This window comes from Winogradskyella sp., from assembly GCF_016744625.1.
In the GTDB taxonomy this organism is placed as follows: domain Bacteria; phylum Bacteroidota; class Bacteroidia; order Flavobacteriales; family Flavobacteriaceae; genus Winogradskyella.
Genome location: NZ_JADGDZ010000016.1, coordinates 1 through 54,755, shown reverse-complemented (window position 1 = coordinate 54,755; position 54,755 = coordinate 1). Strand labels below are relative to the sequence as shown.

Here is a 54,755-nt window from a genome sequence, read left to right as displayed (position 1 = left end):
TTCTAATACACATCATTGCGAATACAATATTTTTGTTATAAATTTAATATAAATTTAATATAAAATTAGTTGTATCTTTTGTTGATTATTATACAGATGCTCTAGCCTAAATAGATATAGTAAAATTTGAGTTTATTTAAACACGGAAGATATTCAGGATATTTAAGACCTATTTCATATTTAATTGATTTAACGATTATTAATGGAATAGCAATAGTTTATTTATTAAACGGAAAAGACCCTTTTATTTTTTCAACTTTTATATCTATAGGTTGGATTCTACTATCTGTTTATTCAAAGTTCTATGAGGTTTATAGATATACTAGACCAGTCAATATTTTGTCACTTATCGTAAAACAATTGATTTTGTTTTTACTCTTTGTTTTTGCTTTTTCTGGTTTATATCACGAATTAGAGATATATCCACGACCTATTGTAAAATATACTCTTCTTTGTTTTTTATTCGTTACAATTTTTAAGTTTACAATTTATTATTTGTTACAGAAGTACAGGGTTTCTTTTGGTGGTAATTATAGGTCTACAGTTATTTTTGGTCTAAATAAAAAAACAATTGCATTAGAAAGTTTTTTCAATAAGAATCCCGAATACGGATATTCACATAAAAAAACGTTCAGTTTTAAGACCAAAGAACTACCAATACACGATTGTTTTGAATACATCCTTAATGAGAACATTGATGAAATTTATTGTTCTATATCCGAACTTACAAATTCTCAAATCGCTGATATTGTAGATTTCGCTGATAATAATCTTAAGATCTTAAAGTTTATTCCAGATAGTAAGGAGATTTATTCGAAAAGACTTCGTTATGAATACTATGATTATATTCCTATCCTTACATTAAGAACAATTCCGTTAGAAGATTCTGTAAATACTATTGTAAAACGTGGTTTCGATATTTTATTTTCCAGTATCGTCGTAATTTTTATTTTATCATGGTTAACACCATTAATTGCTATTTTAATAAAGTTAGAATCTAAAGGCCCTGTATTTTTTAAACAATCTAGAAATGGGTTTAATTTTAGGGAGTTCGATTGCTACAAGTTTCGATCAATGACACCGAATAAAACTGCTCATTTACATCAAGCGACAAGAAATGATCAGCGTATTACTAAAGTGGGTAGATTCATTAGAAAAACAAGTATAGACGAACTACCTCAATTCTTTAATGTGCTTTTTGGTGATATGTCAGTAGTTGGGCCAAGACCACATATGGTAAGTCATACAAACATGTATGCAAAGAAGATTGATAAGTTTATGGTAAGACATTTTGTGAAACCAGGAATTACAGGTTTAGCCCAAGTAAGTGGGTTTAGAGGAGAAGTAGAAACGGATAAGGATATAATAGGCAGAGTGAAATTCGATATCTTCTATATTGAAAACTGGTCCCTACTTTTAGATATAAAGATAATTTCACAAACATTTATGAATGCCGTAAAAGGTGATGATAAGGCTTATTAATATCTAATGCAACCTCTAGTCTCTATAATAACACCAATGTACAATAATGAAGCTGTTATTGAAGAAACTATTAATAGTGTAATCAATCAGACCTATACTAACTGGGAATTGATTTTAGTTGATGACGCCTCTTCAGACAACACAATAACTCTAACTAAAAAATATTCTAATATAAACACTAGAATAAAGTTTTTTGAACACCCCAAAAATAAAGGCGCAGCCGAAGCAAGGAACTTAGGAACTAAAATGGCACAAGGAAGATACATTGCTTTTTTAGATGCAGATGATCTTTGGAAAGAAAACAAATTAGAGCTACAGACCAATATTTTGAATACTAATAAAAGCGATGTCTGTTTTGGAAGTTATGAACATATCAACTCTAATAGTCAACCACTCCACAAGAGAGTAGAAGCTATGCATACACTTACTCACAAAAAAATACTTAAAGCAAATTATATCGGGAACCTCACGGGAATATACAATTGCGAAAAATTGGGTAAAATATTTACTAAAGATTTAAAAAAACGACAAGATTGGTTATTATGGATAGAGGCTTTAAAAAGAAGTAAAAAACCAGCTATTGGAATTTCAGAGACCATAGCCTATTATCGTAATTCAGAAGGCTCATTGTCGTCAAACAAGTCTAATTTAATTAAACACAATTTTAACGTCTATAGAAAAGGTTTAGGGTTTTCTTATATAAAGTCATTGGTTTATATGATACAGTTCCTCTACGAGCATTTATTTGTGAAAACACGTCTAATTAAGACACTAAATTAGATTCAATAATTTGAGGTTTTCCAGACTTAGTTGGTTTTATGCTTTCAACTTTACAAAATGTAATATTCAAACTATTATGAGTTAAGTCTAAAAATTTTTTTTCTATTTCCTTTAATGTGGATGTATTAGACTTATAATTAGTGTCCAATATATATTCTACAAAAATATGTTCTAAATCATTCTGAATAATTTTAAACTGCTTTATGTTTTGATAGTGTTCAAAAATTCCGGTAAAGCTATGTACGTTTAAAGTAATTCCTTTTTTTGTTTTTACAACATCTGTTTCTCTTCCCACAACCTTTTTAAGTAAAGGATAGTTTAAGGCTCTCTTTTTAGGATAATCCTCTCTAGGAAGCATAATGGCCAAATCACCGAGTTTATATCTAATCAGTGGCATAGCGTGGTTTGTAAGACACGTCACAAGCACATTACCCATTTCACCATCTTTTACGTCATTTCCATTATCATCAACAATTTCTATGTAAACATGAGGAGACATAATGTAATAGTAGTCCAAGTCTTTTGTGCAAGCCATAAGTAAACCTTCAGCACAGCCATAGGTATCAATAATATTAACACTAGATCCAAATGCATCACTAATATTCTTCACATAGCCATTAAAAAGCTTATCACCATAACAAATCACACCTTCGACATTCTTAAAATTTGTTTTTAAAGAAGATTTAGCCAATTCATTTATTACTGATGGATAACCAGCTATGAATAATTTATTTCGTTTAATCGAACGTTTAGAGGTATCAAGTAACTCGTCTTCAGACAAACCAAAGGCTTTAACATAATCACATCTATAAAAAAAATCCTTCAAACGCTTTGTGAAAGAACGTTTTTGAGAAATACCAAATTGTAAAAGATTATCACCAATATTATAACCACTCCATTTCCACCAATGTGTTTGCAATGCTCTTAAATAGAATTGATGATCTTTAGTCATATAGGTGAAAGACTGAAGTCCTGTGCTACCACTACTGTGATGTTCGGTTAATTTAGCTCGATTATATTCATTAGAAATTAAATTCTGCTTAGAGTTCCTTAATACATCTTTTGTTAGTATTGGAAAGTCCTTTAACCCACTATATGTTTGATTCTCATAAAATGGGACATGTCTTTTTGCGTGTTCCAAAATTTTAATTAACCGTTTTTTCTGAAGTACTTTTAATTCAAACTCAGTTTTTAAGTCGTTAGCCTCCCACTCTTTGAGGTATTTTGTATAAGATCCACCGAAAAAAGCATCACCAATAGGTAATATAATTTTATTTAAAAGTGAATTGTATAAAGACATAATATCTTTTTTCAAAACTAGCTGTTTTTTCAACTCAAAACCAATTATTTTTGCGCAAACAAATTTGAATCATGAATATTTTAATAATTGGCTCTGGCGGAAGGGAACATACTTTTGCATGGAAAGTAAAACAAAGTACACGTTGTACAGGGCTTTTTGTTGCCCCAGGAAACTCAGGAACTGAAGCCATTGCAACTAATTTAAATATTGCGGTTACCGATTTTGAAGCGATTAAAAACGCTGTTATTCAAAACAATATTGAATTAGTGGTTGTCGGACCAGAAGATCCATTAGTACAAGGTATTCACGATTTCTTTTTGCAAGATGAAGAAATAAAGCATGTAGCTGTTATTGGTCCTCAAAAAGCAGCAGCGGAATTAGAAGGGAGTAAAGAGTTTGCAAAAGAATTTATGATGCGTCATAATATTCCGACAGCAGCATATGAAAGCTTTACAAAAGAGAATGTAGAAGATGGCTATAAGTTTCTAGAAACATTAAAACCACCATATGTTTTAAAAGCAGATGGACTTGCAGCAGGCAAAGGTGTTTTAATTTTAAATGACTTAGAAGAGGCTAAATCAGAGCTAAAAAGCATGCTAGTTGATGCAAAATTTGGTGAGGCTAGTACCAAAGTTGTTATTGAAGAGTTCTTGGATGGAATTGAATTAAGCTGTTTTGTTTTAACGGACGGTAAAGATTATAAAATATTACCTACAGCTAAAGATTATAAACGTATTGGTGAAGGAGATACAGGGTTAAATACTGGAGGAATGGGAGCCATTTCTCCAGTTCCATTTGCAACTAAAGCGTTTTTAGACAGAATTGAAAATGAAGTGGTAAAGCCTACGGTTGAAGGTCTAAAGAAAGATAACCTACCTTATGTTGGCTTTATTTTTATAGGATTGATTAAAGTTGGTGATGACCCAAAAGTGATTGAATACAACGTAAGAATGGGTGACCCAGAAACTGAAGTGGTTTTACCAAGACTAAAAACAGATTTAGTTGAAGTTTTCCAAGCAATGGCAAACCAAACGTTGTCTGAGGTTAGCATCAATATTGATGAGCGTGCCGCAACAACAGTAATGCTTGTTTCTGGTGGATATCCAGAAACTTATGAAAAAGGTAAAGAAATTATTGGAGTAGAAAAGATTACGGATTCCATTGCTTTTCATGCTGGAGCAATTGAAAAAGATGGAAAAGTAATAACTTCTGGAGGACGAGTTATGGCAATTACATCTTATGGCAACACATACCAAGAAGCCATAAAAAAATCCTACCAAAGTATAGAAAGACTACATTTTGATAAGATGAATTATCGAAAAGATATTGGTTTTGATTTATAAATACGAGTGAGATGAAATACTTTTGTCTTCCTCGTTATTGGCGTTATATTTAGCCAATTGCATCATCCAATATACAAATGCAACAAAGCCAATAGCCATAAAAAGCCATGACATAATGTTTGCTCCAAACCAGCTTTCTAACTCTAAAGCTCTAAGCGCATCAAAAGGAGCAAATAGCCCATCAACAAATAAATCTTGTATTCCGTAAAAGAAATCCTTCATAACTTTATAAATTTACACAGCAAAAATACAAAAAGAGTTAATGATTACAAGCATTTTTAGTAAATCTAAGCCTATAAACTTCATAATAGTTGCGGTTTTTGTTGTTTTACTTTTTGCTATTACAAATTACGATTTGCTTTTCAATGACTTTAATAGCACTTTAATAGCAAGTGCTAAATTATTAATTACGCTTTTTCTAGTATTTCTTTTAGATTTTATTGTTTCAAAAAACAACCTTACTCAAGGGAACAGTTATGCTATAATGACATATGGATTGCTTCTAGGTATGTTTCCTCAAGCAATGAAATATTCAGATTTATTGTTAGCAAATTTATTCGTGTTATTTGCCTTACGACGCTTAGTCAGTTTACACTCCAAACTACATATTAAGAAAAAACTATTCGATGCTGCCTTTTGGATTACAATTGCCACATTATTTTATTTCTGGTCAATATTATTTTTTGCCCTAGTCATTGTGGCTTTAATCTATTATTCGCAAAACAATATAAAAAATATCATTATTCCATTCATTGGTGTTATAACAGTCATTGTATTACTACTAGTTTATAATATTTTGGTATATGATGTCTATATGAGACCATCAAACTTTCAGCGTTACGCAAGTTTAGATTTTACACCATACAACAGTAAAGAAAGTATTATAAAATTCACTGTTTTGTTTACCTCTTTAGTGTGGATACTCATATATTTTTTTAGAACTCTACCAGATAAAAATAAAAAGCTAAGACCATCTTATTTTCTTACAGCTTGGGCTTCGGTTATTGCCATATTGGTTGCTATTATTTCACCTGTAAAAAATGGAAGTGAATTCTTATTCCTATTTGCTCCGTTTTCTATAATTATGGCAAATTATATTGAAGTTATTTCTGAGCGTTGGTTTAAAGAAGTATTTGTGGTGCTACTAATTATAACACCAATAATTACTTTATTGCTGTAATTTATTACCAAACGCTAAATCACCTGCATCACCTAATCCAGGAATTATATAGCCTTTACTATTCAATGTATCGTCCACAGCTGCAATCCAAAGATGTGTATCTGAGTTAAATGCATTGGAGACATAATCAACACCTTTTTGTGCTCCAATAACACTCACTAAATGAACATCTTTTGGTGTTCCAAATGGTTTTAGAGCTTCATAAGTTGCTACCATAGATTGACCAGTTGCTAGCATTGGGTCTGCTAAAATTAAAGTTTTGCCCTCTAGACTTGGACACGCCAAATATTCAACAACAATTTCAAAACTCTCTGGATTGTGCTTATGCTGTCTATAGGCAGATATAAATGCATTTTCGGCAGCATCAAAGTAATTGAGTAAACCATTGTGAAGTGGAACACCAGCCCTAAGTATAGAACACAGTACAATATCTTTTTTATGCAAAACAGTATTAGAAACACCTAAGGGAGTTTCAATATGATGCGTTTCAAAATTTAAAGACTTACTTAATTCATAACAAATAACTTCTCCAATACGCTCAATATTTCGTCTAAAGCGCATGCTATCTTTCTGAATGGTTTTATCTCTAATTTCAGAAATGAAGGTGTTTAATATTGATGGAGTTTCAGACAAGTTATGAATATGCATACAATAGCTTTTAGTTGAATGGCTAAGTTAATAATTCAAACTATATTTGCATATTATAAATCGATTTGAATATGTTTTCACAAAAAGCTAATGCTATATTTCAAGATGTAATTAAGACTTACAAAGTTTTAAATACAGTAGATCAGCCGTTTACAAATAAATACGATAAAGACGAAGATTTAATTGCTCATTTATTGTACAGAAAATCCTGGATTGATACTGTTCAGTGGGCTTACGAAGATATTATTAGAGACCCAAACATCGATCCTATAGCAGCTTTAAAGTTAAAGCGAATGATTGACGCCTCTAACCAAGATAGAACAGATACGGTTGAGTATGTAGATAGCTATTTTTTAGATAAATATAAGGCTGTTGAGGTAAAATCGGATGCTAAAATTAATTCTGAAAGTCCGGCTTGGGTAATTGATAGAATGTCAATTTTAGCACTTAAAATTTATCACATGCATATTGAAACAGTCAGAGAAGATGCTAGTGATGCACATAAAGCGGCTTGCCAAACAAAATTAAATGTTCTATTAGAACAACGTGTGGATTTAAGCACTGCAATAGATGATTTATTAGAAGATATCTCTAACGGCGACAAGTACATGAAAGTTTACAAGCAGATGAAGATGTACAATGACGATGAGCTTAATCCTGTTTTAAGAGGACAGAAATAAAAATTCCGCAGCTTAAATTTAATTTGCCTGTCATTTCGAGCGTAGTCGAGAAAATTTAAATTTTGAGTAATAATACATTTCAACTGCACTCAATGAGTCAGTTTAATAATAATTACAACTCTGCCAAAACCAAAACACATATTAGTCATTAGGTTTTCTGCAATGGGAGACGTCGCGATGACAGTTCCTGTTTTAAGAGCTTTATCTGAGCAACATCCTGATTTAAAAATAACAGTACTCACAAGAGCGTTTTTTAAACCCTTCTTTCAAGATTTAAAAAATGTTGAAGTCTATTCTGCAGATTTAAAAGGAAAGCACAAAGGTGTCTTTGGACTTTACACGCTCTCAAAGGAACTTAAAACATTAAAATTTGATGCTGTTGCAGATTTACACAACGTATTACGAAGTAAAATTCTAAAATTCTTTTTCTCTGGAAAAAAAGTAGTGCAACTAGATAAAGGCAGAGCTGAAAAAAAAGACTTGACATCAGGAAAGCTTTTCCAACAGCTAAAAACCACACATCAACGCTACGCAGATGTTTTTGAAGCAATAGGTTATTCGGTTGATTTATCTAACCCAACGTTTCCGAAACAAAAGAAGTTAGCAGCAAAATTAGAATCTTTTATAATCAATAAAGAATTTAAGACTATTGGTATTGCTCCTTTTGCAGCACATAAAAGTAAGATGTATCCATTAAAACAAATGGAAGATGTAATTGCTCAACTTTCAAAAAAATACAACATCGTTTTATTTGGTGGAGGAGAAGAGGAAATAGAGGTTCTAAATCAGTTTGAAACGAAACATAATAACATTTCGTCAATAGCTGGAAAACTTAGTTTAGACGAAGAACTCGATTTAATTTCTAATTTAGATGGCATGCTAGCTATGGATTCTGGGAATGCTCATTTAGCGGCAATGCTAGGGAAAAAAGTCATTACAATTTGGGGAGTCACACATCCTTTTGCTGGTTTCGCACCTTACAATCAACAAAGTGATTATACACTCGTAGCAAATAGAGAGAAATTTCCACTAATACCAACTTCGGTTTATGGTAATAAGTTCCCTGAAGAATATGAAAATGCAGCTGGTAGTGTTTCAACTGAAGGAGTTGTTGCTAAAGTTGCGTCTGTTATTTCTAAAAATTAAAAAGACTTCTTAACACTATTTTTTTCGTATCTCAAAAATCACTAGAAGGAGTGAATTTTTTTTTCAGAATTTTGTATCGAGAACCAGTGCAACTAAAAACATTTATTAAACATCATCATAATCCACAGCCACAGAAGCAGAAGTAGGATGTGCTTGGCAAGTTAAAATTAAACCTTCCGCAACTTCATCATCTGTAAGAATGTTATTCTGTCGCATTTTAACTTCGCCTTCAGTTAATCGCGCAATGCAACTACTACAAATTCCGCCTTGACAAGAATAAGGAGCATCAATATCTTGTTTTAAAGCCGCATCGAGAATGGATTTTTCTTGAGACATTTCAAATTCAAATTCTTCTTCGTCAACAAGAACTTTGATTTTTGTGTTTCCTGATGGTAAATTGATGTTAGAGCCTGATTCTGTTTCAACAGGAGCGGTAAACAATTCAAATAAAATCTTCTTTTCTTTTACTCCATTTTCAACTAACACATCTTTTACGGTGTGTATCATTTGTTCCGGTCCGCAAAGGTAGAAGTTTTCGATAGTGACTCCTTTGTATTTGTTTTTTACAATAAGATTTACGGTACTTTTTTCAATACGTCCGAAAAGTGCATCTTCTTCTTGAGCCTGACTACAAATAAAATGAACATGGAAACGATTACCATAGGTGTATTTTAAGCGCATCAAATCTTCTGCAAACATGGCTTCGTTCAATGTTTTATTACCATAAACTAAGATAAAATTGCTAAATGGTTCATCTTCTAAAAGTGTTTTTGCAATACTGAGAATAGGCGTAATTCCACTACCAGCAGCAAAAGCAGCAATCGTTCTTGTTTTGGCACCGTTAGCCTCAAACACAAAACGACCATTTGGTTCTGCGACCTCAATAGTATCTCCAGTTCTTAATTTTTCATTGGCATAAATAGAGAATTTCCCACCTTCAATAGCTTTTACTGCAACGGTTAAATCTCTACTATTTTTTGAAGAACAAATAGAGTAATCTCTACGAATCTCTTCTCTATTAATTGTGGTTTTTATGGTAATATATTGACCAGCTTTAAATACGAAGTTGTCTTTTAAGTTCTCAGGAATATCAAAAGTTATGGCTACTGATTTTTCGGTAACCTTTTCTATAGATTTTATATTGAGTGAATGAAATTGAGCCATTAAAAATAATTTTGTGCAAAAATAAGAAAGCGGTCTTTTTATAGCTAGAAATTAAGATTAAAATAATACCTAAGAATCTTATACATAAGAAAATTATGTATATTTGTTGTATGAGTAATTCTAAATTATATAAAGGAAGCCTAAATACCATCATCTTAAAGCTGCTAAATGAGCATGATAAAATGTATGGTTACGAAATTACCCAAAAGGTTAAGGCTCTAACGCAAGGAGAACTTAACATTACAGAAGGAGCTCTATATCCTGCATTACATAAATTAGAAGCCGAAGGTTTGTTAGATGTAGAAGTAGCTAAAGTAGATAACCGTTTAAGAAAATATTATAAACTTACTGAAAGTGGTACAAAAGAAACCGTAAATAAACTCGAAGAGTTAGCGGAATATATTAAAACGATGCAAACATTGATGAACCCTAAATTAGCATAGTTTTATGAAGTTAACCTTCGAAAATATAATGTTTATTGATAACTATTTAGATAATTCTGATATTATTTATAAAGACATTAGAATGGAAATGCTTGACCATATCTCTTCTGAGATTGAAGATAGAATCAAAAATGGTGACGATCGCGATTTCTACTATATTTTTAAGGATTATATGGTTAAAAATAAAGCAAGATTACTCAGCGATAACAAACAATTTTTAAAATCTGCCGATAGAAAGATTGCTAAACTATTGTTTAAAGATTTATTGTCGATACATGGATTAGTGGTTTTCGTAGTCATATTTTACAGTTTTTATATGGCATTTAACTATTATAATTATGAGCTTTTTGAAACCATTCTTTTTGCAGTTCCAATAATTACATCAATATTTTTTGGATTGGCTTATTTCATTGCTTTAAAATCCTATAAATTGAATAGGTATTCTGTTATAGAAAGAGTAGCTTTTCCTTTTATAATTATTTTTCATGTGTTAACATCTTTAAATAATATTTTAAAACCACTTATTGATGGAAACAGTATTCTAATTATGATTGCTATAATTAGTTTATGTCTTACGTTATTGATATTGCTTTTTAAAATTACGATCAGCTTAGCAAAAACGTATCAAATACGTTTTACAAATTTGGTGTAATTATGAAGTTATCTAAAGAAGAAATAAAGTTCATAGACAACTACCTCATAAAAAGTGAAGTGAAATTTTGGGATGTACGTTTAGAACTCTTAGACCATATTGTATCTTCTGTTGAAGATAAAATAGAAAATGAGGGTGTTTCTTTTAATGAAGCTTTGTTAGAAACCCATAGAGGTTTTGGAAATCAGTTTATAGAATTTGGAGTTCCTAATAAAGATTTTTTTGGGAAAGGTTTATATCAAAGTAATATTGGGTTTAAGAAATTTATTAGAAAGAAACAAAAGGAGATTGGTCGTAAGCATAGAAAAAATTACAGAAAGACATTCTTATCGTTTTTAACTTCATCTAGATTTATAGTAGAATTCATTTTGCTAGATATTACAATTTATAGTATTTATCAATTTAATCCAAAAACTGCTTTTGTAATTGTTATAATTGCTTGTGTTATTCCAGAATTATCCAAAATAGGATTTGGTGCTTTTGAAAAAGCAAATAGAAAATCATTAAATATGCAAATGGCAACAGCAACAGGCTCTTTATTTATGTCGTTAAATTATTTTTTTATAGCCGGATTTGGTAATTACTACGAAGACGTTACTCCAAAACCTTATTTTATAGCCATTATCTTTTATGTCGTTTTATTCCCGTTTCTAAGACATAGTTTAAATTGCTACAGAACATCTTTAAATGAGAATAAAAAAGATTATAAATTATTAACGTCATGAAGTTGACTACACCTCAAATACAACAACTTTACACCTTCACCCAAAAACATTACGTCGATTGGTATGATGTGCAAACTGAACTTGTTGATCATTTAGCAAATGGTATAGAATTTCAGCTAGAAGGAAACCCAAACTTAACCTTTGAGTCTGCTTTAAATACTGAATTCAAAAAATTTGGTATTATGGGTTTTAATGATGTGATTGAAGAGAAAACCAAGGCTTTGAATAAGCACTACAGATTATTAGTATGGAAGTATTTTAAGGATTTTTTTAGGCTGCCCAAAGTGATTTTAACCTTCTTTCTAATTTGGGGATATTATAACCTTTTGGTTTTTATAGAAGATAGGTTTTGGCTGTTATTAATTACGTGTTTCATATTATTGTTTTTTCCAATAAAGTTTTTCTACAAACAAGGAAAACTCATAAAATTTTCAAAAAAAGAAACTGGTAAGAAATGGTTGTTCGAGTCAACAGTGATTCAACTAGGCGGTTTATCTCAAATTTTTAACATAGGAATTTATGTTTCTATAATTTTAGATTTAGAAAGAAGAACTTTAAATACAACAACACTTATTATATTGTCTTCGTTTATAGTTTTGTTTGGGCTTGTGCTTTACATTTCAATTTATATTGTAACCCCAAAACTCAGAAAACAAATGGCAAATCAGCATCCAGAGTATAAATTTGTATAATACGTGTAACAAATCGTACTAAAAATACACTAACTCAACGTACCAACTAACCAAAACATTATGATAAAACGTTTTATTAATTTAGAATGGAAGCAATATTTCCGTTCATCTTATTGGCAAAAGAGTATAGCCATAAATATTTTAATGGTATTCTTTGCACTGTATTTTGTTGCCATGTTTTTAGGCTTAGGGTTTGGGCTTCTTTTCATTTTAAAGAAAACGTTTCCTGAGCAAGATGCATTTGTAGTCGCTAACGGGTTTTTATTTTTCTGGATTATTGGAGATTTAATGATGCGCTTCTTTTTGCAGAAATTACCAGTAATGAGTGTGAAACCATTACTAACCTTACCAATAAAACGCTCAACAGTTGTTAATTATGTTTTAGGTAAATCTGCCGTATCCTTTTTTAACTTTTTGCCACTATTCGCTATTATCCCATTTAGTATTATGCTGATTAGAGATGGCTACGCAACATCTATGGTTTTAACATGGATGTTTACAATGATAATCATTGTGCTAATCATAAATTTTCTAAATTTTATTATTGAAGCATTTTCTGCGGAAAAAGAGTTGTCCTTTCTTCCTATTATAATTGTGGTAGGTGTATTATTTGGCTTAGATAATTTTGAGTTATTACCCATGAAATCACTTATTGGAAATAGTCTTATAGGTATAGCCAATAATCCTATTTTAATTTTAATCCCAATAACTGTTTTATTACTCTGCTATGGTTATAATTATAAAATACTAAAGGGTAAATTATTTTTAGATAGTTCTTTAAAGTCTAAAGTGACCGAAGTAAAAGTTGCGGATTTATCTTGGACCAAGCGTTTTGGAGATATTGCTCCATTTATGCAATTAGACTTAAAACTGATTTGGAGAAATAAGCGCACAAAATCTATGGCAATGCTATTGGTAATTGGATTGCTTTATGGTTTATTCTTTTACCCACAACCAATGTACAGAGACATGGAATTTATGTTCGCGTTTATTGGTGTGTTTTCAACAGGATTTTTCCTTATTAATTTTGGCCAATTTATTCCAGCTTGGGACAGTGGCTATTATAAAATGCTAATGAGCCAAAATATTAAGTACGAACAGTATTTACGTTCTAAATTCATATTAATGATAATGAGTGTAGCTATATTATTTATTCTAGGTATTCCTTATGTGTATTTTGGTTGGAAAATTTTAATTGCACATTTTGCTGCAGCTATTTATAACATTGGTGTTAATTCTCATGTTATTTTATATGGTGGTTCGTTCAATAGAAAAAAGATAGATTTAGACAAAAAAGCAGCTTTTAACTACCAAGGAACTGGTGCTGTACAATGGTTAATTGGTATTCCACTGATGGTTTTACCAATGGGATTATTTGGACTTACTAATTGGCTAGTGGGTTTTGAGGCAGCAGTAGCATTACTAATAGTTCTTGGTGTTACAGGAATTGTGCTTCATAAAAAATTAATGAAGCTAATTACAAAAAAGTACCTCGATTCAAAATATAAAATGATTAACGCCTTTAGTCAAGATAACTAATAACACACACAACACATGATACACACAAAAGACCTTTCGAAATCGTATAACGGAGCAACAGTTCTTAATGTAGAAGAGTTAAGCATTCCTAAAGGCCAGAGTTTTGGTTTGGTTGGAAATAACGGAGCTGGTAAGACAACTTATTTTAGTCTTTTACTCGATTTGATTAAACCTTCAACAGGAAATATTACAAACAATAGTGTTGTTGTAGATCAGAGTGAAGATTGGAAACCGTTTACATCATCATTTATTGATGAAAGTTTTTTAATCGGTTATTTAACTCCAGAAGAGTATTTCTATTTTATTGGAGATTTACGAGGACAGAATAAAGCTGATATAGATACATTGACCTCTAAATTTGAAGATTTTTTTAATGGAGAAATCATTGGAAAGAAAAAATATCTAAGAGATTTAAGTAAAGGGAACCAAAAGAAAGCAGGCATAGTTGCCGCACTTATTGGTAATCCCGAAGTCATTATTTTAGATGAGCCATTTGCTAATCTAGATCCGACAACTCAAATCCGTTTAAAACAAATTTTAAAGAACTTAGCAGAAAAACAAGGAGTAACTGTGTTGGTTTCTAGCCACGATTTAATGCACGTTACAGATGTCTGCGAACGAATCGTTGTTTTAGAAAAAGGAAACGTGGTTAAAGATTTAGAAACAAACCCTACGACTTTAAAGGAACTCGAAGCACATTTTGCAAGTGGAGCTATGGATTCTCAAGAAGAGGAATAAAATCCAATCAATCCTATTTAAGCTCGTAATCATTAATTTAATTACGAGTTTTTTCATGAAGTAAAACGTTGTCAAACCTCGAAAAACCTAGAAAAAACCTCGAAAATTGAAAAAGATGTTTATTTTTACCACGTAACACACTAAAAACCTAACATTTTAGTTATGTGTTATACCAATTTAATCTTAACGTTTTATTGGTATTAATTCAAATAGAACCAACGTTGAAGACCTATTACAAAATCATATTATCCCTTTTTTGTGTAGCATTTATTGCTCAAAGTTGCTCACGAAAAAAAGATACATTTATCAATAGAAATTTCCATGCCTTAGGCACTAAATACAACATTCTTTATAATGGCGAATTAGCACTAGAACGTGGTAAATTAGCTGTTAATGACGAGTTTACTGAAAATTTCTGGGAGCTGTTGCCTGTTGAGAGAATGAAAGTAAAAGAAGATATCTTTCTTCCAGGACAATCTAAAAATGCAGATTTTGACAGAGCTCAAGAAAAAGCGATTAAAGCTATTCAGAAGCATGGAATGAATATAGATGGTAAAGAAAAAAATTACCAGATTGATGAGGCTTATCTACTTTTAGGCAAAGCACGTTATTTCGATCAGCGTTTTGTACCAGCTTTAGCCGCACTCAATAATATTTTAAATAAATACCCAACAAGCGATAAAATTAATCAAGTAAAAATCTGGCGCGAAAAGGCAAACATGCGTTTAGATAATAACGAGGTTGCTATTAAAAAACTAAGACGTTTGCTTGAGGAAGAGGAACTCGATGACCAAGATTTAGCAGATGCAACTGCGGCTTTAGCGCAAGCCTATGTTAACTTAAAACATAAAGATAGTGCTTTAGCGGAATTAGAAATCGCTGTAGAATACACCAAAAATAAAAATGAAAAGGCACGCTACCATTTTATAAGAGGTCAGATTTATAATGAGTTTCAAGAAAAAGATAGTGCAAACATGGAATTTGATGCTATTATAGATATGCATCGTCAAATTCCAAGATCATTTTACATCAATGCTCACATAGAAAAATCAAATAATTTTGATGAAGCTAATGGTGATTTAGTAGAATTTCAGGAATACCTTACGGATTTAGAAGAGAATAGAGAAAACAGACCTTTTTTAGATAAAATCTATTATCGTATTGCTGAATTTCACCGCAATAATACTTCGGATAGTCTTTCGGAAACCTATTACAATAAGTCGCTTAGAAAAACGACATCAGATAAGTACTTAAGATCGCTCAACTATGAGACCTTAGGAAATATGTATTTTGACCGAAACGCTTATAAAACAGCAGGTGCTTATTATGATAGTACTATGACTGCAATGGTTCAAAACACAAAGCCTTACAGAGTTATTAAAAAGAAGCGCGAAAATCTTGATGACGTTATCTATTACGAAGGTATTGCACAAACTAACGATAGTATTTTAAATATTATTAAACTACCAAAAGAAGAACAATTGGCTATTTATGCAGAATACGCTGAGCGATTAAAAATAAAAACACTCGAAGAAGAAAAACGTAAAGAGGAAGCCGCTAAAAACAGAACAAATGCCGTTGCTAACCAACGAAATAGTATGAATAATGCGGTTGATTCTAAATCAAAGTCAGTAAGAAATCCAAAAGGATTGCCAGGAAGTTTTGGAAACAAAGCAAGTAATAGTAGTTTCTATTTCTATAACCCAACGACTGTTGCTTATGGGAAAAATGAGTTTTTAAAAATTTGGGGAGAACGAAAACTTCAAGATAATTGGAGACTTTCTGATCAGCGTGCAAGTATTAAGAATTTAGATAACAAGAAAGAGGTAGCATCAGATTTAAGTGTGGACGAACGTTTTAATCCTGAAACTTATTTAGCATCGCTTCCAACTAAACAAAGTGAAATAGACAGTATTTTTAAAGAAAGAAATTTTGCTTACTATCAGTTAGGTATTATATATAAGGAAAAGTTTAAAGAATTTGAATTAGCAAAATCCAAGCTTGAAAATTTATTAAAGAATAAGCCAGAAGACCGATTGATTCTACCTTCAAAATATAATCTGTATAGAATATATGTAGAGTTAGGACTCAACAGAAAGGCTGAAGCGATGAAAAGCGATATTGTAGCAAATTATCCAGATTCGCGTTATGCTGAAATTTTATTAAACCCACAATCCGAATTATCTAAGGACGAAAAAAGTCCGGAAGCCATATATACTAAGCTATATAAGCAATTTGAAAATCAAGAATATGCTGAGGTCATTTCAGTAGCTGAAACTCAAATTAAACGATTAGAAGGAGATAACTTCGTCCCTAAGTTCGAAATATTAAAAGCATCAGCCAAAGGTCGACTTTATGGTTTTGAAGCTTATAAAGAGGGAATTAACTACATCGCATTAACATATGCTAATACAGAAGAAGGTAGAAAAGCACAAGAATTATTAAATGAAGCAATACCTGTTTTAGCAAAAAAAGAATTTATTGCAGATGATGTGGCTCAAAACTTTAATGTAATTTATGAGTTCGATAAAAATTTTGGAGAAGACATAGATGCTTTTATAAAAACCTTAGATGAAGAAATTGAGGAAAAGATTAAGTATTTTGATTTAACAACATCAAAAGATGTTTATGATGAGAACACTATCTTTGTTGTAGTGCATGGTCTAAAAAGTATTCAGGGAGCTGGTGGTTTTGCACAATTGCTCCTAACAGATGATAAAGATGAAAGAGGAAGACCTATAAAACCAAAAATCACAAAAGAGTATTTTGCGATTTCCTCTCCGAATTATGCTATTATTCAACGCCATAAAAACCTAAATGCGTATTTAAAGTTACAGTAATTTAAAATTAATTATTATGTTTTCCTCAGACAGTAAAAAACCAAAACAAGAAACAACCATGGAAACAAGTACTCAGCAGAATATTATAGCACAAGGCACTAAAATAGTTGGTGATATAGCAAGTCAAGGCCCTTTTAGAATAGATGGAACCGTTGAAGGAAATGTAAAAACCACAGGGAAAATTGTGGTAGGTAAATCAGGATTTATTAAAGGAACCTTACAGGGCGAAAACGCGGATTTTGAAGGAAAGTTTTCAGGGAAACTTATTCTATCAGGTACTTTATCTCTTAAAGCTACTGCACATATCGAAGGAGAAGTACATACAAGTAAGTTAGCTGTAGAGCCAGGAGCTACTTTTAATGCCACTTGTAGCATGAAAGGTACAGTTAAAGCATTATCTAATGAGCCAATCAAAACACAACCAGCAAAGCCAGTACAACAAACCTCTCAAAGACCAGAAAGACAAGCCTAATCCTTACGCACGCTTTTCTGGGATTGCAATTCAGATGTTTGCAATTATTGCCGTTGGCACTTTTATTGGCGTAAAGCTCGATGAAAATTATCCCAATGAACACAACTTATACACTTTAATGTTGTCTTTAGGTTCTGTAATTATGTCAATAATTTATGTAATTAGACGTATTATTGCAGGCTCAAAAGATAATCGGTAAGTCATTATGGAAGATTTTAAAAAGAGACAATTAACTTTTCTACTACAATTAATAGGTGTTAGCGTATTATTATTCGCAATCCATAGTTACTTGTTATATCATTTTGCAAAAGAGATTATTTTCTTTTTTCCTCTTTGGCAGATATATACATTTCATTTAATCATCACTTTAGCATTATATACTATAATTAACTATAGATTCTCTAAAGGTAAAAAAGATATCTTTAATTTATTTATGGTGATGACTTTTTTTAAAATGGCTTTAGCTATTCTCTTTTTGTTACCATTAATACTTTCTGACTTTGAAAACAAACAACCTGATGTTTTCAATTTTTTCATTCCTTATTTTGTGTATTTATTTTTTGAAGTTTTTGCCTTAACTAAATTTCTTCAGAAGCCATAAGAATTATTTTAAAAGGTCTATTAATCAGCAGTTTTAATCGATAAAAAGACATCTAAAATTATCGCAAAATTATTGTTTGTGAATTCATATAATGTATGTACATTTGCACCGAATTTAAAGCAAGGTATTTTTAAGCCCATTAGAATGAGAATAAGCACCTTTAAAAACATCATATTATCTGCGCTATTTTTAACCGTATTTAATATTGGTTTTGCCTCTGAAACAAAAGAAGGAGGAGACGACGAAAAATTCGATCCTAAAGAGATGATTCTTCATCACGTTAAGGATGCCTACGGAATGCACTTATTTGACTGGAACGGTCATGGTGTTACAATTCCGCTTCCTGTTATAACTTATACAGATAAAGGATTTACGACATTTTCATCTTCAGAGTTTCACCACGATTATAATGGTGAAGTTATTGTAGAGAAAAATGGTCAACGTTTTGTTAACGTTCACGAAAAAGTTTACGTTCTAGACGAAGGAGCAACTACTGTAGTATACGATGCAGAACACCACCCAACAAACGCACACAGACCAAAATTTGATATGTCTATTACTAGAAATGTCTTTATGATGTGGGTTTCTGTTGCATTATTATTGTACATATTCTTTATGGCGGCACGTCGTTATAAAAAATCAGAAAACTATGTTCCATCTGGGATTGCTAGTTTTGTAGAACCCTTAATTGTATTTGTTCGCGATGAAATAGGGAAACCAATGATTGGTGAGCACAAGTACAAAAGATATATGCCATATTTATTGACTATATTTTTCTTTATATGGATTAACAATATCTTTGGACTAATACCATTCTTTAATGGAGCTAACTTAAGTGGAAATATTGCGTTTACATTTACACTAGCTACTATTACATTTATCATCACAACATTTAGTGGTAACAAAAACTACTGGAAACACATCTTTTGGATGCCAGGAGTACCAGTGCCAATGAAAATATTTTTAATGCCAATTGAGATTATTGGAATGTTTGTTAAGCCTATCTCATTAATGATTCGTTTGTTTGCTAACATTACAGCAGGTCACGTTATCATTTTAGCATTAATGTCATTAATATTTGTATTTAAGTCTTACGCAATTGCACCAGTATCTGTAGCATTCTCATTGTTTATTACAGTTATCGAAGTTATTGTAACGGCTATACAGGCATATATATTTACAATATTGTCAGCCCTTTATTTTGGGATGGCAACAGAGGAAGAACATCATTAATTAATTTAAATTTTATATTATGACTATTACTGGAATTGCAGCTATTGGAGCTGGTTTAGCAGCTATTGGAGCTGGTGTTGGTATTGGTAAGATTGGTGGATCAGCTATGGAAGCTATGGCTCGTCAACCAGAAATGCACGGAAAGATTCAATCTTCTGCATTAATCTTAGCAGCCTTCGTAGAAGCAGTAGCACTATTTGGTGTTGTTGTTGCTTTCTTACAAGGGTAAGACATTTAAGATACAGAAGTAACGGTTGGTTGCTTCTGTATTTTATATCATTCTTCATTGTGTTTTAGCAGAGGAGAATAAAATTTAAGTTATTTAAAACAAAATAGAATGGATTTAATTACACCGGAATTAGGACTTGTCTTTTGGACGTTAATTACATTTTTAATATTACTTTTTCTTTTAAGAAAATTCGCTTGGAAACCTATTCTTGGAGCTGTTGAAGAAAGAGAAGGAGGTATTAAAGACGCGTTAGCTTCTGCTGAAAAAGCAAAATTAGAAATGCAAAACCTTCACGCAGATAACGAACGTATTTTACAAGAAGCACGTGCAGAGCGCGAAGCGATGTTAAAAGATGCTCGTGATATGAAGAATAAAATCGTTTCAGATGCTAAAGAAGAAGCGCAAGCACAAGCAAGCAAAATGATTGAGCAGGCGCAAACAGCAATTGAGAGTGAAAAGAAAGCAGCTATGGCAGAATTAAAAAGTCATGTTGCAGGTTTGTCATTAAGCATTGCTGAGAAAGTAGTACGTGAGGAATTATCTAACAAAGACAAACAACTTAAGTTGGTTGAAGATATGTTAGGTGAAGCAACTTTAAACTAAGATAAATGTCAGGATCAAGAGCAGCAATACGATATGCTAAAGCAGTTTTAAGCCTTGCAACAGATCAAAAGTCTGCTGACGCGGTTAATGGTGATATGAAATCTATTACTAACGCAATCGCTCAGAGTGAAGATTTAAATCAGATGCTTCAAAGTCCTGTAGTGAGATCTTCAGATAAGAAAGCTGTACTAACATCAATATTTAAAGATGCTAATGTTGCTACAACTAATCTAATAGATACTTTAATTTCTAATAAGAGACTAGCACTTTTAAATGATGTAGCTGCTAGTTATACACAGTTATACGATCAGATGAGAGGTTCTCAGGTTGCAACAGTAACTACAGCAGTGCCTTTATCCGATGATTTAAAAACTAAAGTATTAGCTAAAGTAAAAGAACTTACTGGTAAGGAAGCAGAAGTAGAAAATATTATAGATGAAAGCATTTTAGGTGGTTTCATATTACGAGTTGGAGATATTCAGTATAATGCTAGTATCGCAAATAAGCTCGATAAATTAAAAAGAGAATTTACATTAAATTAATTATTGTTTTTAGGTTAGTGCTTTCTAAAGACTAACAGCTAAAAGCTAAAGACTAATAAAAATGGCAGAAGTAAAACCAGCTGAAATATCAGCAATCTTAAAACAACAACTTTCAGGTTTTGAAGCAGGAGCTTCATTAGACGAAGTAGGAACAGTATTAACTGTAGGTGATGGTATCGTACGTGCTTACGGATTAGCTAACGCAGAATATGGCGAATTAGTTGAATTCGAAGGTGGTGCAGAAGGTATCGTACTTAACCTTGAAGAAGATAATGTTGGTATTGTACTTTTAGGTACTTCAGTAGGAGTAAAAGAAGGATCTACTGTGAAACGTACATCTCGTATCGCATCTGTAAAAGTAGGTGAAGGTATCGTTGGACGTGTTGTAGATACTTTAGGTAATCCAATTGATGGTAAAGGACCAATCGCTGGCGAAACTTATGAAATGCCTTTAGAGCGTAAAGCACCAGGTGTTATCTACAGAGAACCAGTAACAGAGCCGTTACAAACAGGAATTAAAGCAATTGATGCTATGATCCCAGTTGGTAGAGGACAACGTGAGTTGGTAATTGGTGACAGACAAACAGGTAAGACTGCTGTTTGTATTGATGCAATCTTAAATCAAAAAGAATTTTTCGATGCAGGTGAGCCTGTATATTGTATATATGTTGCTGTAGGTCAAAAGGCTTCAACAGTGGCTTTAATTGCTAAGACTTTAGAAGAAAAAGGAGCTTTAGCATATACAACAATAGTAGCTGCAAATGCATCAGATCCTGCTGCAATGCAAGTTTATGCACCAATGACAGGAGCATCTATTGGTGAGTATTTTAGAGATACTGGTAGACCAGCATTAATTGTATTTGATGATTTATCAAAACAAGCCGTTGCTTACCGTGAGGTATCTTTATTATTGAGACGTCCTCCAGGACGTGAAGCATATCCTGGTGATGTATTTTATTTACACTCAAGATTGTTAGAGCGTTCGGCAAAAATCATAAATAATGATGCTATTGCTAAAGAAATGAACGATTTACCAGAAAGTTTAAAGCCAATGGTAAAAGGCGGAGGTTCTTTAACAGCATTACCAATTATTGAAACACAAGCAGGTGACGTTTCTGCCTATATTCCAACCAACGTAATTTCTATTACAGATGGTCAGATTTTCTTAGATGGTGATTTATTTAACTCTGGTGTACGTCCAGCAATTAACGTAGGTATATCTGTATCTCGTGTTGGTGGTAATGCACAGATTAAATCAATGAAGAAAGTATCTGGAACATTAAAATTAGATCAAGCTCAGTATCGTGAATTAGAAGCGTTTGCTAAGTTTGGTTCAGATTTAGATGCTGTTACTTTAAATGTAATTAACAAAGGAAAGCGTAATGTTGAAATCTTAAAGCAAGCACAAAACGATCCTTTTAAAGTGGAAGATCAGGTTGCTATTATCTACGCTGGTTCTAAGAACTTGTTAAGAGATGTTCCTGTTGAGAAAGTGAAAGAATTCCAACGTGATTACCTTGAGTTCTTAAACGCAAAGCATAGTGATGTGCTAAGTACTTTAAAAGCTGGTAAATTAACTGATGAGGTTATTGATACATTAACAACTGTAGCAAAAGATCTTTCAGGAAAATATAGAGGATAAAAAAGTTCAGAGTTTAGAGTTATGAGTTCAGAGTTTTTCTCACTCATAACTTCAAACTCATAATTCATAACTAGTTTTATGGCAAACTTAAAAGAAATACGTAACAGAATATCATCGGTATCATCAACGATGCAGATTACTAGTGCTATGAAAATGGTATCTGCTGCTAAATTAAAGAAAGCCCAAGATGCTATTACTGCGATGCGTCCTTACTCTAATAAGTTAACAGAATTACTTCAGACTTTAAGTACAACTTTAGATGCAGATTCTGGAAGTAAATATTCAGCACAAAGAGAAGTAGAAAATGTTTTAGTTGTTGCTATTACATCTAACAGAGGTTTGTGCGGAGCGTTTAACTCTAATATTATTAAGCAAACAAATGCTTTGATTAATGATGTTTATGGTGATAAAAACGTATCTGTTTTAGCTATTGGTAAAAAAGCAAATGATGCTTTTGCTAAGCAAAACAGAGTTATTGCAAATAAGAGTGAAGTATTTGACGATTTAACGTTTGATAATGTTGCTGACATTGCAGAAATGTTGATGGAAAAATTTGCTGAAGGTGAATTTGATAAAATTGAATTAGTTTACAATAACTTTAAAAATGCAGCGACACAAATAGTAATGACGGAACAGTTTTTACCGATTGTGCCAATGGAAGGTGAAGCTAATGTAAATTCAGATTATCTATTTGAACCATCTAAACAAGAAATTGTTGAAGCATTAATTCCAAAGTCATTAAAAACACAATTGTTTAAAGGGATTAGAGATTCTTTTGCTTCAGAACATGGTGCTCGTATGACAGCAATGCATAAAGCAACTGATAATGCAACTGAATTGAGAGATCAATTAAAGTTAACTTATAACAAAGCAAGACAAGCAGCTATTACTAATGAGATCCTTGAGATTGTTGGTGGTGCTGAGGCATTGAACAACTAGAATTTACCATACTGAACATGTTTTCAGTATCTTAAATATTATAAAACCTGACTCTTCCGAGTTAGGTTTTTTTATATCTTCAATTGAAGACCTTGCATTTCATCGATTAAACACATTTAAAGCCGATAAAAAGAATATTAATATATATATTGCTCCTCCAAATCTTAACCTACTTAATATGAAGAAGCTAAAAAAGGCGACCTACGCCATAGTTTTCGCTGTTATCTTTGCAACTACTTTTCAGTGTGCAAGTCATAAAGAAATAGCTACTACAACATTTGAAGAGCAAGCACCATTTAAAGTTAAACCTGTTTCTTTTCAGGAATGGTACGCAGGCATCAAAGTTGGAGGTACCGGAATAAATGTTTTTATTCCTATTTCTAATGTGAAAGAAAATATTGTTTTTAATGATGTCTATTTTAGAAACCTTAAGGGGAAACTCGTTAAAAATGAAGGTAAATACATTGCCGTTTTAAAGAACCCATCTCGTGATTATACGTTTACGAAAGCAGAAAAACCAGCAGATTATCCATTTATTTTGGCTGATAATGAATGTGTATTAAGTTATTCTGAAAATGGACAAGCAAAATATTATAAGATTGCAACGCTTAATGAAGTAGCAGGAACTTATTACGAAAATGGTTTACCATCAATTTATACCAAAGGAGCCTCATCTGGAATGGCATCTCTCGATGAAGAAGAAGATGACAACTAGAATTTAAAATATACTTTTAACAGGCCTTGCTTTTAAGCAAGGCTTTTTTGTTTTATCTGTCTAAAAGACCAATATATATTTAATACTTTTGAGATTCATAATTATTATTCAGATTGAGCGGATTCAAATCACTTTTTAAACAAACATTCATTTATGGTTTAGCAACGGTGTTGCCTAGAATGTTGAGCTTTTTATTAGTACCGCTTTACACAAGTCCAGATGTACTTTCTAGTCCTGCTGAATATGGTAAAGTCTCAGTCATCTTTTCGTATTTCGTCTTATTCAATGTTATATTGGCTTATGGAATGGAAACCGCATTCTTCCGCTTTTTTAATAAAGAGGACGATAAGAACGCTGTTGTAGGTACATCAACGATTTCTTTGATACTATCTTCTTTAGGCTTTTTTGTTATAGCCTTAATATTTCAAAATCAAATTGCTAATTACATCAATATAGATGTAAAGTATATAAATCTTGTTATTTGGATATTGCTTTTAGATGCTTTGGTAATTATTCCGTTTGCATGGCTTCGTGCCAACCAAAAACCAATGCGTTATGCTATAATAAAAATCATTAATGTCATTATTAATATTGGTTTAAACCTATTTTTCTTGTTGGCTTTAAAAGATTTGACTCAAAAGGGCGGATTCTTCAATAGTATATACAAGCCTAACTTTGAAGTCAGTTATATATTCATTGCAAATTTAATTGCTAGTGCTTTTACTTTAATTTTGATGTTTTCGTTTTATGTAAAACTTAATTATAAGTTTAGTAAGACTTTATGGAAACAAATGATGCATTATGCAGTCCCAGTATTAATTGCTGGTATTGCGTTTTCAATTAACGAAACGTTTGACAGAATCTTACTAAAGGAATTATTACCAGCAAATGTAGCAGACACTGAAATAGGTATGTATTCCGCCTGTTATAAACTAGCTTTATTTATGACCTTATTTGCAACTGCATATCGCTTGGGCATAGAACCGTATTTTTTCAGTCATGCAAAGACTAAAAACCCACAAAAAAACTATGCAAATATTTTAGAGTTTTTTGTGGCTTTTGGATCAATTATTCTATTAACTGTAGTAGTTTTTGCACATGTTTTAAAACCATATATTATAAGAAGTGAAGCCTATTGGGAAGCCATGTGGATTGTACCAATAATACTTCTTGCTAATTTTTGTCTAGGCATTTACCACAATCTCTCTGTATGGTATAAAATTACAGATAGAACACGGTTTGGAGCCTATATTTCTGTCATTGGTGCGTTGATAACCTTAATCATTAACTTTATATTTATTGAAGACTATGGCTATGGAGCTTCAGCAATTGCAACACTAATCGCTTATGCTGTTATGATGCTTTTCTCCTTTTATTTCGGAAGGAAATATTATCCAATTCCTTATAATCTCAAAAAAATAGGATTGTACCTTATGATATCAATAGTTTTTTCATTCCTATCATTCTACCAATATCCAGAAGATTACGTTATAGGAATTGTAATGTTAATTGTATTTTTGGGATTAGTTATTATGTTGGAAAAGAACCAACTAAAACAAGCTATAAAACGCTCGAATAGACAAAACTGAATATGAATATTAAAATAATAAATAAATCCAGACACGATTTACCGCATTATGAAACCATTGCTTCGGCTGGCATGGATTTACGCGCAAGCTTAACAGAATCTAGAATATTAAAACCTCTAGAACGTACTATAGTTGGCACAGGCTTGTTTATAGAGCTTCCTGTTGGTATTGAAGCGCAAGTAAGACCAAGAAGTGGATTAGCGGCTAAAAAAGGAATTACAGTACTAAATGCACCTGGAACGATAGATGCAGATTACAGAGGCGAAATAGGAGTTATCTTAGTCAATCTTTCTAATGAAGATTTCACTATTAATAATGGTGAACGTATTGCACAATTAGTCATCGCAAAGCACGAACGTGCAGAATGGGAAGTAACAGAAGAGTTGTCTTCAACAGATAGAGGTGAAGGCGGTTTTGGAAGTACAGGAGTCAAATAAATACACAAATCAACTTTTTAAAGTATGAAAATAATAGTACCAATGGCAGGAAGAGGTTCTCGCCTTAGACCACATAGTTTAACAGTACCCAAACCATTAATTCCGGTTGCAGGTCAACCAATAGTGCATCGTTTAGTAAAAGATATCGCTAAAGTTTTAAAACAACCGATTGAAGAAATCGCTTTTGTTTTAGGAGATCCAGCTTTTTTTGGAAACGATGTCGTAGAAAGTTTAACTGAGTTAGCAGAAGGTTTAGGCGCTAAAGCCTCAATTTATAGGCAAGATCAGCCCTTAGGAACAGGTCATGCCATAATGAGTGCTAAACCATCTTTATCAGGACCTGCAGTAATTGCTTATGCTGATACTTTGATTAGAGCTGAGTTTGATTTAGATCCATCTGCAGATAGCGTTATTTGGACAAAACGTGTAGCAAATCCAGAAGCCTATGGAGTAGTGAAGTTAGATTCCAATGAAAATATAGTTGAGCTCGTTGAAAAGCCAGAAAACTTTGTAAGTGACCAAGCAGTAATCGGTATTTATTACTTTAAAGATGTTGCTGTATTAAAAGAAAAGCTACAAGAAGTATTAGATGAAAACGTAATGAATGGCGGAGAATACCAAATTAATGATGGTATTAAACGTATGATGGCTGATGGTAGAATTTTTAAGACAGGAACCGTTGATGAGTGGATGGACTGTGGAAATAAAGCCGTTACTCTAAAAACTAACGCAAAAATGTTAGGCTTTTTAGCTGCTGATAAAGAAGAACAATTAATTGATTACTCTGTCGTTTTAGACAACTCAACGGTTATAGAACCTTGTTGTATTGGAAAAGGTACAGTATTAAGAAATACAACAGTTGGACCTCATGTATCTATAGGAAGTGATTGCGTTATAGAAAACTCAAGCGTTAAAAATAGCTTAATTCAAAACCAAACGACTATTAAAAACGCTACTTTAGACGAGGCCATGATTGGCAACTATGTAAAGTATAATGGTAAGTTTACTAAGATTAGTATTGGTGATTATACGGTTTTAGAATAAAAATCTATAAGTAACGCAGTGCATGTTGAAGTGGAATTTATAGTTTGGAACAACTTTTGAAAGTTACTTTATCATTCGGAGCATAACGAAGAATCTATCATGAAATTAACTTATAAAATAACAAAACTATTTTTGGTACTTTTTATAGTGCCTAGCTTTGCTATTGCCCAAGTCGATTTCAATAAAAGACCAGATGACGATTTAGGAAATGTAGAAGACGAATTTCAAGAATATTTCTTTGAAGCTTTAAAACAAAAAGGAATAGAAAACTATAATCGTGCTGTAGATGCGCTTCAAAAATGTTTGAATCTAAACAGCAAAAAACCAGTTATCTATTTCGAATTAGGTAAAAATTATAACAAACTTAAAAATTTTGGAGCAGCAGAAGATGCCTTAAAAAAGGCAATTAGCATGCAACCAGATAACGAATGGTTTTTAGATGAACTCTACGATGTCTATTATCAGCAAGATGATATTAATAACGCTATTAAAACCATAAAACAACTTGTAAAGTATCATCCAGACTATAAGGAAGATCTTGCAGCATTATATGTTAGAGAGGAAAAATACAAACAAGCTTTAGGTTTATTAGATGAGTTAGATGCAGAGTTAGGTATTAGCGAATCTAGAGATGCGATGCGTAACGATATCTATAGTATTACAGGTAATGCAGATGACAGAATAGAAAATCTAGAACAACGTATTGCAAATAACCCTAATAACGAGGACAATCATCTAAAACTCATTTATAGGTATAGCCAAACAGGTGACAGAAAAAATGCTTATAAAGCTGCTAAAAACTTATTAAAGGCTAAGCCAGACTCTAAATTTGTGCATTTGGCTTTGTATAAATTTTATCTTCAAGACAATAAAGTAAATGATGCTATCAACTCTGTAAAAATAGCATTGAGTAGTACCGATATTAATGCAGATGCTAAAGCTAAAGTCTTAAAGGACTTTGTCGCTTTTGTGGCTAAGAATCCAAAATACGAATCTGATCTTATTGACATTACAACTTTAGTTGATGATAATAAAGATGCGCAAACACATAGCGATTTAGGTCAGTATTATTTAAAAGCTGGTGATAAGGTAAAAGCCTTGTCAAATTTTAAGGAAGCGCTTAAGCAAGATCCTAATGACTTTAAATTAATAAAAGATGTATTGTTGCTTCAATTAGATATTAAGGATTATAAGGCAGTTATAAATGATAGCGAACATGCTTTGGAGCTATATCCTGCACAACCTATTTTGTATTTAGTTAATGCTGTAGCTAACAATAATTCTGAAAAGTATAAAAGAGCAATTAATAGCTTAGAAATGGGATTAGATTTTTTAATTGACAACCCTAATATGGAAGCTGATTTTTATTCCCAATTAAGTATAGCTTACAAGGCCTTAAATAATATTAGCAAATCTGAAGCGTTTGCTAAAAAGGCACAAGCTCTAAAAGCACAGCAATAGAAAAAGCACATGAAATTACCTCAAGCCTATAAAAATCTAAAGATTACACTTAGCGCATTTTTAGTGCTATTAGCATTTAGTTGCAAGTCTACTAAAAGTGTCATTGCATCTGGTGAGGCTAGCAATAAACTCTCTGCAAAGCAAGTTATTAAGCAGCACCAAAAGAATGATGCCGATTTTAAAACGCTTCAAGCAAAAGTTAAAATAGATATCACTCAAAATCAAAAAGAGCAAGGGTCAACATTTAATATAAGAATTGAAAAAGATAAAGTTATTTGGTTAAGTGCAAAACTTGGTTTAGCCAGAATGATGATTACACCAGAACGTGTTAGTTTTTATAATAAATTAGATAATCAATATTTTGACGGAGATTACAAGCTATTGAGTGATTTTGTTGGTGTAGATTTAGATTTTACAAAGGTTCAAAATATTCTTTTAGGTCAAACCATATATAATCTAAAAGATGAGCCTCATAAAGTTGAGGTGAATGAAAACTCTTATGCGCTGCAACCGAAAGATCAGAATGCGCTTTTAGAATTGTTTTACCTGATTAATCCATCTCATTTTAAAATGGATAGTTTGCAGTTATATCAGCAATTGAAAAGAAGAATACTTCAAGTCGATTATTCATCTTATCAAGAAGTGAAAAACCAAGTACTACCTCAAAATATAAGAATAATTGCAACTGAAGATTCTGAACAGGTTGCAATTACTATGGAATTTAAATCTGTGTCTCTAAATGGAGATGTGCGTTTTCCGTTTAAAATTCCAAAAGGGTATGACGAAATTGTTATTAAGTAATGAAGACTAAACGTTTCTATACAACATTTATTTTTGGACTGTTAATGTCTTGTTTCACCCTTTTTGCGCAAAGTGATAAGCAAAAAGCATTGGAGGCACAACGTCAACAAAGAATTAAAGAAATTAAGCAAATAAACGCCTTATTATTCTCTAATAAGAAAGAGGAAAAATCAGTAATTACACTGATTGAAGATATTAACCTCAAAGTAAATGCTAGAAAAAATCTGATTAGAATTACAAATGAGCAGGCCAATTTATTGACCAGAGAGATTAATGCAAATCAAAAAGAGATTACTAGTCTTAGAACTCAACTTCAAGAGTTAAAAGATGACTATGCAGCAATGCTTGTAAAGTCATACAAAAGTAAGTCAGAACAAAGTAAAGTAATGTTTCTATTGTCTTCAAGTAACTTTTCACAAGCATACAAAAGGTTACAGTACATTAAGCAATATGCTAATTATCAGAAAGAGCAAGGTGAAGCTATAAAAACTAAAACTAAAGAATTACAAGATTTAAACATTCAACTATCAAAGCAAAAAGAAGACAAGAAAAAATTGATAGAAGAAAACCGAGCTGTTAAGCGAAAACTAGAGGGTGAATTAAAACAAAGAGAAGTTTTAATGGCTTCGATTAAGTCTGATATGAGTAAGTTTTCGGCTCAAATAAAAAAGAAAAGACAAGAGGTTAGAGACTTAGATAAGCAAATAGATCGTTTAATAAAAGAGGCGATTGCGGCATCTAATAAAAAAGCTGGAAAGAAATCATCTTCTGGTAAGTTTATAGAAACACCAGAAGCAAAAAAGCTATCCGCTAATTTTCAAGCAAATAAAGGAAAATTGGGCTGGCCTGTTTCTAGAGGAGTTATAAAAGGAAAGTTTGGTAAGACACGTTCCTTGACGGATAGTTCAGTTGAAGTTAACAATTCTGGAGTTAAAATTGCGACAGAAAATAACGCGAAGGTTATGGCTGTATTTAATGGTGAAGTCTCTAGGATAATAATTGTGAAACGAGGGAATCCAGGGGTTATAATTCAACATGGAAATTACTTTACCATCTACTATAATTTATCAAAGATATATGTTAAATCTGGAGATAAGGTTATAAGAGGACAAGAGATAGGAGAGGTATTCACCAATAAAACAAGTGGAGAAACTTTGTTAGATTTTAGAATCTATAAAAGTAGCCAGAAACTTAACCCTCAGTCTTGGTTATCTAAGTTTTAATTAAACTTTTACCACAACAAAACCTCTTTTAGTTTTTCTATGGTGGTTTTCATTAAAGAAATAGTAACGTTTACCTTTTACAAGGATAACTTTGTACTGTCGAGGTAGTTTTTTAACTAAAGTTACTGTTGTTGCAGGTTGTTTTACCACAACACGACTTGCGCAAGAGCTAAGACTTAATACAAAAACGAAAATTAAAGTATAAACTAAATATCTCATCATTAAATAAATTTGGTCTAATGATAAGACAGGTAATAGTTAAAAAGGTTTAATAGAACTTGTTGTTCCTCACTTGATGGGAATCTAAATTTAATTCAGTTTTTTTAGATATAGATACCTTGCTCAAGAAATGACAAAGCACTATTCAAAAAGGGCCTTCAGTTCAGTAGCTTCATTTGGCTTTATTTTTCCAGCCAATAATAAACTCAATTGTTTACGTCTCAATGCAGCATCAAAACGTTGTTTTTCTAACTCAGTTTCTGGCACAAGTTCTGGCACTTTTACAGGGCGACCTGTTTCATCTACAGCAACAAATGTATAAATAGCTTCATTGGCTTTAATACACTCACCAGACTCTCTATCTTCAATCCAAACGTCCATATACACTTCCATAGAAGATGTAAATGCTCTAGATACTTTAGCTTCAATCATAACGACGCTTCCTAAAGGTACAGATCGGTTAAAGGCTACATGATTTACAGATGCGGTAACAACAATCCGTCTAGAATGACGCCTTGCAGATATACTAGCCGCTCGGTCCATACGTGCTAACAATTCACCACCAAATAAATTATTGATAGGATTAGTTTCACTTGGTAAAACTAAATCGGTAACTATCGTTTTAGATTGAAAAGCAGTTCTTGATTGCATAAGTTTTCAAATTTGGCGCAAAGATAAAGGGATTTTAGATTGTAGGTGTACGAATTTTAATAAACTTAAAGATGCTGAAATAAATTGAGAATAACAGAATACTATTATTAAAGAAAGTTTATCATTCGAGCTAGCACTGAACGTAGTCGAAGTGAAGTAGAAACTTATTTAAGTTTCTTAATCAACAACCAAGCATCGCGATTATGCTCACGACGAATTTTGTATAGCTCACGTTTTGCGTCTGCTCTATTTTCAAAGCTTGCGTAAACCACTTCGTGTAAACCATAACGATTAGCACCAATTTTTCTGGCCTTATAACCTTTGGCTCTTAACTGATTTACTTTTTTATCAGAATTAGCCTCAACTCTAAAAGCACCAGCAACAATATGGTAATTACCACTTTGTTTATCTAGAGATAAAGTCGCAGCTGGTAATGGATTACTTATAACAAAAGTAGCTTCCTGTACTTTAGCGTTAAGTTGTTCATTGGCTTGTTCTTGAGCCAACTGATTATGATCTTCAATAGTATTATTGTAATAATTTGCAGCTCCAAAACCGCATAAACCTAAAAAAACAACAGCAGTAGCAGCATATTTAAGCCAGTTGTTATTAGAACGTCTTTCTGGTGTCAATGCAATAGGTGCAGTGGCCTCAACAGTCTCAACTGTTTCTTTGTATACCTCACGTGTAATATCAGAAGAAGAAAAGTGCGACAATCCAAAAGCATCAGTTAAATAATTGACATGATTAGAAGGATCGAAAACAATCTTTCCATTTGTATTTAAAATCAATTCACCAATGTTTTCAAACTGAATAGTTTCCCCTTCAACTAAATATGATTTTATAGATTTCACTTGTTTGGAAATCTTATCTGTAGCTGTAGAATATGGTATTTTTTCAACCTCAGCAATATAGTTAGCTAGTAAACCATCGTTATTTTGTAGTTGTTCATTAAAAGACAACACCTTTTTAGGCGGATAAAATGTATGAGTTGTTTCATGCACTTTAGCCGAAACACGATTCGTTAAAAATGCCCCAAAACCAGGAACAGTAACACAATCGTAACGGTATAAAAGGTCGCTAATGTAAGTCTCTAACTGCATATGAAGCAAAGTTAAAAATTTTTGATTCTGAAAGAAGTTTAGCACGATTTAGTTATTAACATCAGAAAAATTTAGTTTCTTGTAGGTTTGAAATCAATACTTTATAATGACAGATCAACAATTAATTTATGCATTAGCTTTACAACATGTGCCAAAAATAGGAGCTACAACGGCTAAAAAGTTAATAAATCATTGTGGTTCTGCTGAAGGTGTTTTAAAAGAGAAGAAATCTAAACTTTTAAAAATTGATGGTATTGGCACCATTACTATTGAAGGGCTTTTTGATAAAATTCATCTTGAAGAAGCTGAAAATGAATTAAGATTCATCAAAGATAATAATATTGTTTCCCATTACTTTACAGAAGACACGTATCCAGAACGTTTAAAACATTGTATTGATGGACCAATAGTCTTGTTTCAATCGGGAAACATAAATTTAAAACAACAACACATTATTAGTATTGTTGGCGCACGTAAAATAACAACAAGTGGTATTGCATTCTGTGAAAAATTGATTGAATCCTTATCGCAATTTAATCCGATTATAGTTTCTGGTTTTGCTTATGGCACAGACATTACAGCTCAGAAAGCTGCAATAAAGCATAATTTACAAACCATAGGTTGCTTAGCCCATGGTTTGAACCAAATCTATCCTAAAGTGCATAAAAAATATGTTGCTGATGTTGAAAATCATGGTGGTTTTTACACCGATTTTTGGAGTACAGACCCTTTTGATAGAAATAATTTTTTAAAACGAAATAGAATTATTGCAGGTCTTAGCGAAGCAACCATTGTTATAGAATCGGCGGAAAAAGGAGGAAGCTTGGTAACGGCTGATATTGCAAACTCATATAACCGAGAAGTCTTTGCTGTACCAGGAAGAACAACAGATAGCCAAAGTGTTGGTTGTAATAATCTGATAAAATTTCAGAAAGCACATTTATTATCTAATCCGTTGGATGTGCCATATATGTTAAACTGGGAATTAGAATCTGATAAAAAACCAGTAGCGCAAAAACAATTATTTGTTGAGTTAGATCCAGATGAGAAAATCATCTATAATTTTCTAAAAGAGAATGACAAAGAGTTGTTGGATGTTATTGCTTTACGCTGTGAAATGCCAACCTACAAAATAGCTGGTATTTTATTAAATATGGAGTTGAAAGGTGTTGTTAGACCTTTGCCTGGTAAGCTGTTTGAGGTTATTTAATAACCGACTTTATCTCTAACACGTTTTAAGACTTCATTTGCAACATCTTTTGCTTTTCTAGCACCATCAAATAATACTTCATCTAGTGCACTAAGATTATTCATGTAAGACTGATAACGATCTCGTGGTTTATCGAATTTAAGCATTATCAAATGAAATAAAGCTTGCTTTGCATGACCATAACCATAACCGCCTTTTTCATAGTTAGATTTCATGAGATTAATTTCTTCTTCTGAAGCTAGTAATTCATACAATGCAAAACAGTTACAAGTTTTCCAATCTTTAGGATCTTCTAAAGATGTGCTGTCTGTTTCAATAGACATAATTTGCTTACGTAGTTTTTTTTCTGGTAAAAAGATATTAATAATATTACCCTTGCTCTTACTCATTTTCGTACCATCTGTTCCAGGAATCAGCATAGTGTCTTTTTGTATGTTTGCTTTTGGTAAAACAAAAGTATCTCCCATTTTAGCATGAAAACGAGAAGCCACATCACGTGTCATCTCTATATGCTGTTCTTGGTCTTTTCCTACAGGTATGATTTCGGCATCATATAATAAAATGTCTGCAGCCATTAACATTGGATATGTAAACAAGCCTGAATTGACATCCTCTAAACGATCTGCTTTATCTTTAAAACTATGTGCTAATGTTAAACGTTGATATGGGAAGAAACAACTTAAGTACCAAGACAACTCGGTAACTTGTGGCACATCACTTTGTCTATAAAACACGGTTTTCTTGAAATCTAACCCAAAAGCCAACCATGTAGCAGCTGTAGAATATGTGTTTTGACGAAGTGTACCAGCATCTTTAATTTGAGTTAAAGAGTGCATATCTGCAATAAACAAATAAGAGTCATTTGCATCATCTTTTGCTTGTTCTATTGCTGGTAAAATTGCGCCTAAGATATTACCTAAGTGTGGTGTTCCTGTACTTTGTATTCCTGTTAGTATTCTTGCCATGTCAACTTCCTGCGAAAGCAGGAATCTCTTTAAAAGTTAAACGATGCGCAAAGATAATTTTTTTAGTAGAACTATTTACTTAGTTTTGATGCTATGACAATATTTAAATATCCGTTTTGGGTTTTATATCGTATTTGGTTTTACATTCTTGTACTAATACCAATATTAGTATTGTTTCCATTGCTAATCATTTCAATCTCTAAAGAGAAATGGTACCCTTATTTTTTTAGACTCGCTCGGATTTGGTCTAAGTTTATTTTAATAGGAATGGGTTTTGGTTACAAAATCACGAAAGAAGAAATACTAGAACCTAAAAAAAGTTACATGTTTGTGGCTAATCATACTTCAATGGCAGATATTATGTTGATGTTGGTAGCTTCTAAAAACCCATTTGTGTTTGTTGGAAAGAAGGAATTAGCTAAAATCCCACTATTTGGTTTCTTTTATAAACGCACATGTATTTTAGTAGATAGAAGCAGTGCTAAAAGTAGACAGACTGTTTTTTTGAGAGCACAACGGAGATTAAAGCAAGGGTTGAGTATATGTATCTTTCCCGAAGGAGGAGTGCCTGAAGAGCATATTTTATTAGATGCTTTTAAAGACGGAGCATTTCGTTTGGCAATTAATCATCAAATACCTATTATACCTATAACCTTTTATGATAATAAAAAGCGATTTTCATATACCTTCTTTAGTGGTGGGCCTGGAAGAATGCGAGCGAAGATTCATAAGTTTTTAAATACAGAAGGATTAACTACAAAAGACACAAAATCTCTTAATGAAAAAGCTAGAAACATTATTTTGAATGAATTGACTAGTGATACAGTAAAAACAAAAAAGCTACTCAACCACGAGTAGCTTTTGTCATCATTGCATCCATCATTGCTTAATAGTATTACAATAACCTAATTTAACCTAAAACTTAAAACTTAATCCAGTATATACACCAACAAAGAAGGGTCTGAAATTACCAGACGTATTATTGAATGTATTTATTTGGTACTTGAACTGAGGTTCAAGATTGATATTCCATTGTTTTGTAAGGCTATAATCTAAGCCTAATCCAAAGTTGGCACTAAAACTAGTGTCATTAATGTTATTAGCTTCACCAATTAATGTTGAAGTTCCATCTATATCTGCATAGATCTCATTCTGATTTAAAAAGAAAGTACTGAATCCGCCAATGACATTAATACCAAACTTTTTATCTAATAAGCGATATTCTAATTCTAGAGGCACTTCAATAAAAACAAAACGTTGATCAACATCACCAGCTAATTTAGTATTAAAGGCTTCTGGTGCTGAAGATGTGCTCAACATTGTAGAGCTCATTAGTAGTACATTTTGCACTTTATTATTAAATGTAATATTTCCAGTTGACTGCTCAACAGAACCTCCTCTTGATACTATTTCTGGCCCTGTAAAGGCGAAGACATCTGAAGTCTTTTGATTAAGATTAACACGGTTAACACCAGCTCTAATCTTCAGTTTTTTAGAAACAACATAAGCTCCAGTAATACCATAACTCATATTAATAGCACTACTTTTAGTATTATCGTTAAACTGCTGGTCTAAAGAAGAGCCTTGACCCAAAGAACTGTAATAAACAGGTGCAACATTTGGAGAAATGCTCCACCTGTTTTGTTTATCTTCTTTTTCATCTATAGCTTCAGTGTTTTCTGCAATAGCGTTTTGTATTGATTCTTTTTTAGGATCTTCGGTTATAGCTGAATCATTCGTGTTAGCATCATCATTATTATTTGCTTTTGTGCTTTTAGCTTCTGTTTTTTTAGATGTTGAATTATCTACTGTTGCTGTAGTATTATCTTTTTTAGTTTTCTCAATTCCTGAATTTAATTCAGATTCAGGCACAAGTTTAATTGCTTTTGATTGCTCCGAAATAGTATTACCTTTTTTAGTATTTGAGACTACTTTAGTATTATTTTCTTTATTAGTAATAGTTTTTAATTTATTGAATTTAAGAGAAGTTGAAGTCTTTTCTTTTTCATTAGAATTATTAACAACAGTATTTAATTGAGATTTCACAGGAGTTGTTAGCTGACCAGAATTAGTCTTCTGTTGATGCAGACTACTTTTTCCTTCTTCTAAATTAGATTCTTCTTGTGAATCTGAAGAGACTAACTTAAGCGTGTCTTCACTAGTATTTATTAACTCATCTTGTTTAGAATCGGTTGTAGTATTTAAATTATCCTGATTTTGCTTGTTTTCAGCATCGCTTTTATCAGTATTTACAATAGGAAGATTTTGATTATTGTTGTCATCAGAGTTAAATACAGAAACACCAACAGTCAATAACAATGCAATCACTGCGGCAACTCCGCCAATTTGCCACCAAAGCGCAATAATTCTTCGCTTTTTCTTTTTATTAGGAAGACTTTCGTTTATGCGATTCCAAACAGCATCATTAGGTGCTACCTCAAAATCTTTAAACTTTTCTTGAAAAAGTCGGTCTATGTTTTTCTTATTGTTCATTATCTATAATGCGAATTTGACTTCGCTTTGTAATCTTCTATTTTTTCTTTTAAAATCGATCGCGCTCTCGCTAAATTAGATTTCGAGGTTCCTGTTGAAATACTAATTAATTCGCTAATTTCTACATGTGAATATCCATCTAATACATACAAATTAAATACCAATCTGTAGCGATCTGGCAATTCTTGAATGATTTTCAATAAAAAATCAATAGTCACATCTTCATCATTAATATCTACTGAGACATCTTTAATATTGCCTTCGTTTATAATATCATAAACTCCAACATCTTCTCTGTAGCGTTGCAATGATGTATTAATTGCAATGCGTTTTAGCCAACCTTCAAAAGAGCCTTTGTTTTTATACTGACCTATTTTACTAAATACAGTTATAAATGCATCATGCAGATTGTCTTCTGCTTCCACATAATTTTTAGAATACTTAAGACAAAGCGAAAATAGTTTACTTGCATATTGCTTGTATAATTGGCTTTGAGCTTGAGCATCTTGTTTAATACAGTTCTTTATGAGTCTATCTAAACTCACATTAGTTCAGGGATTAGTTAGTTAGTAATAAAAAGTTTAAATTGCTATAAAGTTCTAATCTTCGGGCACAACAACGGGAACTTCTACAATATAATATTGATCCTGACCTCCCGTATCGGATCCTTGATAAAACCTAAACACATAGGTTTCTAAACTATTAACTTGAAAATCAAAACTAACTTCTACTTGTTCGGTAGACCCAAAACAATCTTGATCTGTATAAACGGTATTAACAACAGCTACAGTTCTTTGATTTAAATTTGGTTGGAATATAAAATCATTAAATTCGTAACAATCATTAGGCCTACTGTAGGTCATAGAGATTTCGTGTGTTTCTCCATGTATAAATTCAATAGGGATGTCTACACTTTGAATAGACATTATTTCCAAATAGAAATTTGGTGGATTACTGTCCTCAATACTACATGAACTTACTGATATAAATAAAGATAAATACATTAAATATTTCCTCATATTTCGTTTCTAAAAAATTAATTATTACTTAGTAGATGCAAAAAACACAAAAGGGTTGCGTCTAAAACTAAAAAAATCCTGAATTTTTATCAGGATTTTTATTTTTTTATTTAGACTCGTTAATTAATGCCCTAACTTTTTCCTCTAATTCATCCATTAAATCAGGATTGTCCTTAATCAGAGATTTAACGGCGTCACGTCCTTGACCAAGTTTAGTGTCCCCATAGCTAAACCAAGAACCACTCTTTTTTACAATTTCGTGGGTTACAGCTAAATCTAAAACTTCTCCAACTTTAGATATACCTTCTCCATACATAATATCAAACTCTGCTAGTCTAAATGGTGGTGCAACTTTATTTTTAACCACTTTAACTCGGGTTTTATTACCCATAACGTTACTATCGCTATCTTTAATTTGTGTAGAACGTCTAATATCTAATCTAACAGAAGCATAGAATTTAAGAGCGTTACCACCAGTAGTAGTTTCTGGGTTACCAAACATTACACCAATTTTTTCACGTAACTGGTTAATGAAAATGACTGTACAATTTGTTTTACTAATTGAAGCGGTTAACTTTCTTAAAGCTTGAGACATTAAACGTGCATGTAAGCCCATTTTAGAATCTCCCATTTCTCCTTCAATTTCACTTTTTGGTGTTAATGCAGCTACAGAGTCAATAACAACAATATCAATAGCACCAGATCTAATTAAATTATCTGCAATTTCTAGAGCTTGTTCACCATTATCTGGTTGAGAAATAATTAAGTTATCAATGTCGATACCTAAATTCTCAGCATAAAAACGATCAAAAGCATGTTCGGCATCAATAAAGGCAGCAATACCACCAGCTTTTTGTGCTTCGGCAATTGCATGTAATGTCAGTGTTGTTTTTCCAGAAGATTCTGGTCCATATATCTCTATAACTCTTCCTCTTGGATATCCACCGACTCCTAGAGCAATATCTAAACCTAAAGAACCCGATGAAATCGCATCTACATCTTCAATAGCCTGATCACTCATTTTCATTACAGTCCCTTTTCCGTAGGCTTTATCAAGCTTGTCTAGGGTTAATTTTAGTGCTTTTAATTTTGCGTCTTTTTCACTGCTCATTTCTTCTATATGTCTTAATTAATGTATCTCCAAAAATACCACTTATTTTAATTATTTCAATTTTATGACGCAACCATTTTACACTTTTTACATCTACTAAATGAAAAAGGAAATAATTGCTATGTAAACTATAATGTTGCGATAAGTCTAGAAACAAGTTTTCTACTTTAACAATTAAATTAGCAAAACATTAGGTGTTTCAGCTGCTGTTAAATCCGCGGTAGCTGTGAAGCCGATGTAGGTTAACTTTTTTAGTTTAGTTTTAAGTTGGTAGTTAATCTAAAAAGCGCTTTAAAATTTTTAAAGTGCTTTTTTTGTGCTTCGTCCTAAGCATTTAACTAAAAATAATACCTTTGCGTTTTAATTATTCTTTAACCTTAAAATTAGTATAGCATGCAACTGTACAACAACTTAAGTGCCAAAGAAAGAGCAGAACTTATTGAAAAAGCGGGAAAAGAACGCTTAACAATCTCTTTCTACAAGTACGCCAAAATTGGCAACACTGAAATTTTCAGAAACCATATGTTTTTAACTTGGGACCAACAAGAGGTCTTAGGAAGAATTTATGTAGCAAAAGAAGGCATTAATGCACAACTCTCTGTGCCTGCTGAAAATTTTGAAATCTTTAAAAATCATTTAGACACCATTTCTTTTCTAGAAAATGTAAGATTGAATATTGCTATTGAGCACGATAATTTTGCCTTTTTAAAACTGAAAGTTAAAGTGAGAAACAAAATTGTAGCGGATGGTTTAAATGATGAATCCTTTGATGTTAGAAACAAAGGTGTCCATGTTAATGCTGAAAAATTCAATGAACTCATAGAAGATCCAAATACAGTTTTGGTAGATATGAGAAACCATTATGAAAGTGAAATAGGTCATTTTAAAAATGCTGTAACACCAGATGTAGATACTTTTAGAGAATCTCTAGATTTAATAGAAGAAGATTTGCGAGAACACAAAGAGGGTAAAAAATTAGTAATGTATTGTACTGGTGGGATTCGATGTGAAAAAGCAAGTGCTTATTATAAACATAAAGGTTTTAAAAATGTATTTCAGCTCGAAGGAGGAATTATAAACTACGTTAGGCAGATTGAAGCAGAAGGTTTAGAAAATAAATTTTTAGGTAAGAATTTTGTTTTTGATGAGCGACGTTCAGAACGAATCTCTGATGATGTCATCGCCAATTGCCATCAATGTGGAGAACCTGCAGATTTACATACCAATTGCGCTAATGAAGCCTGCCATTTGTTGTTTATACAATGTGAAACATGTAAAGAAAAAATGGAAAATTGCTGCTCAACAAATTGTATGGAAATAAACAGATTACCATATGAGGAGCAAAAGGCATTACGGAAAGGTCAAGGTAATAGTAATGATATCTTTAAAAAAGGAAGAGCAGACCATTTACCTTTTAAAAAGGACTTGCGGAATATATTTGAAACCTTGAAAACTGATAAAAGCTAATTAGTTATGCAAAAGATAGAACTAATGGCACCTGCAGGAAATTTTGAATCCTTGCAGGCGGCTTTAGATAATGGTGCGGATTCTATTTATTTTGGAGTCGAGCAACTCAATATGAGAGCGAGAGCTTCGATTAATTTTACTTTAGACGATTTACCAAAAATTGTTGAGCGTTGCGAAGCTAAAAATGTTCGAAGTTATCTAACCTTAAATACAATAATCTACGATCACGATTTATCAATTGTAAAAACATTGATTAAAAAAGCTAAAGAAGCAAATGTAACAGCAGTTATTGCCATGGATCAAGCTGTTATTGCTGTCGCAAGAGAGCATAAAATGGAAGTACATATCTCCACGCAAATTAATGTTACCAATATAGAGGCGGTTAAATTTTATGCCATGTTTGCTGACACTATGGTTTTAAGTAGAGAATTAAGTTTAAGGCAAGTAAGGCATATTACAGAACAGATTGAAAAAGAGCAAATAAAAGGGCCATCAGGTAAATTGATTGAAATAGAAATATTTGGACATGGTGCACTATGCATGGCTGTTTCCGGTAAATGTTACATGAGTCTTCATGCATATAATTCATCGGCTAATAGAGGAGCTTGTAAGCAAAATTGCAGAAAGAAATATACAGTTATTGATCAGGAAACTGGTATTGAAATGGAACTAGATAACGAGTACATTATGTCACCAAAAGATTTATGTACTATCGATTTTTTAGACCAAGTAGCAGATGCTGGTATAAAAGTTTTAAAGATTGAAGGTCGTGGTCGTGCGCCAGAATATGTTGCTAAAGTTATAAAGTGTTATAGAGAAGCCATAGACAGTTTAGGAAATAACCAATATTCTAAAGAACAAGTTATTTCTTGGATGCAAGAACTTGAAAAAGTTTATAATCGCGGATTTTGGAGTGGATATTATTTAGGTCAAAAGTTAGGAGAATGGAGTAAAGGATCTGGCAGCCATGCTACACAGAAGAAAGTATATATTGGTAAGGGTGTTCATTTTTATCCTAAGGCTCAAATAGGAGAGTTTAAAATAGAGGCTTATGATGTATCTATAGGAGATACTATCTTAGTCACAGGTCCAACAACAGGAGCTCAAGAGTTTCAATTAAAAGAGATGCTCGTTAACGATAATTCGTTAGAAAAAGGAACAAAGGGTGATTCTATTACTATTCCTTTAGAATTTCGAATTAGACCATCGGATAAATTATATAAAATAGTAGAAAATAAAGTTGAAGTTTAATGGTTGTTATAACCTTACAACGCCATAAATGTATTGGCTGTAATTACTGTGTAGAACTGGCACCAAATCAATTTCAAATGTCTAAAAAAGACGGTAAATCTGTTTTGCTTCATTCCGAAGAAAAAAAAGGATTTTATACACTTAAATCAAAAAACTATGAGATTCTAGAACCCAGTTTAAACGCTTCTAAAGCTTGTCCTGTAAAAATAATTACAGTTAAGGATACTTAGAAAATATAAAAGACTCTATATAGTTAGAGTTTTTTTAGTTTACCTCTTTATTATTTTAATAGTTTTCTTCTGATTTTCTTCACCTTCAAGTGTTACAAAATACATGCCATTAGAAAGTTGAGAAAGATTCAGGTCTTTTATACCATCAGCTGAATTTTCATTAAAATGTAAAACCGTTTTACCTAAAATATCAACAACAGTTGCGTTTTTGATTTTAGTTTTAGAGTTAATATTTATAATAGTATTAAATGGATTAGGATACAACGAAGTTTGACTAAAATCATTTTCATCAACACTTAGAGGATTAACAACATTGAATGTGTGTGTAACGGTTTCTCCAGCAAAAGTCACTTGCCATTTCCATTCACCTTCCATTTCAAAATGACCACTTAAGCTCCAATAATAATACCAAGATGAGGCTGTTGTTTGTACCGAAATATTCCAATTATTAAATAAAGTTGTGTTATCTGGTCTTATAATTTCAAGAAATATATTATCGCCAGCAGTTTGGTCTCTTAGATAAAAAGCAGGATAGATAGTGTCGTCAGTTTCAAAATCATCACTTATATAAGTGGTTTCAGTTGTTGGACAAGGGGGGAAAATATTTGGAGGTTGACTATGTGTTAATACTGCATTTATTTTCGGGTTTACATATGGTTTTTGATTTGCCCACCAAGAATCAACATTCATACTATTACAACTTCCAAAATAAGGGTCTATTAAACCTGTAAGTATATTATTAACGACACCTTCATAAACTTCAAAATGTAAATGAGGTCCAGTAGAAACACCAGAGCTTCCTACAATTCCTAAATATTCGCCTTCAGTTACCATATCACCAACATTTTTTGAAGTGGTAGACCCATTTTTCATATGTCCATACATAGTAACACTTCCATCACTATGTTGCACATAGACTGCATTCCAAGGCGTTGTAGTGTTAAAGTTACAACTACGGTCAAACTCACCATCACTTTTATAAATGATTTGCCCTGGAGCCGCTGCGATTATTTCTACGCCATCATCATCCATTAATTTCCATGTGAATGGCCAATTGTAAATATCCATTCCTTGGTGGTTGTATCCACTAGTTGTGTCGTAAGATTTTGTGCCACAATTATAATCTGTAATTTGATTAGGGAAGTTTGTATTATGGTCTACATAGTTAGAAATAGCCCAAACATCATTAAAAGTTACATTGCTAGCTTTTTGAATTGGCCAAATAAAAAGAGGATGATTACCTCTTCGACTTTCAGAATAGTATAGATTATTTTGAAGTTGTAATTCTTCGAGGCTAGATTTAACTGTTTGAATTATATCACGTCTTTGCTCTGAAGTTAAACATGGTTTTTTTTCAGGATTAAAAACAAATTCACCTCCATTAACAGAAACATCTGGAGTTTGAGCTCTGCAAAAACTCATGACAAAGAGCAGAAAAACGAATAATGTAATTTTAGATTTCATAATTTTAGATGTGTTGGTTTAAACTAATATAGGTGTCAACTAAAAATGTGAGCATTAAGTTATGAAAATATTTTCATAAAACCCTCAAAAACAGTCTTTAAACCTAAGTTAGCTAACTAAAGAAATAATCTTATCTTTACTTTTTAATTTATTTATGAATCCTTTATCTAGATTTTTTTAGACATCTAGACTTAATATATATAATTTTTATGGCTTGTAACAGTTGCTCAACTGGTGAAGACGGCCAACCAAAAGGATGCAAAAACAATGGGACTTGTGGTACAGATAGCTGCAATAAACTTACTGTTTTTGATTGGTTAGCTAATATGTCACTTCCTAACGGACAAGAACCTTTTATTGGTGTAGAAGTACGTTTTAAGAACGGCAGAAAACAATATTATAAAAACACAGAAAATCTTACTTTAAGCATTGGAGATATTGTTGCTACACAAGCAAAATCTGGCCACGATATAGGAATGGTTACACTCACAGGTGAACTGGTTAGAGTGCAGATGAAGCGAAAGAAAGTAAATCTTGAAGATGCTGAGAACGTTCTAAAAATATATAGAAAAGCATCACAAAAAGATATCGATATTTGGTCTGCTTCTCGCGACAAGGAAGAGCCAATGAAGGTGAGAGCACGTCAGTTTGCTATTGATTTAAATCTGAAAATGAAAATTTCGGATATAGAATTTCAAGGTGATGCAAGTAAGGCAACTTTTTATTATACAGCAGAAGAACGCGTAGATTTTAGAGAGCTTATTAAAGTCTTTGCACGCGAGTTTAGAACACGTATCGAAATGAAGCAAGTTGGCTTTAGACAAGAAGCAGCAAGACTAGGTGGAATAGGTTCTTGTGGTAGAGAACTATGTTGTTCTACGTGGTTAACAGATTTTAGGTCGGTTAGTACATCAGCAGCGCGTTATCAACAGCTATCTCTAAATCCTTTAAAGCTTGCAGGGCAATGTGGTAAATTAAAGTGTTGCCTTAATTACGAATTAGATGCTTACTTAGATGCATTAAAAGCATTCCCTAAAAAAGACGCTAAACTTTATACTGAAAAAGGAAATGCTGTTTGTCAAAAGACAGATATTTTTAAAGGACTAATGTGGTTTGCTTATGAAGGTGAATGGATGAATTGGCATGTGATTACTACAGATCAAGCTAATGAAATTATTGCCAAGAATAAGAAAAAAGAGAAAGTTGCAAGTCTAGAAGAATATGCAGCTGAGCACATTCAAGACACTAAAAACGAGTTTGAAAACGTTGTTGGTCAAGATAGTTTAACACGTTTCGATAATCCAAAATCGAAAAACAAACGTAAAAACAATAGGAACAACAACAAAAATCGAAACCGAAATAAAAATCGTAATCAAAAGTCAAATCAGAAGCCAAATGCAGAAAAGAACTAGTAGGTTACTGTTTCTAGCAGTTATCTTTTGTTTTTTAATCACAAGTTGTGACTCAAAATCGGTTTACGATGTTTATAAATCAGTACCAGATCAATGGAACAAAGATTCTATTGCTAGTTTTAATTTTAAAGCACCAGATACCTTAAAGAATTACGATTTGTATGTGCAGTTAAGAAATACTAACGATTATCAGTTTAGTAATTTATTTCTTATTGTCGAGTTGAATTATCCCAACGGAAAAGCAGTTAAAGACACTTTAGAATACAAAATGGCAGCACCAAATGGTGAGCTTCTAGGAACAGGGTTTTCGGATATTAAAGAAAATAAACTTTGGTTTAGAGGATTTAAAGCACCTTTTCAATTTGAAGAGGAAGGAGATTACACAGTCATCATACAGCATGCGATGAGAAACAACGGAGACGTCAATGGTATTATGAATTTAGAAGGAATAACAGATATAGGTTTTAGAGTAGAACAGGCTCAAAAGTAGTAATTATGGCAAAGAAGAAAGCAACACAATCTAAAGCAGAAACATTAGATTTTTCAAAATACATTCGTTGGTTTTGGATGGCATTTGCAGGTGGTATCTTAGCAGTGATTTTATTATTCTTGTTAGCATCTTGGGGAGCATTAGGCGAAATGCCAGACCATACAAGATTGGAAAATCCTGAAACCAATTTAGCAACAGAAATTATTTCTACAGATGCTAAAACCCTTGGAAAGTTTTATTTTAATGACAACAGAACACCCATCGGTTTTGAGGATTTACCAAAGAATTTAGTAGACGCCTTAATAGCAACAGAAGATGTACGTCATTATGAGCATTCTGGTATCGATGCCAGAGGAACATTAAGAGCTATTTCTAGCTTAGGGGGAAGTGGAGGAGCTAGTACAATATCTCAGCAGGTTTCGAGACAGTTATTTGTAGGAATTAGATCTAATAATAAGTTTGAAGCAATAACTCAAAAAATAAAAGAATGGGTTATAGCTATAAGATTGGAGCGTCAATATACAAAAGAAGAGATTATTGCCATGTATTTTAATATTTATGACTTTGGTAATAATGGTGATGGTATTCGTTCCGCATCAAGAATTTATTTTAACAAAGAGCCAATGGAGTTAGATTTAAAAGAATCTGCTATGTTGGTTGGAATGTTTAAGAATTCATCTTTATATAATCCTATACCATCAAGAAACCCAGTTGGAGTTAAAAATAGGCGTAATGTTGTTCTATATCAGATGATGAAGTATGGATATATAACGGAATCTGTTAAAGATTCTCTTCAAAAAACTGAGCTAGATTTAAATTTCTCGCCAGAAACCCATAAAGAAGGAATTGCAACCTATTTCAGAGAATACTTAAGAGGTTTTATGAAAGATTGGGCGAATGACAAAAACAATAGAAAACCAGATGGTAGCAAATACGATTTGTATAGTGATGGATTAAAAGTTTTCACAACGATAGATTCGCGAATGCAAAAATATGCAGAAGATGCAGTTGCACAACATATGCCAAGACTTCAAGCCGAATTTGATAATCAAAACACACCAAAGCGAAACAAAACAGCTCCATTTTTAGAGTTAGATCAATCTGAAATCACCAAACTGATGAATGATGGAATGAAACGTGGTGAGCGTTGGAGAATACTCAAAAACCAAGGAAAATCTGATAAGCAGATTAGAGCCTCATTTGAAAAGTCAGTAGAAATGCGAGTTTTTAAATGGATAAATGGGAAAGCTGGTGAAGTAGATACGATAATGAAACCAATTGACTCGATGCGTTATTACAAATCATTTATGCGTACAGGTATGATGTCAATGGACCCAATTACTGGTCATGTTAAAGCATGGGTTGGTGGTATGGATTATAAGCATTTTCAGTACGATATGGTAAAACAAGGAAAGCGCCAAGTTGGTTCTACATTTAAGCCTTTTGTTTATTCTACAGCGATAGATCAATTACAACTATCTCCTTGCGATTCATTTCCGAGATCTCCAATAACTATTGAAGCTAATAAATTTGGAAATCCTGAGGCTTGGACTGTTAAGAATTCTGATGGAAATTATTCAGGGATTCAAACTCTTAAGGATGCATTGGCAAGTTCTACAAATACTGTTACTGCACGATTAATGAACGAAATCGGGCCACAACCTGTTGTTGAGATGGCAAAAAAATTAGGGATAACAGCAGATATTTTACCAGTACCAGCAATTGCATTAGGGACACCTGATATTAGTGTTTACGAGATGGTAGCTGCCTATTCTACATTTGCCAATAAAGGAGTTTATAATAAGCCTGTAATGGTCACTCGTATCGAAGATAAAAATGGTACAGTGCTATATCAATTTGCCCCAGAAAGTAAAGATGTATTGAGTGAGGAAGTGGCTTATGTTACCTTGAATCTTATGGAAGGTGTAACGAATGCTGGTTCTGGTAAACGACTTAGGCATAATTCTGAATGGTTAAAGAAGTCAGCTGTTTATAAAGAAGTTATGACTGGCTACCCTTATGAGCTTAAAAACCCAATTGCAGGTAAAACAGGGACTACACAAAACCAAAGTGATGGTTGGTTTATGGGTATGGTACCAAATTTAGTAACTGGTGTTTGGGTAGGAGCAGAAGATAGAGCTGCTCATTTTAAATCAATTCATTATGGCCAAGGTGCTTCTATGGCATTGCCAATTTGGGGATTGTATATGAAATCTTGTTATGCCGATGAAACACTTAATGTATCTACTGATAAATTTGAAAAACCATCTCAACTTAATATCAATGTAGATTGCACGGCTGTAGACGAAGGTGATATAGGTAGTAATTCTGAGACCACTGAAGATGAGGATGTAGATGTAGATTTTATGCCTTTACCTTAATATTGCATTTATTTTTAGTTAGATTTTAACACTAAATCTAGCCGTAGTTTTGTATTTTTAAGAAGCTAAATTTTTCAATTTATGATTAATAAAGAAGTAGCCAATGTTGTTGAAGCATTGCGAGGTGTTAGTAATAGCATGACGTTTATGTTTGGTGGTTTTGGACTTTCAGGAATACCTGAAAATGCCATAGCAGAATTGGTAAAACTTAACGTAAAAGATTTAACCTGTATTTCTAATAATGCAGGTGTAGATGATTTTGGTTTGGGTCTATTGTTACAGCAAAAGCAAATTAAAAAAATGATTTCGTCTTACGTTGGTGAGAATGATGAGTTTGAACGTCAAATGCTTTCAGGTGAGTTAGATGTGGAATTAATTCCACAAGGAACATTGGCTGAACGTGCTAGAGCTGCTCAAGCAGGTTTTCCAGCGTTTTATACACCAGCTGGTTACGGAACAGAAGTAGCAGAAGGTAAAGAAACCAGAGATTTTGATGGTAAAATGTATGTTTTAGAACATGCTTTTGATGCTGATTTCGGATTTATTAAAGCATGGAAAGGTGATGCTGCAGGAAATCTAATCTTTAAAGGAACAGCACGTAACTTTAATCCTAACATGTGTGGAGCAGCAAAAATTACTGTTGCTGAGGTTGAAGAATTAGTTCCTGTAGGTGAATTAGATCCAAACCAAATACACATACCCGGTATTTTTGTGCAACGTATATTTCAAGGAGATCATTTTGAAAAACGAATTGAACAGAGAACAGTTAGGCAGAGAAATAATTAAGGCTTGTCATTCCTGTGCAAGCAGGAATCGATCAGTAAGAATAAAGTTTCATTTAAAAAGATTCCTGTCTTCGCAGGAATGACAGAAAAACATGTTAGATAAAAACGGAATAGCAAAGCGAATAGCAAAAGAAGTTAAAGACGGTTACTATGTTAACTTAGGAATTGGAATTCCGACTTTGGTTGCCAATTTTGTAAGAGACGATATCGAAGTAGAATTTCAAAGTGAAAATGGAGTATTAGGTATGGGACCATTTCCCTTTGAAGGAGATGAAGATGCAGATATTATTAATGCAGGAAAACAAACTATAACAACATTACCAGGAGCAAGTTTCTTTGATTCGGCAACAAGTTTTTCAATGATAAGAGGACAACATGTTGATTTAACGATACTTGGAGCAATGGAGGTGTCAGAAAATGGCGATATAGCTAATTGGAAAATCCCTGGAAAAATGGTTAAAGGAATGGGTGGAGCTATGGATTTAGTAGCTAGTGCAGAAAATATTATTGTAGCCATGATGCATACTAATAGAGCAGGAGCATCTAAGTTGTTGAAATCGTGTTCATTACCTCTCACAGGAGTTGCTTGTGTAAAGAAAATTGTAACAAACATGGCGGTTTTAGAGGTAGCACAAAAAGGATTTAAATTATTAGAACGCGCACCAGGAGTTTCTGTTGAAGACATTCAAAATGCGACTGAAGGTCATTTAATTATTGATGGAGATATTCCAGAAATGAAATTATAATTTTTTAAAACCAACTAAGTTTTACCGCTATGTCTTTAGCGGTTTTTTGTAGGGTAAATCTCTAATAAAATGTATAAATGTTAAATAAAAATGCATTTCATCGAATTTTAACGTGTTTAAACAGATTAATCTAAAAGATGTTACATATTAGCAGTCCCAAGTCTATTAAACCAAATTTACCATAAACTTAAAATTCTTTTTGCCCCAAATCTACCTTAAATTACTAATTATGAAAACTCAACCAAATCTACCAGAACCTACTTTAAATGAAAATGTTTTGTTTTCAAATTTGAAAAATACCGCGAAAGTAATTTCAGGTGTTTTAGAATTAACTAAGAAAATATTCATGCTATAACCCTTTTGGAATAGCATGAATTAATTTTTTGGTATATTCTCTTTCTGGTGATTCGTATATTTTATCAGCATCACCAATTTCCTCAATTTTCCCTTTATTCATAACAATCAATTGATCTGCCATATATTTCACAACGGCTAAATCGTGTGAAATAAATAGGTATGTAAAACTAAATTGTTCTTTTAAACTATTTAGCAGATTTAGAACTTGAGCTTGGACAGAAATATCTAGAGCAGAAACGGATTCATCACAAACAATAAGTTGAGGTTCTAATGCGATGGTTCTTGCAATACCAATTCGCTGTCTTTGTCCTCCAGAAAATTCATGAGGATATCTATCATAATAAGAGGTATTTAGGCCAACCTTATCTAAAATGGTCAATACTTTTTCTTTACGCTCATCATCAGAATTACCAATATTATGAACTTTCATTGGTTCTAATATAGCATTGCCAATAGTAAGTCTTGGGTTTAGTGAAGCAAAAGGATCTTGGAAAATAATTTGAATATCTTTTCGTAATTCTCGCAGTTCATTTTGTTTTAAATTGGTAATAGAATTACCTTTATATTTAATACTACCACTCGTTGCTTTATCTAATTGGAGTATTGCATTTCCTAAAGTAGATTTTCCACAACCAGATTCTCCGACTAGACCAACAGTTTCACCAGGATATATTTTAAAACTTACGCCATCAACTGCTTTAAAAGGTTCATCTTTTGAAAACCAACCTGTCCTAGAGAGGTAAGTCTTTTCTAGATCAATAACTTCTAATAAAGGTTCTTGATTATAAAGTTCTTTATGATTTTCTTTTCTATTACTATCAGATACTATTGCTTTATTAATAGTATTAGACATAAAATCTGAAATTGTAGGCAACTGCTTTAATCTAAACTCTGTTGATGGCCTAGCTCCAATTAAGGCTTTAGTATAATTATGTTTTGCGTTGTTAAATGTTGATTTGGTTGAACCTTGTTCAACAATTTCCCCTTTATACATTACCATGACCTTATCAGCTAATTCCGAAACTAAGGATAAGTCATGTGAAATAAATAAAACGCTCATTTTTGTTTCTTTCTGAATCTCTTTAAGGAGTTCTAAGATATCTTTTTGAACTGTAACGTCTAAAGCTGTAGTTGGCTCATCTGCAATCAATAGTTTAGGTTTGCAAGCAATTGCCATAGCAATCATAACACGTTGTTTTTGTCCGCCAGAAATTTCGTGAGGATAGGCTTTTGCTATTCTATTTGGGTTGGGAAGCTTTACTTTTTCAAATAAGTTTAAGACTTCAGCATTAATTTCAGATTTCGATAGATTTGAATGTTGTTTTAAAATTTCTTCAACCTGTTTACCACAGCGCATAGATGGGTTTAAAGAACTCATAGGTTCTTGAAAAATCATAGCGATATCTTTCCCTCTTATTGTTTGAAATTCCTTTTCGGAAAATTCAGTGAGATTTAAATTATTAAATACAATCGAACCAGATGTAATTTTAGAAATACCTTTTGGAAGCAAACCCATTAATGCTAAAGAAGATATAGATTTACCTGAACCAGACTCTCCGACAACGGCTATAATTTCATTGGATTTGATTTCATATGATATAGACTTAATAATTTGGTTTTCTGTCTTTTCATTAAAAAATGAAATAGAAAGGTTTTTGACTCCAAGCAAGTTTTTATTTAGCATATGTAAAAATAATTAAAATAGAGGATCAAATATGATGCAATACTCTCATTTCTGTTAAAATATGTATGTAGATAAGTATTTTTAATGTATTGATAATGAGTAATTTATATATTATACACAAAAATCATTACGCATTTCGTCGATTTTATTTACGCTTTGTCTATATTTTATAAATTTTTGCAATATATTAGCAGCCTAACAAAATTCATTGAAACCCCAAACTGATGAAAAAAATTACTTTAACCTTAATCGCTATTCTATTATTTGTATTTACTGCGTATGCACAGAATACTGAAAAACAAAAGGCTGAAAACTATCTTAATACTAAAGGGGAATTAACCTTTACATTTCAAGTTGAAAATGATATAGATGTAGAGGCCCTTACCCAAGATATGTCTTTGGTAAATTATAACCCAAGTACAAAGACGGTAAAGGCATGGGCAAATACAACTCAATTTAGACAATTTGAATCCCAAAATATAGCATATCAAGTTCCTAAGAATGAAAACGAAGTTGATGAGAATTTAATTTATGATGTAAGGCCATTAGCAAATAGATCTAGTGCTGCCACATTAACTTTTCCAGTAACGTCTTATCCAACATATGCAGAATATGCGCAACAAATGCAAGATTTTGAAAACGATTATCCTACGTTAGTTGAAAAAATTAGTATAGGGGCAACTGGTCAAGGAGATAAAGAGTTATTATTTGTAAAGATTTCAGATAATGTATCTACTGATGAGCAAGAGCCTAAATTAATGTTAACGTCTTCTATGCATGGAGATGAAATAGCAGGTTATCCAATGATGTTAACTTTAATAGACTACATTTTAACAGTTTATAGTAATACTGGTCATGCAGATCATGCAAGGATTAAAAATTTAGTTGAAAATGCTGAAATCTGGATAAACCCTAGCGCTAATCCAGATGGAACGTATCATAATAGTTCAGGAAATACATCAGTTACACAAGCACGAAGAGGAAATGGTAATAATATAGATTTAAACAGAAACTATCCAGACAACGTTGCTGGACCACATGACGATGGTCAAGTTTATCAAACAGAAACTCTAGCATTTATGGCATTGGCAGATGCTAATGATTTTGTAATATCTGCAAATTTTCATGGAGGTACAGAACTGGTTAACTACCCATTTGATAATGCTTATGCTGAGGAATATATACATTCAGATAATGATTGGTTTGAACATATTGGTGTAGAATACGCTACGCACTGTCAAACAGATGCTAATGCTGGTAATACATCAACACCTTCATATAATAATAAGGCATCATATATGACTGATGATGATGATTGGGATAATCCTGGTGGAGCACATGCTCATAACTATTCACAGAGTCCTGGTGTAACCCACGGAGCTGAATGGTATAGAGTTTATGGTGGTCGTCAAGATTATATGAATTTTTATCAACAATGTAGAGAGGTGACAATAGAACTTTCTGATGTTAAGATATTAGCGGAAAGCTCATTAGATGATTATTGGTATTATAATAGAGATGCTTTATTAGACTTTTTAACTCAAGGAACTTATGGGTTTAGAGGTTTAGTGGTAGATGCTAATACAAGTAATCCAATAGAAGACGTTAAAGTGACTGTAGTAAGTCATGATGCTTATGGATCTGAAATATTTACAGATAATCATGGCGCATATTATAGACCTATAAAAGGAGGTACTTATAGCTTATTATTTGAGGCTCCATGTTACCAATCAGCAACAGTATCTAGTCAATCAATAAGTGATGGAAACACTGTTACTTTATCTGATGTATTATTAACTCCAATTACACCTTCATTACCCAATAGCTTAAATGCAACTTCTATAGGTACAGCTTCAGCTACTTTAGGGTGGACGTCAACTGGGTCAACTTTTGATTTAAGATATAGAGAAGTAGGTACAACACCTTGGTCCGATGTAACGGGTTTAACAACAAACTCGTATGATCTAACAGGATTAAGTATAAGTACAGATTATGAATATGAGGTAAGGTCGCTTTGTAATTCAAATACGTCTGCTTATTCTACAGCTTTTAATTTTACTACATCCTCTGTTACTTACTGTGCCTCACAGGGCGATGATTTCTCTGACGAGTTTATTTCTAGAGTACAATTAAATACAATAGATAATACATCTACAGGGCAATCTTATTCTGATTTTACAAGTATTTCTACAACTCTAATTGTTGGTGAAGGTTATACAATAACAGTGACACCAGAATGGACAGGTGGCTCCTTTTCGGAAGGTTATAGAGTTTGGATAGACTATAATGGAGACGGTATTTTTACAAATGCCGAGCGTGTAATGAATCAAGCTCCTACTCAAAACGCTTCTGTAAGTGCAACATTTAATATACCTGTTACTGTAACGACAGGTAATACTAGAATGAGAGTTTCAATGCGTTATAATGCTAATCCAAGTGCAGACGGATGTGGTTCTTTTAATTATGGTGAAGTTGAAGACTATACTATTAACTTATTTGATGGTCTTGTTTATAGTAGTAATATATGGACGCCTAATGCTCCATCTAATTCAACATCATCAAAGGACGTTTTAGTTGAAGATGGAACATATACTGTAAATTCAGATATTAATATTAACAACTTAACAATTAATTCTGGTGCAACAATAAACGTTAATAAAGCCAATACAGTTACTGTAAATAATGGTATAACTAATAACGGTGATTTTATTTTAAATTCAGATTCTAATGAGTATTCTAGCTTATTAGTAGATGGAACAGTTACAGGAGATGTTAAATACGATCGCCATGTTAATTCTAATGCAAACGGAAATGATTTAGTATCACCACCAGTT

The 54,755-nt window shown here is 32.4% G+C and carries 54 protein-coding genes; 40 read left to right on the top strand and 14 right to left on the bottom strand.

The features are described 5' to 3' along the window. Positions 1–126 precede the first annotated feature (126 nt). Positions 127–1,482: an exopolysaccharide biosynthesis polyprenyl glycosylphosphotransferase gene (locus QZZ53_RS05780; protein ID WP_296382462.1), complete on the top strand. Its 1,356-nt coding sequence runs from the start codon at positions 127–129 to the stop codon at positions 1,480–1,482. Between the two features lie 6 nt (positions 1,483–1,488). Further along, positions 1,489–2,262 (top strand): glycosyltransferase family 2 protein, encoded by a 774-nt coding sequence (locus tag QZZ53_RS05775; RefSeq protein WP_296382460.1) that lies wholly within the window; start codon positions 1,489–1,491, stop codon positions 2,260–2,262. Here QZZ53_RS05775 and QZZ53_RS05770 read toward each other — a convergent pair. Next, positions 2,246–3,577 carry an AMP-binding protein gene (locus QZZ53_RS05770; protein ID WP_296382458.1) on the bottom strand — a complete coding sequence of 444 codons (1,332 nt, stop codon included), beginning with the start codon at positions 3,575–3,577 and terminating at the stop codon, positions 2,246–2,248. The genes QZZ53_RS05775 and QZZ53_RS05770 overlap by 17 nt on opposite strands. A gap of 56 nt (positions 3,578–3,633) precedes the next feature. Here QZZ53_RS05770 and purD point away from each other — a divergent pair, with 56 nt between their 5' ends. After that, entirely contained in the window at positions 3,634–4,905 is a 1,272-nt protein-coding gene (gene purD, locus QZZ53_RS05765) for a phosphoribosylamine--glycine ligase (protein WP_296382456.1), read from the top strand. Here the strand turns inward: purD and QZZ53_RS05760 are convergent. Beyond that, positions 4,900–5,127, bottom strand: coding sequence for a uracil phosphoribosyltransferase (locus QZZ53_RS05760; RefSeq protein WP_296382454.1), 228 nt, complete (start codon positions 5,125–5,127; stop codon positions 4,900–4,902). The genes purD and QZZ53_RS05760 overlap by 6 nt on opposite strands. Positions 5,128–5,167: 40 nt before the next feature. On the opposite strand from QZZ53_RS05760, the gene QZZ53_RS05755 reads away from it, so the two are divergent. Continuing rightward, the gene (locus QZZ53_RS05755) at positions 5,168–6,085 is read left to right on the top strand and encodes a DUF6427 family protein (protein ID WP_296382452.1); all 918 of its coding nucleotides are present in this window, start codon (positions 5,168–5,170) and stop codon (positions 6,083–6,085) included. Here QZZ53_RS05755 and upp read toward each other — a convergent pair. After that, a complete protein-coding gene (gene upp, locus QZZ53_RS05750) occupies positions 6,074–6,733 on the bottom strand; it encodes a uracil phosphoribosyltransferase (protein WP_296382450.1) in 660 nt (219 codons plus the stop codon). The genes QZZ53_RS05755 and upp overlap by 12 nt on opposite strands. A gap of 71 nt (positions 6,734–6,804) precedes the next feature. Here upp and QZZ53_RS05745 point away from each other — a divergent pair, with 71 nt between their 5' ends. Continuing rightward, entirely contained in the window at positions 6,805–7,413 is a 609-nt protein-coding gene (locus QZZ53_RS05745) for a DUF4254 domain-containing protein (RefSeq protein WP_296382448.1), read from the top strand. Between the two features lie 162 nt (positions 7,414–7,575). Further along, positions 7,576–8,559 carry a glycosyltransferase family 9 protein gene (locus tag QZZ53_RS05740; RefSeq protein ID WP_296382447.1) on the top strand — a complete coding sequence of 328 codons (984 nt, stop codon included), beginning with the start codon at positions 7,576–7,578 and terminating at the stop codon, positions 8,557–8,559. Between the two features lie 105 nt (positions 8,560–8,664). Here QZZ53_RS05740 and QZZ53_RS05735 read toward each other — a convergent pair whose 3' ends face one another. Beyond that, a complete protein-coding gene (locus QZZ53_RS05735; RefSeq protein WP_296382446.1) occupies positions 8,665–9,723 on the bottom strand; it encodes a ferredoxin--NADP reductase in 1,059 nt (352 codons plus the stop codon). 110 nt (positions 9,724–9,833) lie between these two features. Between QZZ53_RS05735 and QZZ53_RS05730 the strand changes: the two genes are divergently transcribed. The 23 genes from QZZ53_RS05730 (at position 9,834) to QZZ53_RS05620 (ending at position 30,883) form a co-directional block, all read left to right on the top strand. Then, positions 9,834–10,166 carry a PadR family transcriptional regulator gene (locus QZZ53_RS05730; RefSeq protein ID WP_296382443.1) on the top strand — a complete coding sequence of 111 codons (333 nt, stop codon included), beginning with the start codon at positions 9,834–9,836 and terminating at the stop codon, positions 10,164–10,166. 4 nt (positions 10,167–10,170) lie between these two features. Then, positions 10,171–10,818: a hypothetical protein gene (locus QZZ53_RS05725; RefSeq protein WP_296382442.1), complete on the top strand. Its 648-nt coding sequence runs from the start codon at positions 10,171–10,173 to the stop codon at positions 10,816–10,818. A 2-nt stretch (positions 10,819–10,820) separates the two neighbouring features. After that, on the top strand, positions 10,821–11,543 hold the full coding sequence (locus tag QZZ53_RS05720) for a hypothetical protein (protein WP_296382441.1): 723 nt from the start codon (positions 10,821–10,823) through the stop codon (positions 11,541–11,543). Beyond that, on the top strand, positions 11,540–12,235 hold the full coding sequence (locus tag QZZ53_RS05715; protein WP_296382437.1) for a hypothetical protein: 696 nt from the start codon (positions 11,540–11,542) through the stop codon (positions 12,233–12,235). The genes QZZ53_RS05720 and QZZ53_RS05715 overlap by 4 nt, the downstream gene beginning before the upstream one ends. A gap of 60 nt (positions 12,236–12,295) precedes the next feature. Continuing rightward, on the top strand, positions 12,296–13,774 hold the full coding sequence (locus QZZ53_RS05710) for a DUF5687 family protein (RefSeq protein ID WP_296382436.1): 1,479 nt from the start codon (positions 12,296–12,298) through the stop codon (positions 13,772–13,774). Between the two features lie 15 nt (positions 13,775–13,789). Then, positions 13,790–14,512, top strand: coding sequence for an ABC transporter ATP-binding protein (locus tag QZZ53_RS05705; RefSeq protein ID WP_296382434.1), 723 nt, complete (start codon positions 13,790–13,792; stop codon positions 14,510–14,512). A gap of 164 nt (positions 14,513–14,676) precedes the next feature. Further along, positions 14,677–17,352 (top strand): tetratricopeptide repeat protein, encoded by a 2,676-nt coding sequence (locus QZZ53_RS05700; protein WP_296382432.1) that lies wholly within the window; start codon positions 14,677–14,679, stop codon positions 17,350–17,352. Between the two features lie 16 nt (positions 17,353–17,368). After that, on the top strand, positions 17,369–17,824 hold the full coding sequence (locus QZZ53_RS05695; RefSeq protein ID WP_296382431.1) for a polymer-forming cytoskeletal protein: 456 nt from the start codon (positions 17,369–17,371) through the stop codon (positions 17,822–17,824). Continuing rightward, the gene (locus QZZ53_RS05690; protein WP_296382429.1) at positions 17,754–18,023 is read left to right on the top strand and encodes an AtpZ/AtpI family protein; all 270 of its coding nucleotides are present in this window, start codon (positions 17,754–17,756) and stop codon (positions 18,021–18,023) included. The genes QZZ53_RS05695 and QZZ53_RS05690 overlap by 71 nt, the downstream gene beginning before the upstream one ends. A 6-nt stretch (positions 18,024–18,029) precedes the next feature. Beyond that, positions 18,030–18,425, top strand: coding sequence for a hypothetical protein (locus tag QZZ53_RS05685; RefSeq protein WP_296382427.1), 396 nt, complete (start codon positions 18,030–18,032; stop codon positions 18,423–18,425). Positions 18,426–18,569: 144 nt separating this feature from the next. Next, complete coding sequence (gene atpB / locus QZZ53_RS05680; RefSeq protein WP_296382424.1) at positions 18,570–19,658, top strand: F0F1 ATP synthase subunit A; 1,089 nt, start codon at positions 18,570–18,572, stop codon at positions 19,656–19,658. 19 nt (positions 19,659–19,677) lie between these two features. After that, on the top strand, positions 19,678–19,887 hold the full coding sequence (gene atpE / locus QZZ53_RS05675; RefSeq protein WP_034042296.1) for an ATP synthase F0 subunit C: 210 nt from the start codon (positions 19,678–19,680) through the stop codon (positions 19,885–19,887). Positions 19,888–19,995: 108 nt separating this feature from the next. Next, positions 19,996–20,490 carry a F0F1 ATP synthase subunit B gene (locus QZZ53_RS05670; protein ID WP_296382422.1) on the top strand — a complete coding sequence of 165 codons (495 nt, stop codon included), beginning with the start codon at positions 19,996–19,998 and terminating at the stop codon, positions 20,488–20,490. A gap of 5 nt (positions 20,491–20,495) precedes the next feature. Next, the gene (gene atpH / locus QZZ53_RS05665) at positions 20,496–21,032 is read left to right on the top strand and encodes an ATP synthase F1 subunit delta (protein WP_296382420.1); all 537 of its coding nucleotides are present in this window, start codon (positions 20,496–20,498) and stop codon (positions 21,030–21,032) included. A gap of 61 nt (positions 21,033–21,093) precedes the next feature. Beyond that, positions 21,094–22,674, top strand: a complete 1,581-nt coding sequence (gene atpA / locus QZZ53_RS05660) for a F0F1 ATP synthase subunit alpha (protein ID WP_296382418.1) — start codon at positions 21,094–21,096, stop codon at positions 22,672–22,674. A gap of 78 nt (positions 22,675–22,752) precedes the next feature. Next, positions 22,753–23,613, top strand: a complete 861-nt coding sequence (atpG, locus tag QZZ53_RS05655) for an ATP synthase F1 subunit gamma (protein ID WP_296382417.1) — start codon at positions 22,753–22,755, stop codon at positions 23,611–23,613. Between the two features lie 178 nt (positions 23,614–23,791). After that, positions 23,792–24,328 (top strand): hypothetical protein, encoded by a 537-nt coding sequence (locus QZZ53_RS05650; RefSeq protein ID WP_296382415.1) that lies wholly within the window; start codon positions 23,792–23,794, stop codon positions 24,326–24,328. A gap of 113 nt (positions 24,329–24,441) precedes the next feature. Further along, positions 24,442–25,917, top strand: a complete 1,476-nt coding sequence (locus tag QZZ53_RS05645; protein ID WP_296382413.1) for an oligosaccharide flippase family protein — start codon at positions 24,442–24,444, stop codon at positions 25,915–25,917. Positions 25,918–25,919: 2 nt separating this feature from the next. Beyond that, positions 25,920–26,354 carry a dUTP diphosphatase gene (dut, locus tag QZZ53_RS05640; protein ID WP_296382411.1) on the top strand — a complete coding sequence of 145 codons (435 nt, stop codon included), beginning with the start codon at positions 25,920–25,922 and terminating at the stop codon, positions 26,352–26,354. A 24-nt stretch (positions 26,355–26,378) separates the two neighbouring features. Then, entirely contained in the window at positions 26,379–27,398 is a 1,020-nt protein-coding gene (locus QZZ53_RS05635; RefSeq protein WP_296382409.1) for a sugar phosphate nucleotidyltransferase, read from the top strand. A gap of 99 nt (positions 27,399–27,497) precedes the next feature. Next, a complete protein-coding gene (locus QZZ53_RS05630) occupies positions 27,498–28,859 on the top strand; it encodes a tetratricopeptide repeat protein (RefSeq protein ID WP_296382407.1) in 1,362 nt (453 codons plus the stop codon). Between the two features lie 9 nt (positions 28,860–28,868). After that, positions 28,869–29,660, top strand: a complete 792-nt coding sequence (locus tag QZZ53_RS05625; protein ID WP_296382405.1) for a DUF4292 domain-containing protein — start codon at positions 28,869–28,871, stop codon at positions 29,658–29,660. Beyond that, on the top strand, positions 29,660–30,883 hold the full coding sequence (locus QZZ53_RS05620; RefSeq protein WP_296382403.1) for a peptidoglycan DD-metalloendopeptidase family protein: 1,224 nt from the start codon (positions 29,660–29,662) through the stop codon (positions 30,881–30,883). Before QZZ53_RS05625 ends, QZZ53_RS05620 begins: the two co-directional genes overlap by 1 nt. Here QZZ53_RS05620 and QZZ53_RS05615 read toward each other — a convergent pair whose 3' ends face one another. From QZZ53_RS05615 to QZZ53_RS05605, 3 genes are all read right to left on the bottom strand, one after another. Then, on the bottom strand, positions 30,884–31,105 hold the full coding sequence (locus QZZ53_RS05615) for a hypothetical protein (protein WP_296382401.1): 222 nt from the start codon (positions 31,103–31,105) through the stop codon (positions 30,884–30,886). A 138-nt stretch (positions 31,106–31,243) separates the two neighbouring features. Continuing rightward, positions 31,244–31,753 carry an acyl-CoA thioesterase gene (locus QZZ53_RS05610; protein WP_296382399.1) on the bottom strand — a complete coding sequence of 170 codons (510 nt, stop codon included), beginning with the start codon at positions 31,751–31,753 and terminating at the stop codon, positions 31,244–31,246. Positions 31,754–31,917: 164 nt separating this feature from the next. Then, entirely contained in the window at positions 31,918–32,856 is a 939-nt protein-coding gene (locus QZZ53_RS05605; RefSeq protein ID WP_296382397.1) for an SPOR domain-containing protein, read from the bottom strand. A gap of 106 nt (positions 32,857–32,962) precedes the next feature. Here QZZ53_RS05605 and dprA point away from each other — a divergent pair, with 106 nt between their 5' ends. Continuing rightward, positions 32,963–34,066: a DNA-processing protein DprA gene (gene dprA / locus QZZ53_RS05600; protein ID WP_296382396.1), complete on the top strand. Its 1,104-nt coding sequence runs from the start codon at positions 32,963–32,965 to the stop codon at positions 34,064–34,066. On the opposite strand, the gene trpS is transcribed toward dprA, so the two are convergent. After that, on the bottom strand, positions 34,063–35,031 hold the full coding sequence (gene trpS, locus QZZ53_RS05595) for a tryptophan--tRNA ligase (protein WP_296382394.1): 969 nt from the start codon (positions 35,029–35,031) through the stop codon (positions 34,063–34,065). The genes dprA and trpS overlap by 4 nt on opposite strands. A gap of 93 nt (positions 35,032–35,124) precedes the next feature. Between trpS and QZZ53_RS05590 the strand changes: the two genes are divergently transcribed. Then, complete coding sequence (locus QZZ53_RS05590; RefSeq protein WP_296382391.1) at positions 35,125–35,889, top strand: lysophospholipid acyltransferase family protein; 765 nt, start codon at positions 35,125–35,127, stop codon at positions 35,887–35,889. Positions 35,890–35,946: 57 nt separating this feature from the next. Here the strand turns inward: QZZ53_RS05590 and QZZ53_RS05585 are convergent, their stop codons facing one another. The 4 genes from QZZ53_RS05585 to recA form a co-directional block, all read right to left on the bottom strand. Continuing rightward, entirely contained in the window at positions 35,947–37,524 is a 1,578-nt protein-coding gene (locus QZZ53_RS05585; protein WP_296382389.1) for a hypothetical protein, read from the bottom strand. Then, entirely contained in the window at positions 37,524–38,069 is a 546-nt protein-coding gene (locus QZZ53_RS05580; RefSeq protein WP_296382387.1) for an RNA polymerase sigma factor, read from the bottom strand. The genes QZZ53_RS05585 and QZZ53_RS05580 overlap by 1 nt, the downstream gene beginning before the upstream one ends. A 54-nt stretch (positions 38,070–38,123) precedes the next feature. After that, positions 38,124–38,543: a hypothetical protein gene (locus QZZ53_RS05575; RefSeq protein ID WP_296382385.1), complete on the bottom strand. Its 420-nt coding sequence runs from the start codon at positions 38,541–38,543 to the stop codon at positions 38,124–38,126. A 106-nt stretch (positions 38,544–38,649) separates the two neighbouring features. Next, a complete protein-coding gene (recA, locus tag QZZ53_RS05570) occupies positions 38,650–39,654 on the bottom strand; it encodes a recombinase RecA (protein WP_296382383.1) in 1,005 nt (334 codons plus the stop codon). A gap of 393 nt (positions 39,655–40,047) precedes the next feature. Between recA and QZZ53_RS05565 the strand changes: the two genes are divergently transcribed. Genes QZZ53_RS05565 through QZZ53_RS05555 form a run of 3 tightly spaced genes read left to right on the top strand, consistent with a single transcriptional unit; the run spans position 40,048 to position 42,602 of the window. Continuing rightward, positions 40,048–41,121, top strand: coding sequence for a rhodanese-related sulfurtransferase (locus QZZ53_RS05565; protein ID WP_296382381.1), 1,074 nt, complete (start codon positions 40,048–40,050; stop codon positions 41,119–41,121). Between the two features lie 6 nt (positions 41,122–41,127). Next, a complete protein-coding gene (locus QZZ53_RS05560; RefSeq protein WP_296382379.1) occupies positions 41,128–42,372 on the top strand; it encodes a peptidase U32 family protein in 1,245 nt (414 codons plus the stop codon). Beyond that, complete coding sequence (locus tag QZZ53_RS05555; RefSeq protein WP_296382377.1) at positions 42,372–42,602, top strand: ferredoxin; 231 nt, start codon at positions 42,372–42,374, stop codon at positions 42,600–42,602. Before QZZ53_RS05560 ends, QZZ53_RS05555 begins: the two co-directional genes overlap by 1 nt. 39 nt (positions 42,603–42,641) lie before the next feature. Here the strand turns inward: QZZ53_RS05555 and QZZ53_RS05550 are convergent, their stop codons facing one another. Then, positions 42,642–44,066, bottom strand: coding sequence for a peptidoglycan DD-metalloendopeptidase family protein (locus QZZ53_RS05550; protein ID WP_296382375.1), 1,425 nt, complete (start codon positions 44,064–44,066; stop codon positions 42,642–42,644). Between the two features lie 209 nt (positions 44,067–44,275). Here QZZ53_RS05550 and ricT point away from each other — a divergent pair, with 209 nt between their 5' ends. The 5 genes from ricT to QZZ53_RS05525 all read left to right on the top strand — a co-directional run bounded on the left by ricT (position 44,276) and on the right by QZZ53_RS05525 (position 49,880). Next, positions 44,276–45,478 (top strand): regulatory iron-sulfur-containing complex subunit RicT, encoded by a 1,203-nt coding sequence (gene ricT, locus QZZ53_RS05545; RefSeq protein ID WP_296382373.1) that lies wholly within the window; start codon positions 44,276–44,278, stop codon positions 45,476–45,478. After that, positions 45,462–45,968 carry a gliding motility lipoprotein GldH gene (locus tag QZZ53_RS05540; protein ID WP_296382372.1) on the top strand — a complete coding sequence of 169 codons (507 nt, stop codon included), beginning with the start codon at positions 45,462–45,464 and terminating at the stop codon, positions 45,966–45,968. Before ricT ends, QZZ53_RS05540 begins: the two co-directional genes overlap by 17 nt. Positions 45,969–45,973: 5 nt before the next feature. After that, the gene (locus tag QZZ53_RS05535; protein ID WP_296382370.1) at positions 45,974–48,349 is read left to right on the top strand and encodes a transglycosylase domain-containing protein; all 2,376 of its coding nucleotides are present in this window, start codon (positions 45,974–45,976) and stop codon (positions 48,347–48,349) included. Positions 48,350–48,430: 81 nt separating this feature from the next. After that, positions 48,431–49,135 carry a CoA transferase subunit A gene (locus QZZ53_RS05530; RefSeq protein WP_296382368.1) on the top strand — a complete coding sequence of 235 codons (705 nt, stop codon included), beginning with the start codon at positions 48,431–48,433 and terminating at the stop codon, positions 49,133–49,135. Positions 49,136–49,226: 91 nt separating this feature from the next. Then, on the top strand, positions 49,227–49,880 hold the full coding sequence (locus tag QZZ53_RS05525; RefSeq protein WP_296382367.1) for a CoA transferase subunit B: 654 nt from the start codon (positions 49,227–49,229) through the stop codon (positions 49,878–49,880). 349 nt (positions 49,881–50,229) lie between these two features. On the opposite strand, the gene QZZ53_RS05520 is transcribed toward QZZ53_RS05525, so the two are convergent. Next, the gene (locus QZZ53_RS05520) at positions 50,230–51,921 is read right to left on the bottom strand and encodes an ABC transporter ATP-binding protein (protein WP_296382365.1); all 1,692 of its coding nucleotides are present in this window, start codon (positions 51,919–51,921) and stop codon (positions 50,230–50,232) included. A gap of 224 nt (positions 51,922–52,145) precedes the next feature. Here QZZ53_RS05520 and QZZ53_RS05515 point away from each other — a divergent pair. After that, positions 52,146–54,755, top strand: a 2,610-nt coding sequence (locus tag QZZ53_RS05515) for a M14 family zinc carboxypeptidase (RefSeq protein ID WP_296382363.1), incomplete at its 3' end; no start/stop codon positions are given.

Bases quoted from the DNA above. Each gene is read 5' to 3' on its own strand.
- QZZ53_RS05650 (WP_296382415.1), top strand. From the start codon at position 23,792: ATGAAGAAGCTAAAAAAGGCGACCTACGCCATAGTTTTCGCTGTTATC.
- QZZ53_RS05775 (WP_296382460.1), top strand. From the start codon at position 1,489: ATGCAACCTCTAGTCTCTATAATAACACCAATGTACAATAATGAAGCT.
- QZZ53_RS05695 (WP_296382431.1), top strand. From the start codon at position 17,369: ATGTTTTCCTCAGACAGTAAAAAACCAAAACAAGAAACAACCATGGAA.
- QZZ53_RS05735 (WP_296382446.1), bottom strand. From the start codon at position 9,723: ATGGCTCAATTTCATTCACTCAATATAAAATCTATAGAAAAGGTTACC.
- QZZ53_RS05620 (WP_296382403.1), top strand. From the start codon at position 29,660: ATGAAGACTAAACGTTTCTATACAACATTTATTTTTGGACTGTTAATG.
- QZZ53_RS05560 (WP_296382379.1), top strand. From the start codon at position 41,128: ATGCAAAAGATAGAACTAATGGCACCTGCAGGAAATTTTGAATCCTTG.
- QZZ53_RS05535 (WP_296382370.1), top strand. From the start codon at position 45,974: ATGGCAAAGAAGAAAGCAACACAATCTAAAGCAGAAACATTAGATTTT.
- QZZ53_RS05670 (WP_296382422.1), top strand. From the start codon at position 19,996: ATGGATTTAATTACACCGGAATTAGGACTTGTCTTTTGGACGTTAATT.
- QZZ53_RS05520 (WP_296382365.1), bottom strand. From the start codon at position 51,921: ATGCTAAATAAAAACTTGCTTGGAGTCAAAAACCTTTCTATTTCATTT.
- QZZ53_RS05755 (WP_296382452.1), top strand. From the start codon at position 5,168: ATGATTACAAGCATTTTTAGTAAATCTAAGCCTATAAACTTCATAATA.
- QZZ53_RS05610 (WP_296382399.1), bottom strand. From the start codon at position 31,753: ATGCAATCAAGAACTGCTTTTCAATCTAAAACGATAGTTACCGATTTA.
- QZZ53_RS05575 (WP_296382385.1), bottom strand. From the start codon at position 38,543: ATGAGGAAATATTTAATGTATTTATCTTTATTTATATCAGTAAGTTCA.
- QZZ53_RS05550 (WP_296382375.1), bottom strand. From the start codon at position 44,066: ATGAAATCTAAAATTACATTATTCGTTTTTCTGCTCTTTGTCATGAGT.
- QZZ53_RS05725 (WP_296382442.1), top strand. From the start codon at position 10,171: ATGAAGTTAACCTTCGAAAATATAATGTTTATTGATAACTATTTAGAT.
- QZZ53_RS05740 (WP_296382447.1), top strand. From the start codon at position 7,576: ATGGGAGACGTCGCGATGACAGTTCCTGTTTTAAGAGCTTTATCTGAG.
- atpA (WP_296382418.1), top strand. From the start codon at position 21,094: ATGGCAGAAGTAAAACCAGCTGAAATATCAGCAATCTTAAAACAACAA.
- QZZ53_RS05630 (WP_296382407.1), top strand. From the start codon at position 27,498: ATGAAATTAACTTATAAAATAACAAAACTATTTTTGGTACTTTTTATA.
- atpG (WP_296382417.1), top strand. From the start codon at position 22,753: ATGGCAAACTTAAAAGAAATACGTAACAGAATATCATCGGTATCATCA.
- QZZ53_RS05715 (WP_296382437.1), top strand. From the start codon at position 11,540: ATGAAGTTGACTACACCTCAAATACAACAACTTTACACCTTCACCCAA.
- QZZ53_RS05605 (WP_296382397.1), bottom strand. From the start codon at position 32,856: ATGCAGTTAGAGACTTACATTAGCGACCTTTTATACCGTTACGATTGT.
- QZZ53_RS05590 (WP_296382391.1), top strand. From the start codon at position 35,125: ATGACAATATTTAAATATCCGTTTTGGGTTTTATATCGTATTTGGTTT.
- purD (WP_296382456.1), top strand. From the start codon at position 3,634: ATGAATATTTTAATAATTGGCTCTGGCGGAAGGGAACATACTTTTGCA.
- QZZ53_RS05555 (WP_296382377.1), top strand. From the start codon at position 42,372: ATGGTTGTTATAACCTTACAACGCCATAAATGTATTGGCTGTAATTAC.
- QZZ53_RS05710 (WP_296382436.1), top strand. From the start codon at position 12,296: ATGATAAAACGTTTTATTAATTTAGAATGGAAGCAATATTTCCGTTCA.
- QZZ53_RS05720 (WP_296382441.1), top strand. From the start codon at position 10,821: ATGAAGTTATCTAAAGAAGAAATAAAGTTCATAGACAACTACCTCATA.
- QZZ53_RS05585 (WP_296382389.1), bottom strand. From the start codon at position 37,524: ATGAACAATAAGAAAAACATAGACCGACTTTTTCAAGAAAAGTTTAAA.
- QZZ53_RS05615 (WP_296382401.1), bottom strand. From the start codon at position 31,105: ATGATGAGATATTTAGTTTATACTTTAATTTTCGTTTTTGTATTAAGT.
- trpS (WP_296382394.1), bottom strand. From the start codon at position 35,031: ATGGCAAGAATACTAACAGGAATACAAAGTACAGGAACACCACACTTA.
- ricT (WP_296382373.1), top strand. From the start codon at position 44,276: ATGGCTTGTAACAGTTGCTCAACTGGTGAAGACGGCCAACCAAAAGGA.
- QZZ53_RS05745 (WP_296382448.1), top strand. From the start codon at position 6,805: ATGTTTTCACAAAAAGCTAATGCTATATTTCAAGATGTAATTAAGACT.
- recA (WP_296382383.1), bottom strand. From the start codon at position 39,654: ATGAGCAGTGAAAAAGACGCAAAATTAAAAGCACTAAAATTAACCCTA.
- upp (WP_296382450.1), bottom strand. From the start codon at position 6,733: ATGCATATTCATAACTTGTCTGAAACTCCATCAATATTAAACACCTTC.
- QZZ53_RS05690 (WP_296382429.1), top strand. From the start codon at position 17,754: ATGAGCCAATCAAAACACAACCAGCAAAGCCAGTACAACAAACCTCTC.
- QZZ53_RS05760 (WP_296382454.1), bottom strand. From the start codon at position 5,127: ATGAAGGATTTCTTTTACGGAATACAAGATTTATTTGTTGATGGGCTA.
- QZZ53_RS05540 (WP_296382372.1), top strand. From the start codon at position 45,462: ATGCAGAAAAGAACTAGTAGGTTACTGTTTCTAGCAGTTATCTTTTGT.
- QZZ53_RS05635 (WP_296382409.1), top strand. From the start codon at position 26,379: ATGAAAATAATAGTACCAATGGCAGGAAGAGGTTCTCGCCTTAGACCA.
- atpH (WP_296382420.1), top strand. From the start codon at position 20,496: ATGTCAGGATCAAGAGCAGCAATACGATATGCTAAAGCAGTTTTAAGC.
- QZZ53_RS05530 (WP_296382368.1), top strand. From the start codon at position 48,431: ATGATTAATAAAGAAGTAGCCAATGTTGTTGAAGCATTGCGAGGTGTT.
- dprA (WP_296382396.1), top strand. From the start codon at position 32,963: ATGACAGATCAACAATTAATTTATGCATTAGCTTTACAACATGTGCCA.
- atpB (WP_296382424.1), top strand. From the start codon at position 18,570: ATGAGAATAAGCACCTTTAAAAACATCATATTATCTGCGCTATTTTTA.
- QZZ53_RS05565 (WP_296382381.1), top strand. From the start codon at position 40,048: ATGCAACTGTACAACAACTTAAGTGCCAAAGAAAGAGCAGAACTTATT.
- QZZ53_RS05685 (WP_296382427.1), top strand. From the start codon at position 18,030: ATGGAAGATTTTAAAAAGAGACAATTAACTTTTCTACTACAATTAATA.
- QZZ53_RS05625 (WP_296382405.1), top strand. From the start codon at position 28,869: ATGAAATTACCTCAAGCCTATAAAAATCTAAAGATTACACTTAGCGCA.
- QZZ53_RS05730 (WP_296382443.1), top strand. From the start codon at position 9,834: ATGAGTAATTCTAAATTATATAAAGGAAGCCTAAATACCATCATCTTA.
- atpE (WP_034042296.1), top strand. From the start codon at position 19,678: ATGACTATTACTGGAATTGCAGCTATTGGAGCTGGTTTAGCAGCTATT.
- QZZ53_RS05705 (WP_296382434.1), top strand. From the start codon at position 13,790: ATGATACACACAAAAGACCTTTCGAAATCGTATAACGGAGCAACAGTT.
- dut (WP_296382411.1), top strand. From the start codon at position 25,920: ATGAATATTAAAATAATAAATAAATCCAGACACGATTTACCGCATTAT.
- QZZ53_RS05525 (WP_296382367.1), top strand. From the start codon at position 49,227: ATGTTAGATAAAAACGGAATAGCAAAGCGAATAGCAAAAGAAGTTAAA.